The 56,765-nt window shown below is 47.5% G+C and carries 61 protein-coding genes and 2 tRNA genes (1 of these 63 running past the window's edge); 17 read left to right on the forward strand and 46 right to left on the reverse strand.

Annotated elements, in window-relative coordinates:
• From WC764_00005 to WC764_00115, 23 genes are all read right to left on the reverse strand, one after another.
• Window positions 1–841, reverse strand: an 841-nt coding sequence (locus WC764_00005; protein MFA6006106.1) for a hypothetical protein, incomplete at its 3' end; no start/stop codon positions are given.
• An 11-nt stretch (window positions 842–852) separates the two neighbouring features.
• Window positions 853–1,254: an aspartyl protease family protein gene (locus WC764_00010; GenBank protein ID MFA6006107.1), complete on the reverse strand. Its 402-nt coding sequence runs from the start codon at window positions 1,252–1,254 to the stop codon at window positions 853–855.
• Window positions 1,238–1,438, reverse strand: coding sequence for a DUF5678 domain-containing protein (locus tag WC764_00015; protein ID MFA6006108.1), 201 nt, complete (start codon window positions 1,436–1,438; stop codon window positions 1,238–1,240). The genes WC764_00010 and WC764_00015 overlap by 17 nt, the downstream gene beginning before the upstream one ends.
• Window positions 1,439–1,478: 40 nt before the next feature.
• Complete coding sequence (locus WC764_00020) at window positions 1,479–2,522, reverse strand: phosphatidylserine/phosphatidylglycerophosphate/cardiolipin synthase family protein (GenBank protein MFA6006109.1); 1,044 nt, start codon at window positions 2,520–2,522, stop codon at window positions 1,479–1,481.
• The gene (gene dnaJ / locus WC764_00025) at window positions 2,522–3,631 is read right to left on the reverse strand and encodes a molecular chaperone DnaJ (protein MFA6006110.1); all 1,110 of its coding nucleotides are present in this window, start codon (window positions 3,629–3,631) and stop codon (window positions 2,522–2,524) included. Before dnaJ ends, WC764_00020 begins: the two co-directional genes overlap by 1 nt.
• 64 nt (window positions 3,632–3,695) lie before the next feature.
• Window positions 3,696–5,594: a molecular chaperone DnaK gene (gene dnaK / locus WC764_00030; protein ID MFA6006111.1), complete on the reverse strand. Its 1,899-nt coding sequence runs from the start codon at window positions 5,592–5,594 to the stop codon at window positions 3,696–3,698.
• A 33-nt stretch (window positions 5,595–5,627) separates the two neighbouring features.
• Window positions 5,628–6,146, reverse strand: coding sequence for a nucleotide exchange factor GrpE (locus tag WC764_00035; GenBank protein MFA6006112.1), 519 nt, complete (start codon window positions 6,144–6,146; stop codon window positions 5,628–5,630).
• 196 nt (window positions 6,147–6,342) lie between these two features.
• On the reverse strand, window positions 6,343–6,759 hold the full coding sequence (rpsI, locus tag WC764_00040) for a 30S ribosomal protein S9 (GenBank protein MFA6006113.1): 417 nt from the start codon (window positions 6,757–6,759) through the stop codon (window positions 6,343–6,345).
• Window positions 6,760–6,824: 65 nt separating this feature from the next.
• A complete protein-coding gene (gene rplM, locus WC764_00045) occupies window positions 6,825–7,172 on the reverse strand; it encodes a 50S ribosomal protein L13 (GenBank protein MFA6006114.1) in 348 nt (115 codons plus the stop codon).
• A 6-nt stretch (window positions 7,173–7,178) separates the two neighbouring features.
• The gene (rplQ, locus tag WC764_00050) at window positions 7,179–7,538 is read right to left on the reverse strand and encodes a 50S ribosomal protein L17 (protein ID MFA6006115.1); all 360 of its coding nucleotides are present in this window, start codon (window positions 7,536–7,538) and stop codon (window positions 7,179–7,181) included.
• Between the two features lie 21 nt (window positions 7,539–7,559).
• Window positions 7,560–8,537 carry a DNA-directed RNA polymerase subunit alpha gene (locus WC764_00055; protein MFA6006116.1) on the reverse strand — a complete coding sequence of 326 codons (978 nt, stop codon included), beginning with the start codon at window positions 8,535–8,537 and terminating at the stop codon, window positions 7,560–7,562.
• A gap of 76 nt (window positions 8,538–8,613) precedes the next feature.
• Window positions 8,614–9,231 carry a 30S ribosomal protein S4 gene (gene rpsD, locus WC764_00060; protein MFA6006117.1) on the reverse strand — a complete coding sequence of 206 codons (618 nt, stop codon included), beginning with the start codon at window positions 9,229–9,231 and terminating at the stop codon, window positions 8,614–8,616.
• 39 nt (window positions 9,232–9,270) lie between these two features.
• Complete coding sequence (rpsK, locus tag WC764_00065) at window positions 9,271–9,705, reverse strand: 30S ribosomal protein S11 (GenBank protein ID MFA6006118.1); 435 nt, start codon at window positions 9,703–9,705, stop codon at window positions 9,271–9,273.
• An 82-nt stretch (window positions 9,706–9,787) separates the two neighbouring features.
• Entirely contained in the window at window positions 9,788–10,168 is a 381-nt protein-coding gene (gene rpsM / locus WC764_00070) for a 30S ribosomal protein S13 (protein ID MFA6006119.1), read from the reverse strand.
• Between the two features lie 52 nt (window positions 10,169–10,220).
• On the reverse strand, window positions 10,221–10,334 hold the full coding sequence (gene rpmJ, locus WC764_00075; GenBank protein MFA6006120.1) for a 50S ribosomal protein L36: 114 nt from the start codon (window positions 10,332–10,334) through the stop codon (window positions 10,221–10,223).
• Between the two features lie 36 nt (window positions 10,335–10,370).
• Window positions 10,371–10,568, reverse strand: coding sequence for a translation initiation factor IF-1 (gene infA, locus WC764_00080; protein ID MFA6006121.1), 198 nt, complete (start codon window positions 10,566–10,568; stop codon window positions 10,371–10,373).
• 50 nt (window positions 10,569–10,618) lie between these two features.
• Window positions 10,619–11,887 carry a hypothetical protein gene (locus WC764_00085; GenBank protein ID MFA6006122.1) on the reverse strand — a complete coding sequence of 423 codons (1,269 nt, stop codon included), beginning with the start codon at window positions 11,885–11,887 and terminating at the stop codon, window positions 10,619–10,621.
• An 11-nt stretch (window positions 11,888–11,898) separates the two neighbouring features.
• Complete coding sequence (locus WC764_00090) at window positions 11,899–13,020, reverse strand: hypothetical protein (protein MFA6006123.1); 1,122 nt, start codon at window positions 13,018–13,020, stop codon at window positions 11,899–11,901.
• Between the two features lie 6 nt (window positions 13,021–13,026).
• The gene (locus WC764_00095; protein ID MFA6006124.1) at window positions 13,027–14,802 is read right to left on the reverse strand and encodes an alanine--tRNA ligase; all 1,776 of its coding nucleotides are present in this window, start codon (window positions 14,800–14,802) and stop codon (window positions 13,027–13,029) included.
• A gap of 19 nt (window positions 14,803–14,821) precedes the next feature.
• Window positions 14,822–15,898 (reverse strand): tRNA 2-thiouridine(34) synthase MnmA, encoded by a 1,077-nt coding sequence (gene mnmA / locus WC764_00100; GenBank protein MFA6006125.1) that lies wholly within the window; start codon window positions 15,896–15,898, stop codon window positions 14,822–14,824.
• Between the two features lie 98 nt (window positions 15,899–15,996).
• Window positions 15,997–17,217 carry a hypothetical protein gene (locus tag WC764_00105; protein ID MFA6006126.1) on the reverse strand — a complete coding sequence of 407 codons (1,221 nt, stop codon included), beginning with the start codon at window positions 17,215–17,217 and terminating at the stop codon, window positions 15,997–15,999.
• Between the two features lie 61 nt (window positions 17,218–17,278).
• Complete coding sequence (locus WC764_00110; protein MFA6006127.1) at window positions 17,279–18,313, reverse strand: sigma factor-like helix-turn-helix DNA-binding protein; 1,035 nt, start codon at window positions 18,311–18,313, stop codon at window positions 17,279–17,281.
• Window positions 18,314–18,350: 37 nt separating this feature from the next.
• Window positions 18,351–20,669 (reverse strand): class I tRNA ligase family protein, encoded by a 2,319-nt coding sequence (locus tag WC764_00115; protein MFA6006128.1) that lies wholly within the window; start codon window positions 20,667–20,669, stop codon window positions 18,351–18,353.
• 118 nt (window positions 20,670–20,787) lie between these two features.
• On the opposite strand from WC764_00115, the gene WC764_00120 reads away from it, so the two are divergent.
• Window positions 20,788–21,090, forward strand: coding sequence for a hypothetical protein (locus WC764_00120; protein ID MFA6006129.1), 303 nt, complete (start codon window positions 20,788–20,790; stop codon window positions 21,088–21,090).
• A gap of 93 nt (window positions 21,091–21,183) precedes the next feature.
• On the opposite strand, the gene WC764_00125 is transcribed toward WC764_00120, so the two are convergent.
• The 4 genes from WC764_00125 to WC764_00140 all read right to left on the reverse strand — a co-directional run bounded on the left by WC764_00125 (window position 21,184) and on the right by WC764_00140 (window position 25,585).
• Window positions 21,184–22,170 carry a redox-regulated ATPase YchF gene (locus WC764_00125; GenBank protein ID MFA6006130.1) on the reverse strand — a complete coding sequence of 329 codons (987 nt, stop codon included), beginning with the start codon at window positions 22,168–22,170 and terminating at the stop codon, window positions 21,184–21,186.
• Window positions 22,171–22,175: 5 nt separating this feature from the next.
• On the reverse strand, window positions 22,176–22,412 hold the full coding sequence (locus tag WC764_00130; protein ID MFA6006131.1) for a hypothetical protein: 237 nt from the start codon (window positions 22,410–22,412) through the stop codon (window positions 22,176–22,178).
• Between the two features lie 99 nt (window positions 22,413–22,511).
• Window positions 22,512–24,503 (reverse strand): sodium-translocating pyrophosphatase, encoded by a 1,992-nt coding sequence (locus tag WC764_00135; GenBank protein MFA6006132.1) that lies wholly within the window; start codon window positions 24,501–24,503, stop codon window positions 22,512–22,514.
• Between the two features lie 53 nt (window positions 24,504–24,556).
• Complete coding sequence (locus tag WC764_00140) at window positions 24,557–25,585, reverse strand: glyceraldehyde 3-phosphate dehydrogenase NAD-binding domain-containing protein (GenBank protein MFA6006133.1); 1,029 nt, start codon at window positions 25,583–25,585, stop codon at window positions 24,557–24,559.
• A gap of 64 nt (window positions 25,586–25,649) precedes the next feature.
• Here WC764_00140 and WC764_00145 point away from each other — a divergent pair, with 64 nt between their 5' ends.
• On the forward strand, window positions 25,650–26,069 hold the full coding sequence (locus WC764_00145) for an NUDIX hydrolase (protein ID MFA6006134.1): 420 nt from the start codon (window positions 25,650–25,652) through the stop codon (window positions 26,067–26,069).
• Here WC764_00145 and WC764_00150 read toward each other — a convergent pair.
• Complete coding sequence (locus WC764_00150; protein ID MFA6006135.1) at window positions 26,056–26,853, reverse strand: hypothetical protein; 798 nt, start codon at window positions 26,851–26,853, stop codon at window positions 26,056–26,058. The two genes, WC764_00145 and WC764_00150, sit on opposite strands and share 14 nt — an antisense overlap.
• Before the next feature lie 120 nt (window positions 26,854–26,973).
• On the opposite strand from WC764_00150, the gene WC764_00155 reads away from it, so the two are divergent.
• Window positions 26,974–27,141, forward strand: coding sequence for a hypothetical protein (locus WC764_00155; protein MFA6006136.1), 168 nt, complete (start codon window positions 26,974–26,976; stop codon window positions 27,139–27,141).
• A gap of 94 nt (window positions 27,142–27,235) precedes the next feature.
• On the opposite strand, the gene WC764_00160 is transcribed toward WC764_00155, so the two are convergent.
• A tRNA-Ala gene (locus WC764_00160) sits at window positions 27,236–27,306 on the reverse strand.
• Window positions 27,307–27,369: 63 nt separating this feature from the next.
• Here WC764_00160 and WC764_00165 point away from each other — a divergent pair.
• The 3 genes from WC764_00165 (at window position 27,370) to WC764_00175 (ending at window position 28,847) form a co-directional block, all read left to right on the forward strand.
• Window positions 27,370–27,443, forward strand: a tRNA-Val gene (locus WC764_00165).
• A 154-nt stretch (window positions 27,444–27,597) separates the two neighbouring features.
• Window positions 27,598–28,146, forward strand: a complete 549-nt coding sequence (locus WC764_00170; GenBank protein ID MFA6006137.1) for a hypothetical protein — start codon at window positions 27,598–27,600, stop codon at window positions 28,144–28,146.
• Window positions 28,147–28,247: 101 nt separating this feature from the next.
• Window positions 28,248–28,847, forward strand: coding sequence for a VTT domain-containing protein (locus WC764_00175; GenBank protein MFA6006138.1), 600 nt, complete (start codon window positions 28,248–28,250; stop codon window positions 28,845–28,847).
• A gap of 46 nt (window positions 28,848–28,893) precedes the next feature.
• On the opposite strand, the gene WC764_00180 is transcribed toward WC764_00175, so the two are convergent.
• Window positions 28,894–29,325, reverse strand: a complete 432-nt coding sequence (locus WC764_00180) for a hypothetical protein (GenBank protein ID MFA6006139.1) — start codon at window positions 29,323–29,325, stop codon at window positions 28,894–28,896.
• Between the two features lie 127 nt (window positions 29,326–29,452).
• Here WC764_00180 and WC764_00185 point away from each other — a divergent pair, with 127 nt between their 5' ends.
• The 6 genes from WC764_00185 (at window position 29,453) to WC764_00210 (ending at window position 32,421) form a co-directional block, all read left to right on the forward strand.
• Complete coding sequence (locus WC764_00185; GenBank protein MFA6006140.1) at window positions 29,453–29,686, forward strand: SHOCT domain-containing protein; 234 nt, start codon at window positions 29,453–29,455, stop codon at window positions 29,684–29,686.
• 14 nt (window positions 29,687–29,700) lie between these two features.
• Window positions 29,701–30,471: a class I SAM-dependent methyltransferase gene (locus WC764_00190; protein ID MFA6006141.1), complete on the forward strand. Its 771-nt coding sequence runs from the start codon at window positions 29,701–29,703 to the stop codon at window positions 30,469–30,471.
• Window positions 30,472–30,473: 2 nt separating this feature from the next.
• On the forward strand, window positions 30,474–31,232 hold the full coding sequence (locus WC764_00195) for a PD-(D/E)XK nuclease family protein (protein ID MFA6006142.1): 759 nt from the start codon (window positions 30,474–30,476) through the stop codon (window positions 31,230–31,232).
• Window positions 31,222–31,374 (forward strand): hypothetical protein, encoded by a 153-nt coding sequence (locus WC764_00200; GenBank protein ID MFA6006143.1) that lies wholly within the window; start codon window positions 31,222–31,224, stop codon window positions 31,372–31,374. The genes WC764_00195 and WC764_00200 overlap by 11 nt, the downstream gene beginning before the upstream one ends.
• 52 nt (window positions 31,375–31,426) lie before the next feature.
• On the forward strand, window positions 31,427–31,717 hold the full coding sequence (locus WC764_00205) for a hypothetical protein (protein MFA6006144.1): 291 nt from the start codon (window positions 31,427–31,429) through the stop codon (window positions 31,715–31,717).
• Window positions 31,718–31,794: 77 nt separating this feature from the next.
• Complete coding sequence (locus tag WC764_00210; protein ID MFA6006145.1) at window positions 31,795–32,421, forward strand: transposase; 627 nt, start codon at window positions 31,795–31,797, stop codon at window positions 32,419–32,421.
• A gap of 40 nt (window positions 32,422–32,461) precedes the next feature.
• Here the strand turns inward: WC764_00210 and WC764_00215 are convergent, their stop codons facing one another.
• Window positions 32,462–33,073, reverse strand: coding sequence for an ElyC/SanA/YdcF family protein (locus WC764_00215; GenBank protein MFA6006146.1), 612 nt, complete (start codon window positions 33,071–33,073; stop codon window positions 32,462–32,464).
• Window positions 33,074–33,090: 17 nt separating this feature from the next.
• Between WC764_00215 and WC764_00220 the strand changes: the two genes are divergently transcribed.
• A complete protein-coding gene (locus WC764_00220) occupies window positions 33,091–34,368 on the forward strand; it encodes a trypsin-like peptidase domain-containing protein (GenBank protein ID MFA6006147.1) in 1,278 nt (425 codons plus the stop codon).
• A gap of 58 nt (window positions 34,369–34,426) precedes the next feature.
• On the opposite strand, the gene WC764_00225 is transcribed toward WC764_00220, so the two are convergent.
• Window positions 34,427–34,747: a transglycosylase SLT domain-containing protein gene (locus WC764_00225; protein ID MFA6006148.1), complete on the reverse strand. Its 321-nt coding sequence runs from the start codon at window positions 34,745–34,747 to the stop codon at window positions 34,427–34,429.
• Between the two features lie 473 nt (window positions 34,748–35,220).
• Between WC764_00225 and WC764_00230 the strand changes: the two genes are divergently transcribed.
• Window positions 35,221–35,802: a Fe-Mn family superoxide dismutase gene (locus WC764_00230; protein MFA6006149.1), complete on the forward strand. Its 582-nt coding sequence runs from the start codon at window positions 35,221–35,223 to the stop codon at window positions 35,800–35,802.
• Window positions 35,803–35,864: 62 nt separating this feature from the next.
• Window positions 35,865–36,626 (forward strand): thioredoxin domain-containing protein, encoded by a 762-nt coding sequence (locus tag WC764_00235; protein ID MFA6006150.1) that lies wholly within the window; start codon window positions 35,865–35,867, stop codon window positions 36,624–36,626.
• Here WC764_00235 and WC764_00240 read toward each other — a convergent pair.
• The 8 genes from WC764_00240 to rpsP all read right to left on the reverse strand — a co-directional run bounded on the left by WC764_00240 (window position 36,623) and on the right by rpsP (window position 48,586).
• A complete protein-coding gene (locus WC764_00240) occupies window positions 36,623–37,861 on the reverse strand; it encodes a sigma-70 family RNA polymerase sigma factor (GenBank protein ID MFA6006151.1) in 1,239 nt (412 codons plus the stop codon). The genes WC764_00235 and WC764_00240 overlap by 4 nt on opposite strands.
• A gap of 22 nt (window positions 37,862–37,883) precedes the next feature.
• Entirely contained in the window at window positions 37,884–39,629 is a 1,746-nt protein-coding gene (gene dnaG / locus WC764_00245; protein ID MFA6006152.1) for a DNA primase, read from the reverse strand.
• A gap of 16 nt (window positions 39,630–39,645) precedes the next feature.
• Complete coding sequence (gene rpoC, locus WC764_00250) at window positions 39,646–43,296, reverse strand: DNA-directed RNA polymerase subunit beta' (GenBank protein MFA6006153.1); 3,651 nt, start codon at window positions 43,294–43,296, stop codon at window positions 39,646–39,648.
• A gap of 15 nt (window positions 43,297–43,311) precedes the next feature.
• A complete protein-coding gene (locus WC764_00255) occupies window positions 43,312–46,500 on the reverse strand; it encodes a DNA-directed RNA polymerase subunit beta (GenBank protein MFA6006154.1) in 3,189 nt (1,062 codons plus the stop codon).
• A 235-nt stretch (window positions 46,501–46,735) separates the two neighbouring features.
• Window positions 46,736–47,386, reverse strand: coding sequence for a tRNA (guanosine(37)-N1)-methyltransferase TrmD (trmD, locus tag WC764_00260; GenBank protein ID MFA6006155.1), 651 nt, complete (start codon window positions 47,384–47,386; stop codon window positions 46,736–46,738).
• A 36-nt stretch (window positions 47,387–47,422) separates the two neighbouring features.
• Window positions 47,423–47,854, reverse strand: a complete 432-nt coding sequence (locus tag WC764_00265; protein ID MFA6006156.1) for a hypothetical protein — start codon at window positions 47,852–47,854, stop codon at window positions 47,423–47,425.
• Complete coding sequence (locus WC764_00270; protein ID MFA6006157.1) at window positions 47,826–48,191, reverse strand: KH domain-containing protein; 366 nt, start codon at window positions 48,189–48,191, stop codon at window positions 47,826–47,828. The genes WC764_00265 and WC764_00270 overlap by 29 nt, the downstream gene beginning before the upstream one ends.
• Before the next feature lie 92 nt (window positions 48,192–48,283).
• Window positions 48,284–48,586 (reverse strand): 30S ribosomal protein S16, encoded by a 303-nt coding sequence (gene rpsP / locus WC764_00275; protein ID MFA6006158.1) that lies wholly within the window; start codon window positions 48,584–48,586, stop codon window positions 48,284–48,286.
• Between the two features lie 37 nt (window positions 48,587–48,623).
• On the opposite strand from rpsP, the gene rnr reads away from it, so the two are divergent.
• The gene (gene rnr / locus WC764_00280; protein MFA6006159.1) at window positions 48,624–50,621 is read left to right on the forward strand and encodes a ribonuclease R; all 1,998 of its coding nucleotides are present in this window, start codon (window positions 48,624–48,626) and stop codon (window positions 50,619–50,621) included.
• Window positions 50,622–50,629: 8 nt separating this feature from the next.
• Entirely contained in the window at window positions 50,630–51,007 is a 378-nt protein-coding gene (locus WC764_00285; protein ID MFA6006160.1) for a hypothetical protein, read from the forward strand.
• A 130-nt stretch (window positions 51,008–51,137) separates the two neighbouring features.
• On the opposite strand, the gene WC764_00290 is transcribed toward WC764_00285, so the two are convergent.
• From WC764_00290 to WC764_00315, 6 genes are all read right to left on the reverse strand, one after another.
• Window positions 51,138–51,698: a hypothetical protein gene (locus tag WC764_00290; protein ID MFA6006161.1), complete on the reverse strand. Its 561-nt coding sequence runs from the start codon at window positions 51,696–51,698 to the stop codon at window positions 51,138–51,140.
• A gap of 415 nt (window positions 51,699–52,113) precedes the next feature.
• Window positions 52,114–54,345 carry a heavy metal translocating P-type ATPase gene (locus WC764_00295; protein ID MFA6006162.1) on the reverse strand — a complete coding sequence of 744 codons (2,232 nt, stop codon included), beginning with the start codon at window positions 54,343–54,345 and terminating at the stop codon, window positions 52,114–52,116.
• A 2-nt stretch (window positions 54,346–54,347) separates the two neighbouring features.
• The gene (locus tag WC764_00300; GenBank protein ID MFA6006163.1) at window positions 54,348–54,713 is read right to left on the reverse strand and encodes a cupredoxin domain-containing protein; all 366 of its coding nucleotides are present in this window, start codon (window positions 54,711–54,713) and stop codon (window positions 54,348–54,350) included.
• Between the two features lie 17 nt (window positions 54,714–54,730).
• On the reverse strand, window positions 54,731–56,107 hold the full coding sequence (locus WC764_00305) for a sulfite exporter TauE/SafE family protein (GenBank protein ID MFA6006164.1): 1,377 nt from the start codon (window positions 56,105–56,107) through the stop codon (window positions 54,731–54,733).
• A 29-nt stretch (window positions 56,108–56,136) separates the two neighbouring features.
• Window positions 56,137–56,397, reverse strand: coding sequence for a hypothetical protein (locus WC764_00310; GenBank protein MFA6006165.1), 261 nt, complete (start codon window positions 56,395–56,397; stop codon window positions 56,137–56,139).
• Window positions 56,398–56,472: 75 nt separating this feature from the next.
• Window positions 56,473–56,765: the 3' portion of a hypothetical protein gene (locus WC764_00315; GenBank protein ID MFA6006166.1), read on the reverse strand. The gene runs 43 nt beyond the window's last position; 293 of the gene's 336 nt are visible here — the last part of the coding sequence; the start codon falls outside the window, past its right edge; the stop codon is at window positions 56,473–56,475.

The raw sequence follows: 56,765 nt of genomic DNA on the forward strand, positions 1-56,765 counted from the left end.
TCTCCGGCGCAGTCAGAATTTTTAGGCTGTGCATATATTTGACTGGGAATTTCAACCAAAAACTTTTTGCCTTCTCAAATTCTGACGCAACAGTCTCCCGTGAGCCCAAGTCGATATTGGCTAGGCGTTGTCTATATTCATCTTTAGAAAGTTGCTCGTTGTAAAAGCAATACGACTTATTACGCAGGCTCACACAGCCAAAACTATCGGAACAATTCACGCAATCTTTTGAAAAAAACACGTCACGACACGAATCACAGTCTACCGAATAGTGAGTGTTGAATGATCCTGATACGTTAACGTCCCAGTAACATTTCTCTGTCTTTGTAATCATATGACCGTCAACGGTATCTCTCGCATCGACTCCGCCAACCACTGTGTACATGCAATTCTCCGAACGGGTCGAGGAAAAAACCATGTAGCAGTCCTTCGGGGTTGTGATGTTCGCTGTGTACTCACTATTTATCGCGGGCTCGTTTATATAAGCGGAAGGCAACGGCACCTCGCTCAAGAGTTGTTTAAGCTGAACAAAGAACGGAATAGAGAAATCATAATCTCGCCCGTAATCAATCGCATTCCACTCATCAGAATTCCAAAACTTTTTATTGTATACGACAACCGGAGCCGAAGGTGATACGGTCGAGATAGTATCTTTTCCCGTCGCGTCATCACGGCGTTTGAAAATATTCGATTCACTTCGCCAGATGAGCCGCTGTATCAATCTACATTTAGGACACCAAGTTGGTGCTGGCACTTTTATTTTCTCGTAAAATGCGAAGTCCTCAGGTTCTATATTAAAATTCAGCTTACAATTTTGGCAAATCTTAGTTTCTTGATTCATAACTTTTTTCTTTACTTTACAGACTCTTTAATTTCTATTTCAGCTTTTGAATAGTTGAACTTGACGGTAAAAAAGTCAAAAAAACCGACCTGGCCAAGCAGTCCGTGCCCCCGAGTTGATAATGTTGGCATGAATGCTACCCGTGTTTTATATGAGTGGCCGCCAATAACAAGATGCACTTGATGAGAATAATACTTCTGCATTTCTCCAGTAGTGATTCCTCCTATTGTTCCCTCAAGTCCATCTAGAATGTTTAAACCTAACAATTCTGCAAGTTCTCCGGGGAATAAATTCAAATCAGCACCCGAGTCAATTAATGCATGAAAAGAAATTGAATTACCTTCCTGCATTATCTCCACCGGAATAATCGGCTTAAGTTTCTTCGGGCCAATTTTTTTATAAGGAAATTTCATGAGCGCCGGCAAAAGTAATAAATTCACTTGGCACTCGATTCAATATAGGGTTTGAGTATCCTCTCTCATTCGCTTTTCCAAGTGCCTCCTTTGCTGTATCACCGTTTGCAATCACGGTAATTTCGTCGCTCGCTAGAGCTATCCATTGACCTTTATATTTCTTATATATTTTAGTCCAGTCCATAATGTTAAGATTATCACCTTACGAAAGAACTTACAACTCGCTACGAGACCGGCTGGGCTAGGCGGACTATAAGGGAGACTAATGGATAGTACCAGCGGCGGTGCCAGACTATTTTCTCGAATGGGGTGGAATCCTCCTGCCACTTGCTTATGATTTTCTTAAGGTCGCGCACCATATCTTTTTTATTGAAGAATACGCCGGCTTCTTGATTGAAGTCGAAGGATAACGCGTCGATATTATGCGAGCCGATCATTGCTTCTTCATCATCCACAAGGAGGGCCTTGGCATGGTTCATTTGAGTTTGCAGAAAGAAGTGTATGCCGCAAGGCGTAAGCAGGTCCGCAATGTAATAATTGGAAATGTCCCCTATCGCCGGGTCGGTATGTTCGGGGATTATTATACTGACTTTGACACCACGATTGACGGCGGCAAGCAAGGCCTTGCGAAGCCATGTGTGGGGAATAAAGTATGGCGAGACTATAACGATACTTTTCTTCGCATGCTCGACGCGTTCTTCATAGAGCTCGCGGAGTCTAAGCTTACCGAAGATCGGCCAATGCTCGAAGAATTTGAGCTTGGTCTCGCGCACGGTTTTGCGCGTATTGCGCTCGGCGAGGACAGATTGGTCTCTGCCGCCGCACATGGCATATGATTTGGCGAATGAGTGGATCATCACCGGCAGGAGCGCACTTTCGGTCGTGCGTAAATGCAGGTCTAACCATTTGCGGTAGGCGTGGCCCACGTTGACGCCACCAAGGAAGGCTACCCTATCGTCCACAATTAGAAGTTTGCGATGAGTGCGCCGCCACCAGCTCGTAAAGAAATAAACTTCAACTCCGGCCTTCTTAAGATCTTCTATCGCTTCTTTTGCAATACCATAACTGCCGAGGCCATCCAGAATAAACACCACTTTTACTCCCGCCTTGGCTTTATTCTTAAATACAGAGAAGAAGTCATGCGTCAGGAGCAGATCGTTGTTGAAGATATAGCTCTCCCAATAAATAGACTGCTCTGCGTTCTTGACGGCGTAGAGCATCGCGTCGAAAGCTTTTTCCGAATGAGTATAAAGCTTGTACTTTTTCACTAGAGCCCTTCCCCTTTAAGCTCTTTAATAAGCTCGCTTGCTTTCTTCGAGACTTTACTGGGAAGTTTAATAATGAGGTGGATGAGCAGGTCGCCTCTGCCTCCACTGTGCTCGATGGGTACACCTTTGCCTCGTACTCGGAGTATCTCGCCGAAGGTAGCGCCGGTTGGAATTGTCAGCTTAATTTCACCGTCCAATGTCTTGACCGGATAGACGGCGCCAAGGAGTGCATCTGTAAGCTTAATTTCAAGGTCCATCTGCAAATTCTGGCCCTCGCGGCGGAATTGCTTGGACGCCTCAACATGAATTTTTATATATAAATCCCCCGTCGTGCCATGCGACACAGCCTCACCTGCCCCTGTCATACGTATCATTTCGCCATTCTGAATGCCGGAAGGAATCTTTATTTTAATTGTCTCATTGCGCTTAACTACACCTAGGCCACGGCATTCACCGCAGTGCTCCTCCGGTATCTCGCCTGTGCCTCGGCATTCAGTACATTCACGTTCGGTCATGATCTGGCCGAGGAACGATTTGCGAGCCTCGCGTATTCGGCCTGCACCGTTGCATTTCTCACACTTCTTTTTCTTCGTGCCCGGTTTGGCGCCGCTGCCTTTGCAATTCGTGCAGGTGTTTAGTTTATGCAACAAGACATCGCGCTCGGTGCCGAATATAGATTCACTGAAGCTGATCTGCAGGTCGATCGAAATATCCTTGCCGCGTGCCCTCCCTTGGCGCTGTCTACCGCCACCGAAGAAGTCACCAAAGATATCGCCAAAGTCCATCTCTTCGTAGCCGGATTGTCCACCGCCGAAGCCTTGAGTGAAGTTGGAGAAGTCGAAGCCCTCAAAACCGCCTCCATATCCCGCACCGCCAGGGCGCGGTCCGCCCTCGCCGAATGTTTGACCGTAGGTGTCGTACTCTTTACGCTTCTTGGCATCAGACAATACTTGATATGCCTCGCTCACCTCTTTGAACTTGGTATCGTCGCCACCGCTTTTGTCGGGATGATATTTATGGGCAAGCTTGTGGAACGCCTTCTTGATGTCCGCCTCCGAGGCATTCTTCTCGACTCCTAATATATTGTAATAATCTTTTGTGCTTGCCATATGTTGTACTTGGAAGCTAAGCTTCCTGGTTTTAGTTTTGGAAGCTTAGCTTCCAAGTTCGTAATTACTTCTTCTCCTCGAAGTCTGCGTCGCGCACCGGGCCATCTCCTTTCTTATCTTCAGCATCATTCTTTCCGCCCTCTGAGCCGGCGGATCCGCCTTTGGCGGACATCATCTCCTCGCCGATCTTAGACATTGCGGTCGAGAGAGCATCCGAGGCATTCTTGATGGCTGTTTGGTCGCCGCCATCTTTTACTTTCTTAAGCTCTTCTATCTTCCCGCTAACATCCGTCTTTATTGTATCACTAATTTTACCTTCCGCATCTTTCAAAGCCTTCTCGGCGGTGTGGACAAGATGCTCTGCCATATTGCGAGCCTCTACCTCCTCCTTGCGCTTCTTGTCATCCTCGGCGTGGAGCTCGGCGTCTTTCTTCATCTTTTCGACTTCTTCGGCCGATAGACCGCCACGAGCTTCAATACGAATGGACTGCTCTTTGTTGGTCGCTTTGTCCTTGGCCTTGACGCTTAGGATACCGTTGACGTTCACGTCGAATGTTACCTCCACTTGAGGCATACCCCGTGGCGCCGGTGGAATACCCTCTAGCATGAACTTACCAAGTGTCTTGTTGTCAGAAGCAAGTGGACGTTCACCTTGCACGATATGAATTTCTACAGACGTCTGATTGTCAGATGCTGTCGAGAATACCTGCGTGCGTGATGCCGGAATAGTCGTATTCTTTTCAATAATTTTTGTCGCGACACCGCCCATCGTCTCAATGCCGAGTGACAGAGGAATAACATCGAGAAGCAGCACGTCTTTAACGTCTCCCTGCATGATGCCCGCCTGAATGGCGGCACCGACAGCGACAACTTCATCCGGGTTGATGCTGCGATTCGGCTCCTTGCCGAAGAACTGCTTGACCGCCTCAACGATAGCCGGCATACGAGTCTGGCCACCAACCATGACAATCTCATTGATGTCGTTCTTAGAAAATTTAGAAGATTCGACGGCGCGCTTGGTGATTTCTATCGAGCGTTCGATAAATTCTCGCGAGAGTTCCTCAAGCTTCGAGCGTGTCATCTTGAGCAATAAATGCTTAGGTCCGTTCGCGTCCGACGTAATGAACGGAATATTTATTTCTGACTCTAACGTTGTCGAGAGTTCATGTTTCGTTTTCTCCGCGGCCTCCTTAAGGCGCTGGAGGGCGAGCGCATCGTTTGTCACATCAATCCCCGACTCCTTCTTGAACTCATCGGCTATCCATTTGATTATCTTCTGATCGATATCCTCGCCACCCATGTGCGAGTCGCCGTCTGTTGCCTTAACCTCGATAACATCATCGCCGATCTCCAATATAGAAATATCAAAAGTACCTCCGCCGAAGTCGTAAACGGCGATCTTCTCATTCTTCTTTTTGTTAAATCCGTAGGCCAGTGCCGCAGCCGTTGGCTCGTTGATGATGCGCTTAACGGTAAAGCCCGCGATCTCTCCGGCGTCCTTAGTCGCCTGGCGCTGTGAGTCGTTAAAGTAGGCCGGTACCGTGATAATGGCCTCGGTTATCTTCTCGCCCAACTTACTCTCGGCATCATCCTTTAATTTCTTTAGAATCATCGCTGAGATTTCTTCCGGACGGTAAAACTTTTCGGACATCTGCACCTTAACCTCGCCGTTATCCGCCTTCTCAAGCTTGAAAGGCACAACCTTGCTGTCGCGCACAATCTCTGCGTCGTCGAAGCGATGGCCCATGAGGCGCTTAACGCCATAGATGGTGTTCTTGGGGTTCGTGACCGCCTGGCGCTTGGCTAGTAAACCAACAAGCCGCTCGCCTGTCTTGGATATTGCGACAATAGACGGAGTGGTGCGAACGCCCTCGATGTTCTCGACGATCTTCGGCTCGCCACCTTCGACGATAGCCATTGCCGAGTTCGTTGTCCCCAAGTCGATGCCTAAAATTTTTGCCATGATAATTAGTTTTTAGTTAGTAGTTTTTTGTTTTTAAGATACTTTCAACTTATATACTTTCACATGCGCTGGTCTGATAATTTTATCTCCAATTTTATAGCCTTTCTGAAATACTTCGGCGATGGTGTGATCAAGCTTATCATCATCGGTTTCTATCTCTTCTATCGGTTGATGCATGCCCAGATCAAGTTTGTCTCCGACACTTCCGACTTCTGCCATGCCATTGTCTTTTAAAACTCCTACTAGTTGATGATAAATATATTCCACTCCGGTGCGCCAGCCTTTATCAATCTTCTCCCAGACCTCTTTGTTAATCATCGCAAGATTAAAACTGTCGAGAACTCCAATTAAGTCGCTCATGAGTCCGGAGGTGGCATACTTGATCATCTCTCCCCTGCTCTTATCCTCTTCTTTCCGAGCATTAATAAAGTCGGCTTTGGAGCGCTGCCAGCCATCTAAATACTCGGCTGCCTTGGCTTCTGACTCGGCAAGTTGTTGTTTGAGTATTTCGACCTCGCTCAATTCCCCATCTGTTTTTGTATCGTCATTCATAAAAAATTATTCTTACCCGCCTCCCCGGCGGGTCAGCCGATGAGGCTGAAATTAAAAAACACTACTAATTAAAAGTAGTATTAAAGATATACCTTAGAAACATACTATTATACTCGTTATCAAGCACTCGTGTCAAATAGCCTTATACCTGTGGATAAAACAACCGCCTTTTCGGCGGTTGTTTGGAGTGTTTTGATTAGCGCTTGGACCACTGCGGGGCTTTGCGGGCTTTCTTGAGGCCGAATTTGCGGCGCTCTTTTTGCCTTGAATTGCTCGTAAGGAGCTTGCCCTTCTTTAAGACCGGGCGAAGAGTTTTGTCCGTCATCTCCAGTGCTCGGGCGAGGCCCATGGCAACGGCCTCGGCCTGTGAGTGCATGCCACCGCCCTTGGTGTGAATACTAACTGTATAGTGCACGCCCTCAACGAGAGCGAATGGCGAACGCACTATCTTCTGGAGCTCTTCTGTCGGGAAGTAGACGTGGAGTTCTTTATCATTTACCGAGAAGTCCATCTTCTTGGCTGGAGTGATGCGCACGCGGGCAACGGACTCCTTACGGCGACCGAGACCCTCGTGATACTGTCCTTCTGATTTTTTTGTTTTTGCGGTAGGCATTGTATTTGGACTTGGACGCTCGGCTTCTTAAAACAAGACCCGGAAGCCGAGCGTCCAAGTGCTGATTAGTCTTTAATAGTTAAGCGCTTCATCATGCCCGCGCGGAGACGATTGTGCGGGAGCATACCGAAGACGGCAATGCGAATCACTTCGCCGTAGCCCTTCTTTAATATAGTCTCGCCCATGTTCTCATAGCGCTGGCCGCTCGGGTAACCGGAAAATGTTGTATAAACTCTGTCTTTAAGCTGTTTCTCCGTAATCTTCATCTTGCTGGCATTGGTGATGAGCACCTTGTTCTCCTGCGCTTCATGGCGTTCAAAGGCGGCAGTGTCTTTGCCCATAAGTAGCATTGCGGTGTTGCTTGCAATACGTCCGAGTGCTTTATTTTCTGCGTCAATAGTATGTGTGGTCATAGGAGTTTACTTAGTTTCAGAAATTATCTGGATGATTGCCATCGGGCTGGCGTCGCTTTTGCGTGGCGCGAGCTTCACGATGCGAGTATAGCCAGAGGTGCGAGTTCCTACAGTCTTTGCAGCCTTGACCACGAGCTCTGCGCGAGCCTTGGTACCGAGACGCTTTGTCAGCAAGCGTCGAGCCGCATCCGTATCTCTCTTACCGATAGTAAGCAAACGTTCGAAATAAGGGCGAAGTTCACGCGCCTTCGCATCGGTCGTGGTCATGACCCCCTTTGATGCCAAAGCCTCCGCCAGCGAACGCATCAGGGCGCGTCGCGCGTCGTTCTCGAGTCCGAATTTTCTGTTTTTGTTGTGGTGGTGCATAGATCGTTTCTAAATGCTTGATTACTCCCTAAGTGTTATACCGAAGTTGGCTAATGCACGCTTGATCTCGGAGATCCCCTTCTCGCCCAAGCCCTCAAGCTCGAGCAGGTCCTCTTCACGCTTGCGTGCCAAGCCACCGATGGTTCGGATGCTTGCCTCGGTAAGAGCATTGAGAGTTCTCGCAGAAAGTTCCAGATCTTCAACTCTTGTTTTAAGGATATCCTCCTGCTTCTCCTTTTGGTCGCCTGTTGCTTCCGGAACAGAATCGTTCATTGTTGCCGGGGCAGATAATTCTTCCGGCTCTGCTTCTTTGAATCCGACTATTGCCTTGAGCTGTTGGATCATTATTTCTATCGAGCGTTCGAGAGCGGTTCTGGGAGCAATGATACCGTCTGTCTCGATGAACATGCGAAGCCTGTTGTAATCGGTGCGATTGCCGACGCGCATGTTCTCAACCTCATAACTTACTCGTCTGATAGGAGTAAAGATTGCATCCATCATAATGGTGCCGATCTCCGCTTTTTCCTTTCTGCTAACCTCCTTCGGTACATAGCCCAAACCCTTCTCGACTACAAGCTCAATGCTGAGAGAAGCGTTTTTGTCTGTCAGTGTAGCGATGTGCTGGTCCGGGTTCATAATCTCGAGTTGTCCGGGGACAGTTATCTGTTTGGCGGTGACATTCTGAGAGCCCTTAACGTTGATGAATGCCTTAACGGGTTCATCGGACGACATAGAGAATCGAATCTTCTTGATATTCAAAAGGATCATTATGACATCTTCCTTCACGTTCTCGATGGTTGAGAACTCGTGCGGAACTCCCTCGATCTTAACGCTGGTTATCGCGCAACCGGGCATGGACGATAAGATTATGCGTCGCAAAGAATTCCCGAGCGTATGTCCATAGCCGGGATAAAGACCATCTATTTCATAGAGACCCTTGTTCCCGTCTTCTTGCAAAATCTTGGGCTTAGAAGGGAGCAAAATTGTATAATCAGCCATGTAACTTTTTGTTAAAAATGTTTAAATATAATACATTAATTTTGCCAAAATAGCAAGGGCGAGAAACCAGACTGCCTTATACTCGGCTATAGAACTCGATAACCGATCCAAGATTCAGACCCGCTTCACCCTTTGCAAAGACAGGCATGGCTGACACCTCCGTCGCAACTTTATCTTCATTGAATAAGAGCCATGTTGGGAATTTGTGCTTCTTAAGCTTGACGTCGAGGTCTGTAAAGAGCTTGCTCTTCGCGCTTGCTTCACGAATAGTGACGACATCTCCGCGTTTTACCGGGTATGATGGAATTGACTGACGGGAACCGTTAACAAAGACGTGTCCGTGGGACACAAGCTGGCGGGCAGCCGGTCGTGACGGAGTAATACCTGCGCGGTAGACTACGTTATCCAGGCGTGACTCCAGTAGCTCGTGCAAATTCTGTGCCGGGTTTGCCTTGGTCTCTTCACGCGCCTTCTCTACGTACTTGCGAAACTGCTTCTCGGTGACACCGTAGGTCAGACGGACCTTCTGCTTCTCGACAAACTGTGTGCCGAATTCTGTTCGCTGACTCGGTTTCTTTACATTGTGGGCCGGACCCTTCTTGGCAGCCGAGACAGAATACTTGGCCGTTTGGGTCTTTGGATGAATGCGGTCACCGAGGCGTCGGCTAACTTTGAATTTTGGTCGTCTAATCATTTTAAATTTTTAAATATTGAAATCTTTAAATTTAGGAGACTATACGCGACGAGGTTTCTTGGGTCTTGGGCCATTGTGCGGAACCGGCGTGGCGTCCTTGATAGAGCTGATGACGATACCTTTGGCGGTGAAGGATCTGATGGCAGACTCTCGTCCGGAACCGATGCCGCGGATGACTACATCAATCTCCTTCATGCCCATGAGCTCGGCCTTCTCGGCTAGTAACTCACCCACTTTTGCGGCCGCAAACGGCGTTCCCTTTTTGGCGCCCTTGAATCCGAGCGCACCGGATGATGACCATGCCAATGCGTTACCCTTCTCGTCTGTGAGTAAGAGTTGGGTATTGTTGAACGTGGAGTGGACGTGCAGTACGCCGGCGTCGAAGCGAGTGCGTGAAGATTTACTTAAGGAGCGCGCGCGAAGACCCTGGTCTACTCCGCTGTCGTTCTTGGTGATGATTCGTTTCTTTCCCATTTCTCTAATTTAAATGTTTAAATCTTTTTGTCGGGAAGGTTCAACCGTGAGCACCTAGAAGGTTGAACTTTATCCGTCGTTATTATTTCTTATCCAACTTCTTGCGGCCGGATGCCATCGTTTTGCGGACATTTCCACGGCGTGTACGCGAGTTGGTCTTGGTGCGCTGGCCGCGTGTCGGAAGTGCGCGAGCGTGGCGATCTCCGCGATAACTCTTGATATCCTTCAGGCGTTTGATATTGGCCGAAACCTCCCGTTTAAGATCACCTTCTGTCTTGCGCGACTCTACCTCCTTGCGGATTTTACCTTCTTGATCTGGGGTCAGGTCCTTTGCTTTGGTGCCATAATCTATCTTAACGGTGTCGAGAATTTTATGCGCGAGCGGTCGTCCGATGCCGTAAATAGCCGTGAGGGCTATCTCGATTCTTTTGTTGTCCGGTAATGTAATGCCAGAGATTCTCATGTCTTTTAAATATTGGAATTTTAAATGTTTAAATTTGCGCGTAGCGCGTAGTCTATCCTTGTCTCTGCTTATGTTTGGGCGTAACGCAAGTAACGAAAATAACACCGCGTCTTTTGACGAACTTACACTTCGTACAGAATTTTTTAACAGTTGATCGTACTTTCATTTGAAATATTTAAATATTGAAATATTTAAACTGGGCTCAAAAACGTCTCACAATTCTACCCTTCTCGCCATAGTCATCTAGCTCTACGGCGACTTTATCGCCGATAAGAACACGAATCTTATGCATGCGCATTTTGCCCGCCAGATAGACGATAACCGACTTGCCCCCTTCAAACTGCACCCTAAACATGGTGTTAGGCAAAGCCTCAGTTACAACGCCTTCTTTTATCTCCATATGACAAGTCTATGCATAGTAACAGAAAAGAGCCCTATAAGTCAAGCAATTTATGGGGCGGGGCTGTCCGCCTGTTTAACCTTCACGCTTATGCGGTCCTTGTCCGAAGGGAACGATGAAATAAACCCGGGGAATAGCTTGACCTCCGCGGTTTCTATACCGCTATATTTGCGGAAGACTTTAGCTCTTTCGGAATATGCTTTATTAAGCAGATCGGCAGTTAAAGGTTCTGCGGGTATATCCGCCACCAAGGAAGTGTTGCCCTTAAGAGAGAAAGTAAATGTCTCGCTACTATTAACGGCAAAATTGTTTTTGTTTACTATTGCGAACTCCAGGGTATTCAGGTCTTTTACGTGATACGAAGCGGCGTCTTTATTCTTAAGCTTATGATTAATCGTGTAGGCACGTAAATCCTCCTCGTTCAAAATAACCGCTCTAAGCGCTCCGCTCTCGGTTAAGGTGACCGTACCCTTGCTGTCTCCGTCCGTTTGTTTCTGGTCTGTCTTTTCCGCGAGATCAAGGAAAGTGCCGTCTTTATACATTATCCAGCCGGGTGGTATTGATTCGACAGCTTTTTTTGCAAGACTATCGGCAAGAGTTTTCTTTAGCTTAACTCTGGCATCTGCCAGCTCTTGTTCAGAGGCTATCAGCCTAGTCCCTATCAGGCCACCTTCTGTTGCCGTCTTCGATCGGCCGTAAAATTGGGAGAATTTAGCCGAGTTCTTGAAGCCGGGTATAGTGAAGTCTGTAAGTCCGCCATTATAATCAGCTCCGGGTAACGCCGCCTCAATCTTTGTCTCTATCGAGCCAGGCGTGAGTTTGCCGGAAACTGTCTTGGCGCCTGGTACGGTTACATTAGAGATTATGCGGTAAAGTTTGCCACCCGTTGCTTCGAGTCTCGTTCTTGCGACAAGTTTCTGGGATGTCGCCGTTCTATTATATAGTATAACGACTCCGGTTGCTTTGGTGGTTACCGACTCGCTCTTTGTGGCGCTAATGCTAGCGTTTGCCTCGTCTTTTACCGTCATAATTTGGAAGCCGACGGTATCTGTCGGCGTTGATGAGGCGCGCGAGGCGATTATCAAATCGTCGAAAACGACAGCCTCTCTGTGTGGCGTTATTATTATCTCGGCGCGCGAAGCGTATGAAATAATTACCCAGGCAACCAGATATACAGCAACGAGTGCCCCGGCAACCTTAAGGTAACGCTTAAATTTCGGTCCGCGTGAAGGGGCTCCGCCTATGATCGGCAATTTTGGCCTGCCGTGCAACGATTCTATTAATTCTTTTTTGTGCTTGGGGAATATTATATCCTGCATAAGTTTTTTGATTACTGCTCTTTATGTAGTGTATCAGAAAACAAGGCAGAAATCACTACTGTTGGATCGATAAATGCTGACTGATCCTTGGAGTCGCAAAAGGACCGTAGAGTCTTGTCCGCTATCTCGTGGACACGGAACTTCTGCCCGACGAACACATACCTATCATACTTCCCCGACTCCAGGTAGTTGGAAATAATCGGCGCTACGGACGGATGAGCAAGCAGGTAGACATCTTGAGGCAGAAGAGAATCGAGCGTCACATGTTCCAGCGCTCCAAGAAAAAGAGTATTCCAGCGCTGATTGCAGGCATCCAGAACCTGCTTTAGAGGATCGATAAATTCCGAGGACAGCTTGTTCGTGTGATACAGATGGAGCGAACTCTCCGCTATCTCTAGCGACACGTTCATTGTCTTAATTATTTCGCGCAGAATCATATTCTTGCCGAACGGGATAGAGATTGTTTTCTCCAATACTCCCCGCTTCGATATTATGATGTCGGTAATTTCGCCTCCGAAATCGACGCAAACGAAGTTGTCGTCATGTATCATGTTTCGCAAAACGGTAAATATCACGAATGATGTCGAATGGCTTAAAATGTCGATACCATGAAAGCCCTTGCCGATTTCGTCGGTTAGTTGTTTTATCAGTTCGGTATCAACCGTACTCGTGTAAATTGTCATCTCTAGAGAATGCGCCGTCTTGCCAACTGGATTCGTTGTCGGATAACCGTTAAGCTTTATCTGTATGAGTGCATGGTCAAGGATCTTTTTTGTTTTATCTATAGACGTCTGCTCGTTATCATTCGATTCGATTATCTTCTTTGTGATTAATGTTTCCGACTGATACTTCTCCATCCGAGTCGCAAGACTGACGTCGCACATAATAGACGATAGCGTACATAAGGCTCGCCTCGGCTTCACACCATTCAGATGATGCGTCAGGTCGTTAAGACAATCTCTAAGTACCGAGACCACCAAACTCTGGTAGCGAGCCGGCTCCACAGTTTCCTTAAAAGGAATCTCCTTGTAGGAGGCGTACACAATTTTCGGCTTGTCGGCCTCTTTTTCTATCAGTGCGCCAACAACTCTTGAGCTCCCTATGTCGACTACAATAAAATTTTCTCGCGACATTGTTATCTAGTATAACACTGCTTTTATTCTTCGTATACCGGCGGCGACCGCTTCTTCTTTCATAATCCTGAATGTTCCGGCTATTTCGGAAGTGTTGGAGACGTGAGGTCCGCCACAGAACTCGATAGAATCTCCTATCGTGTAGACAGAAACCATATCGGGATACTTCGCTCCGAATTCGTGTTCTGCGCCGAGTTTCTCCGCGACCTCTCGTGCCATCATTTTATGATTGACGGTGATATTCGTTCGAATCTGTTCATTTACGATTTTCTCGACTTCCAACTTTTGTTCCGGCGTCATCTTGGTTCCGTAAGAAAAATCGATGCGCAAACGTTCGCCTGTGATATTGGAGCCTCGCTGATGAACGTCCGAACCAAGCACCTTCTGTAACGCCTTAAGCAGAATATGGTGGGCTGTGTGATATTGAATGGTCTTCTCTGATTGGTCTGCCAAACCACCCTTAAATTTTTGTAGGGCGCCGGAACGCGAAAGATCCTGATGCGCCTTCATCGCCAGCTCGTAACCTATGCGGTCGACTGTCTTGCCTTGTTCCTTCGCCAGTTCTTCTGTTATCTCGATCGGGAATCCGTAGGTAGTGAATAATATAAATGTGTCTTGACCTGATATTTCGCTCCCAGCCAAGCTCTTGAAGTGCTTCATCCCGCGTTCCAGCGTTAGCCTGAACTTTGCCTCCTCATCTCGCACCAGAAGCTCAATTTCTTCTTTCTTTGCGATAACATCGTCATATACGCCGATGAACGGCGCAAGAGTTTCCTCGACGAACGTTGTTAATCTTCCCTCGGCCAGTTCAATACTGTCGGCATAACGAATCGCGCGTCTAAGCAGACGCCGCATAATATACCCTTGCTCTGTATTGGAAGGAATGATGCCGGCACCGGCCATAAAACAAACTCCGCGCAAATGATCAGCGATAATACGCATTGGATAAGCGTATTCAGAATACTTCTTCCCACTTGATTTTTCGATAGACTCGATAGTCTTGGTAAACAAGTCTGTTTGGAAAATATCGGGCGAATCTATCGAGGCCGCTGCGATACGCTCAAGCCCCCCGCCAAAGTCTATGTTCGGTCTAGGTAGTTTTTCAAAACCGTTCGCGCCTCGCTTGTATTCCATGAATACAGAATTCCCTATCTCGACAAATCTCCCACAGTCGCAGTTGGGGTGGCATGTCTCGCCAAATTTAGTATCGTGGGGCTTACCGAAGTCATAGAATACTTCAGAATCTGGTCCGCCAGGCTCACCCACGGGCATCTTGTCAGGAGTACCTGATCTGCTCCACCAATTTTTCTTCGCGGGATAGAAGTGAATACGATCCTCCGGGATGCCGAGCTGTTTCCAAATATCTGCCGCTACAGTGTCCCGCGGAAGGCCCAGCGTTTCGTCGCCTTCGAAGCAGGTCACAGAAATGCGCTCGGCCGGTATACCTACTTCTTTCGTCAAGAAATCAAAAAACCAAGGAAGCTGTTCCTCTCGGCCATAATCACCCAGAGACCAATTCCCGAGCATTTCAAAAAAGGTCGTATGGCGATTATCGCCAGCCTCTTCGATATCTTCTGCGCGGAAGCATTTCTGCGAGTTAACAAGTCGCACGCCTTCAGGATGTTCCTGGCCTAGCAGATAAGGCACCAGAGGTTGCATGCCGGAGCTTGTAAATAAAGTGGTCGGGTCATTCTCCGGAATCAAAGGCGCCGAAGGAATCACGGCATGCCCGCGAGTCCTAAAGAATTCCAGATATTTCCGCCGTATTTCTTTTGACGTCATGGGTCTAGATTACAATATATTATGATATTACGCCACTGCCAATTATTTTTTTGCCATCGTATATCACGCAAATTTGGCCCGGAGTCGGTGGATCGGCAGGTGTATCAAGAAGTTCTACATTATTACCCGATACTTTGCAACGTAATGCCTTCTGATGATATCGGCATTGGCAGGCGTATTCTCTACCTTCTTCGGGCTCTATAAACCAATTCGTTTGTGACAGGGTAAGGTTTCGCCTTACCCCTGTTTGTTGTTCGGAAACGGTAATAGTGTTATCGCTCAAGTTTTTTGAATTAATATAGAATGTTCTACCCGCAAGGCCCGAGTCGGTGATTTTGAAGCCATGGCGTTGGCCTAGTGTTATAAATTCCGCGCCGTTGTGCTCGCCTATTACTTTTCCAGATTCATCTAACACGTCGCCTTGTTTAGTTGGAATATAATGCGAGAGAAAATCTTCTATATTCACCGGACCCAAGAAGCACAGGCCCTGACTATCTTTCTTTTCTGCCACCGGTAACTTTGCTTTTCTCGCAATCTCGCGCACTTTTGATTTTAATAAATCGCCTATCGGAAATAAAATTTTAGATAGTTGCCCCTTTTTTATTCCAGCGACAAAGTAGGATTGATCCTTGCCAGAATCCTTTGCCGTGCAAAGTACGTGTTCACTTTCAACTTTCCTGCCTGCCGGCAGGCACGGCAACTTTGTACTTTCAACTATTCTGGCATAATGGCCGGTGGCGACGTAATCGGCGCCGTTTGCTATCGCGTAATCATAAAATAATCCGAACTTTATAAAATTATTGCAAAAAAAGTCCGGATTCGGCGTGCGACCGGCCTTATATTCGCTAATCATATAATCAGCGACTTTTTCTTTATACTCCTTCTCGCCGTCTATTGTTATGAGCGGAATGCCCAGATGGACGGCGACGCGCAGGGCGTCCAGCCTCTCCTCCCTCCATGTGCACGGCATCCAATCCGGCGACCAGGTTTTAATGAAAACTCCGGTCACTTCGTAACCTTCCTTTTGTAAAAGATATGAGGAGACACTCGAGTCCACCCCTCCGGACATGCCCACGTACACTTTTTTGATATTCATAATGTAATTCACCTCACCCTAACCCTCCCCGAAGGGGAGGGAAAGAATCCCCCGCATTTCCCCTCTCTTTCGGAGAGGGGCAGGGGTGAGGTTGCACTTTATACCGGCAGATTAACAGGCGGCTCGCCTCTCTTGGACTCTATACGGCCGAGTGTCGGAGTCTCAGAGACACGACCCGGGAAGTGCCATATTGTAGCGAGTTCCTCGACATTCAATTGCATCGGAACGCGTTTGTACGGAGTATAGAAATAAGAACGCTTGCGGTAGGCGTCGAACATTTGTCGGTACATCTTCGGTACCCGATACTTCTTCGGATACCAACCGCCCTGGAATGAGAATGGATGGTCGAAATCGGTATCAACTCTGATACTGAAGCTATTCATTTGCGGAGAGTTGAAAACACGGAACGGTTGGAAGGCGCCATATTTTCGCGGGCCGACCGCCGATTCCTTGCGGGCGATATACATCGAGCGAATGCCCACATCGTAAATCGGCTTCGCGAGTTTATTTTCAAGCGTCTCGGCAACCAGTCGTTCTCCCGGAGACGGCATTTCATTTACCATTATCTCGCCTTCGCCGAACGACACCGTCGCCTTCCTTCTAACCAGAGACGCAATAGCCTCCTTCAATTCCTCCTTAAGCTTATCTTCGCTTTCCTCCAGGAATGGCATAATCATTATCTGAATCCAGTACTGCTCGCCGGGGCCTATACTGCCTAATGTCTCAAGTATACCGAGCATTGGGTCTGTCTTAAACTCCTCCTTAGGATCTTTGCCAAGCTCGAAGTCTACATAGGTTTTAATCGGATAGCAGTCCGGTTTTTTAAGCTTAAGCTCCACGCCGAAGACGCTCCAGTTGTCCGGGTGTTCGAGATAGTCTACATTAAGCGTATAATCAGAAACCTCCCGAATCTCTATATCCGGAAATTGTGAATATAAATTAGTTTCTACAAGGTCTCTATATCTTTCCGGTGTTCTTATTACATAATGAATCGTCCCCTCAAGAGAAATAAGTTCAAGAGAGAACCACAGACGGTGACGACCACGAAAGAACTTGGAATACCAATTACCGGCGGAAGTCTGATAGAAGCCGTTCATCGCTAGCTCCATCGCCCGCGGCGACTTATTCATCTCGCGCGGAAGTTTAATTTCGATAAAAGTATACGGCTCCGATAGGAGCAACTGGGTGAGATTATGTCTTCTGTATAGGATCGCAGCGATAACAGAGAAAATTATAGGCAAAGATATTGGCAACATTATAAACATCGCCCATAAGCTATCGAAAATAGTCTGTCCTATAATGAGACGGATAGTGTCCATGCACCATTATAATACCACACTATAGAAATGAGGTGAATGTAAAGACTGTTTATAACGCGATCTATAATACGACGTACCTGCCGTCGTTGTCCCGGCCGAAGAGTCTGGAACTCTGGAGATTGACCATGATGGTGTTCTCCTTGACGTAACGTTCGCGCATGACTCGCTTCACTATGTCCTCTTTGGTCTGCGGACCATGCTTCTCAATGATAGTTTTAATGATATCTTTAACCGTCCCCTTCGAGTAGCCCCACTCTTTGAGCGCATAGAGACCACGGCCGACGAGCACGAAGCGGTTGTCCTTAATGAGTTCGTTGTGGCAGGTGGCAACATGGGCCTTCTTGCCGAAGACTTTATTAATCTGATTCGCAACCTCTGTAAAATGCATAGGAGAACCGTTCTTGCGGATAACCAAATATGCGAAGTCGCGGATGCCGCGGGTCTTGATGTTGGGCGACTTGGCAATACCCCATTCGCCGAGCGAGTTGCGCCCGATACGCTTACTAAGCTTGAGCCAGCGCATAACAGTTTCTCCGTCCTGGAATTCTTTATCCGTTGCATGTATCTCCTCCAGGAATTTAAGAGTTATCTCCGTCTCGGAAACGAGATCGTGTTCAGAAAGCTTTTTGTGAAGAGCATTTAGTGCTTTGTGAACAGATTCCTCTGCGACCGGGTCTACGCTCCAGCGATGATGGAAGTCGTCATCTTCTTTTATTCTTTTGAATTCTTCTCCTAGTGTTAAGAAGAAATTTATATGATTTTGTACTTTTTTATCGGCCGAGAGATGGGCGAAAAAATCCTTCTCCTGCACGATGCCCCCATACTTTTTCATTAAGTCCTTCAGCTCAACGAAGACATGGTCGATCTCCTCGAATACTTTTGATTTGCGAATATGATGTAATGAAAAATTCTCGATCTGACGGACGCGTTCGCGAGTGATACCGTACTCTGTGCCGATAGCCTCCAGTGTCATTTTCTTCGGGTCATTGCCGAGACCATAGCGCTTCTTGATGATGTCCTTGGCGCGTGTCGGCAACACTCCCAAGAGTGTTTGAACGACTTTCTTTGAATCGAACGAGATTTTGGCAGAAATCATGGTGTTATTTATATCATTTTATCTATAAATAGTCAAATTAGAGCACGATATTCAACAATCTGTCCGGTACAAACACAGTCTTCCTGGGCTGTCCTTCTACCAGCCACTTCTTTATCGATTCGTCAGAATACACCATATTTATAGCCTCCTTTTCGCTAATTCCTCTCTTCACATTCAATCGTCCGCGCACCTTGCCGCCTATCTGGATGACCAATTCTACTGTATCAGCTTGTAATTTTGCAGTATCGAAAATAGGCCACGATACTGCGTGAATAGATGTTGAATGGCCTAGCCCCCCCCAGAGTTCTTCTGTCACATGAGGCGCAAAAGGCGAGAGGAGTTGGAGCAGAACTCCGTAAGAATCTGTAGAAATTTTCGCCTCTTTTGCAAGTTCATTAACCAATATCATGAGACTGCTTATCGCGGTGTTAAACTTCATTTCTTCAATATCTTCACTGACCTTTTTTATAGTCTGATTAAGAAGAATTTCGATGTCGCCAATAGGTGCTTCTTTAGAAACTTTCTCGCTTAAATTTACTACCCTCTCAATGAATCTGTATACTCCAACCAAGCTATCCGTATTCCATGCAATCGCTTGATCGAATGGACCCATGAATAATTCATAAAGCCGGAGAGTGTCCGCGCCGAATTTCTGCACAAATTCGTCCGGGCTTATGACATTACCCTTAGACTTAGACATCTTTATCCCGCCATGGGACAGTATCATCCCTTGTGCCGTTCTCTTTATATACGGCTCACTCGTCGGCACCGCTTTTATATCAAATAGAAATTTATGCCAGAAGCGAGAATACAGGAGATGCAGGGTCGCATGCTCCATGCCGCCGTTGTACCAATCCACCGGCGTCCAGTATTTGAAGGCGTCTGCATAATTAGAAATTGGAAATTCGAAATTAGAAATTCCTTGCATCACATATGCAAGGTAGTACCAGCTTGAGCCAGCCCAATTAGGCATCGTATCGGTCTCGCGCTTGGCCGGACCCCCGCAATGCGGGCAGATAGTATTGACCCAGTCGTCTATGGCCGCGAGTGGCGACTCGCCCGTGTCTGTGGGCTGATATTTTTCTACGATGGGCAGAGTAAGGGGCAATTCCGATTCATCCAGGGGCACTATCCCGCAAATCAAACAGTGCACGACAGGTATGGGCTCACCCCAATAACGTTGGCGCGAGAAGACCCAATCGCGTAATTTAAAAGTGGTCTTTTCTGTCGCGCCGAACGAGACCGCTTGTTCCTTTGTCGCGAATGGAGCCTCGGGTTTTGAAGGCAGAGAATATTTCTTGGCAAATGCATTATCGCGGTCGTCGTGCGCTGGCACGGCCATAACTGCGCCCGTGCCGTAGTGGCCGAGCACGTAATCTGCGACCCAGACAGGAATTTCCTCGTTATTTGCTGGGTTAATTGCTTTTATCCCTTTAAGCTCCACTCCGGTCTTTTCTTTATCATCCGCAGTACGCTCCATATCCTGCTTATTCTTAGCTCGCTCTACATATTCTTTAACATCGTTGGAAAGTTCAAGTGTTTGCAGAAGAGCGTGCTCCGGCGCCAGCACAATGTAAGTAACACCGAATATAGTATCAATGCGCGTAGTGAAAACCTCTATATAGGTATCAACTTTCAACTTTTCACTTTCAACTTTAAACTTGATATTGTGCCCTTCGCTCTTCCCTATCCAATTGCGCTGTTGGGTAATGATTTTTGGCAGATAGTCTGTCTGATCAAGGTCGTCATAAAGCCTGCCGGCGTATTTTGTTATCGCAAGCATCCATTGCTCCTTTTCGCGCGTCTCTGTCGGTCCGCCACATCTGTCGCAGACGCCACCCACAGCCTCTTCATTCGCCAAGGTAATTTTATCCTTTGGGCACCAATTAACAGTCGCCTTGCCTCTGTAGGCCAGACCGTTCTTTAAGAGTTGTAAGAATATCCACTGCGTCCATTTGTAATACTTAGGATCCGAAGTATCGATCTCTCTATTCCAATCAAACGAATATCCAAGAGCCTTGAGTTGCCTCCGAAATGTATCTGTATTTTCTTTCGTAATATCCGCCGGTTGCCTGCCAGTCTTAATCGCGTAATTTTCTGTCGGTAAGCCGAAGGCATCCCAACCAATCGGATAAAGAACGGAGTAACCTTCTCTCCGTCGCTTCCGGCAGATGACATCCATCGCTGTGTAGCTCCGTGCGTGACCCGTGTGTAATCCATCGCCTGACGGATACGGGAATTCAACCAATGCGTAAAACTTTTTTTTATTTATATCTTCAGTCGCAGTAAATGAACCGTCCTTCTCCCATACTGCCTGCCATTTAGTCTCTATTGCCTTGTGGTCGTACGATTTCATTAGTAATGATTATACATATCACACTACCTATTGGCAAGTTTGTGTTATTTCTACAGTCAGGTATATAATAGTTAGCTAAGCTTTCTCGCCAGAGGTGAGAAAAAAGGAGGTGATTCTCATGCGATGGACTTGCATTATCGAGTTCAATCGTCACGATGACGGCAGTATCAAGCACCGCATCATCGGACTCGAGATGGATCTCGAGTCGGCAGTTCAAGCAGAGATCTCGAGGTATCTCGGTTCCGTCAAGGAGCCGCTCCGATCTGGAGCCAAGCGAGGCCATGTCCGCATCAAAGGAGGTGACGAGGACGTGGACTCGGCCAGCGTCAAGGTGGACGTGATTATCGCCTTGATAGAGCTGGTGCGAGCAGTGGTCGCCAAGGAGAGGACCAGAGTTCGGCTGATGATGCCAGCCGCATGAGACCCGAAAGGAGGTGAAGATATGGACTATGGTGGTCCTGCTTCACTTAACTCCCGCCCGCCGCGAGCGTCATCGCGGCATCTTGGTCTCTACTTAAATTTTAAACTCGATTACGTCGCCGTCTTTGACTATGTAGTCTTTGCCTTCGGTTTTTACTAGACCTTTTTCTCTGGCTTGGGCGTAACCATTATTTTCTAGCAAATCTTTCCAAGAGACGACTTCTGCTCGGATAAATTTATCTTTAAAGTCATTATGTATTGCAGTCCCCGCTTCCGGCGCCGTTGAGCCTTTCTTGATTGTCCATGCCCGCGACTCATCTTCGCCTGTTGTAAAATAAGTAATTAACCCCAGAAGCTCATAGCTCTTCTTAATCAAGTCATCTAACCCTTTCTCAAATATCGGGTCTATCTTAATGACTGTCCCCGGTAACTCTATATCTTTATTCTCGCTCGCTTCAGACGTGTTGAGTACATATAATATAGGCTTAGCAGAAAGTAAATTAAGCTGTTTATATAAAGACTTCTCGAATTCACTAGGAATGATTTCGCGCGCTGGTTTACCCGCCTCTAGCTTCTCTTTTATTTTCAGTAATAATTCTTTAAGCAATACAGCCTCTTTGTCTCCGCGCTTAAAGTCGCGTTCATTGCTTTGTAGGCGCTTCTCTACCACATCCATATCAGCCAAGATAAGCTCCATCTCGATGACTTCGATATCATCGTAAGGCGAAACCTTACCCGAGACGTGAATGATGTTAGAGTCTTCAAAAGTGCGGACGACCTGCGCAATGGCGTCCACCTCGCGTATGTGCGACAAGAATGCATTACCGAGCCCCTCGCCCTTCGAAGCGCCTTTTACCAATCCCGCAATATCAACGAACTCGATAGCTGCAGGGATTGTTTTCTTCGAATTAGAGAGTTTAGAAAGTTGCCAGAGTCTGTCATCCGGCACTTCGACAATTCCGACAGACGGATCAATAGTGCAGAAAGGATAATTCTCCGCCGGCACCGACTTCTTCGTCAGTGCATTAAATAATGTGGACTTTCCCACATTTGGTAACCCAACAATACCTATCGAGAGCATTTAGATTATTTGAATTTATCTTGCAGACTTTTGAATTCAGTCTCGTGCGACTTAATAACCTGCATTACTGCTTCTTGCTGGTTTATGCCGTTGTCTGTTTTACGCTTAACCTCCTCTGCCACGGTTTGGAAAAACTGCGGATTTTCAGTAACCAGTGCAACAAGTTTATCTATTGGATTATCGAGAATTTTTCCTCCAAGCTGACTTTTTATCAGCTTGCGCATGAGCATTTCTTTGAACATGATTTTCACCTCACCCTAACCCTCTCCGAAGGAGAGGGAACGGACGAGAATTTGAATTTGTTTTACTCCCTCCCCTTCGGGGAGGGCGGGGTGAGGTTATTATACCAGAAATGGAGCAATCAAGAGTGCAACAATAGTCGCAACTTTGATCATCGGGTTGATGGCCGGGCCGGCAGTGTCCTTGTACGGGTCACCGACAGTATCACCAGTTACGGCTGCTTGGTGGGCAGGCGACTTTTTGCCGCCGTAGTTACCCTCTTCGATAAATTTCTTGGCATTGTCCCACGCGGCACCACCCGATGTCATCGAGACTGCCACGAAGATTCCTGTGACAATCATGCCGACGAGGAGTCCACCAAGCGCCTGCGCACCGAGGCCGAAGCCGACAATAAGCGGGAAGACGAGCGGAATTAGAGCTGGCAAAATCATCTGCTTCAGTGCCGCCTTAGTCACAATATCAACTGCCGCGGCATAATCTGGCTTGGCCTTGTACTCCATGATGCCCGGGATCTCGCGGAACTGACGGCGAACCTCATCCACGATAGCACCGCCCGCCTTGGCCACTGCCTCCATCGCGAGCGAGCCAAAGAGGAATGGCATCATGCCGCCGATCAGTAAACCGATAATGACTTTGACGTCACTAAGGTCAAACGCGGTGTTGGTGTTAGTTAATTCCTGTGTATAGGCCGAGAAGAGCACGAGGGCGGCGAGACCTGCCGATGCAATAGCGTAACCCTTCGTGACCGCCTTGGTCGTGTTACCGACGGCATCCAATGGATCTGTAATAGCGCGGACCGATTCCGGTAAGCCTGCCATCTCGGCAATACCACCGGCGTTGTCGGTAATAGGCCCGAATGCGTCGATCGCGATAATAATACCAGAAAGTGAAAGCATGCTCATTGTGGCAAGTGCAATGCCGTAGAGACCCGCATCCTGACCGGCTGTCGAATATGCGTAATAGATACCGAGAGAGATGACAATAATCGGAAGGGCGGTCGCCTGCATCGAAACTGCGAGGCCGGAGATCATGTTGGTGCCGTGGCCTGTCGTGGAAGCCTTAGCAATGCGCTGTACGGGGCCGAATGATTTGGAGGTGTAGTATTCTGTGATGAGAACCATAGCAATCGTTACGAAGAGGCCGATCATGAGCGGCCAGAAGGCGTGGAGCTCCGGTGGGAGTGTGACGAGATTGTTGGGAGTCGTAAGTAGCCAAAAGAGTATCGCCTGCAATACCATTGCAACGGCGAGGCCCTTATACATTGCGGCCATGATACCCTTGGAAATTTTAACGAACAGTGTCCCGATAATACTGGAGAAAATCGCGAGTGCACCAATGAGCAGTGGGAACTCGACAATCATCACCTGGTCCGGGAATTTGAGCGCACCGAGAATCATTACGGCAATTGCTGATACGACGTACGTCTCGAAGAGGTCTGCGGCCATGCCCGCATCATCGCCAACATTATCTCCTACGTTGTCGGCGATAACGGCGGGGTTACGGGGATCATCCTCTGGTATACCTGCCTCAACTTTACCTACGAGGTCGGCACCGACATCAGCACCTTTGGTGAATATTCCGCCACCAAGTCTCGCGAATACCGAGATGAGCGATGCACCGAAGCCGAGCCCGACGAGTGCCTTGATGTCACCTGTAATATAGTATAAAAGTGTAACTGAAAGGAGAGCTAGACCGACAACGAAGAATCCTGTGACCGCGCCGCCTTTGAAGGCAAGTGAGAACGCCTGAGACAGACCCTTCTTCGCCTCCTCGGTCACACGCGAGTTTGTTTTAACCGCAACGGTCATACCTACATATCCCGCAAGCATTGATGCCAAGGCGCCAACAATGAATGCAACGGCGGTCACTTGACTAATGAACCACCAAAGCAGAATAGCGGTAATAGCACCGACGGCGAGTACGGTCGTGTTCTGGCGCTTGAGGTAAGCTTTTGCTCCCTGCTCAATAGCCTGCTGGATAGAGACCATTTTCTCGTCGCCAGGCGACTTCTTCATTATTATAGAGATGAGTATCACCCCATAGACGATTGAGACGATTGACGCCCCGATTGCCATTACCACAATAGTAGACATGTATAAAAAGCTAGTTTTTAATAATACTGGCTTATAATAACGTTTCTTTAGAATTATGCAAGCGCCTTCACGCTATGCATTAGGAGTGTGGCGACATAACCCCACTCGTTGTCGTACCAAGAAAGCACTTTGACCAGGTCACCGTCTACGACTTTTGTGAAGTTCAGATCTACAATTGCACCATACGGTTCACCGATAATGTCTGATGAGACAAGCTGTTCTGTCGTCGTCTTCATAATCCCATGCCAGCGTGGGTCGGCCTCGGCTTTCTTGAATATATTATTAACCTCATCGACTGTCGTTTGGCGCGAAGATATAAAAGTAATATCTGCAAGAGAACCGGTAATGACTGGCACACGGAAGGCCAAGCCGTCAAACTTCTTTTCTAATGCGGGAATTGCGCGGGTAACGGCGATAGCGGCGCCGGTCGTTGACGGCACAATGTTGTGCCCGGCTGCACGACCTCTGCGATAGTCCGTGCCATCCCGTACCGGAGCGTCGTTCGTGCTCTGGGTGTTGGTAATACCGTGAACAGTGCTCAATATCGCTTTCTTAATACCCAACCCTTCTTGTAAAATCTGCATGACCGGCGAAGCGGAATTAGTGGTGCATGAAGCATTAGAGGATATTGCGCAGGTCTTTAACTTACCGTCATTCACACCCATAAGCACGGTGGCACCGCCGCTTGTGCCCTCAGCATCCTTCGCCGGTGCAGTGATTATCGCGCGTTTGGCGCCGGCGTTGATATGTCCCTCTGCCTTCTCGAAGGATTCGAAAAATCCGGTAGACTCGATAGCGAGGTCAATCCCCAACTTGCCCCAAGGCAACATTGCCGGATCTTTCTCATTCAAAAACTGGATAGTTTTACCGGCGATAGTAAAGGTGCGATTGGCTTCGTCTACTATAATGTCATGATGATATTTGCCATAGACAGAATCGTGCTTCAGTAAGTAAGCAAGATTAGCGACACTGCCAAGATCGTTAATAGCGATAATATCAAACTCCGGCCGGCCGAAAGCTTGGCGGAAGAACAGTCTCCCAATTCTCCCAAAACCATTAATGGCAACTTTTTTCTTTGGCATAAATTTGCAAGTTAGTTACGTGTCATATATTGTATCAGTGACTAGAGTCAATTCCAAAAATATTATGCACAGAGAACTGCAAGTCGGTGTTAAAATTCTGCTAAAAAACAAATCAGGAAGGTATCTGCTTATTCGCCGTAACCCGAAAAAGTATCCGGAAATCGGTCCAAAGTGGGACATTGTTGGTGGCAGGATCAAACCCGGGACAGGCTTAGTGCCAAATTTAAAAAGAGAGGTCAAAGAAGAAACCGGTTTGATTCTAAAATGCAAACCCACGCTTGTTGCCGCGCAAGATATCTTGCGCATTCCGGAACGCCATGTTGTCAGACTTACCTATCAGGGTACAATCGTCGGCACACCAAAAATAGATTCAGAGAGCTTAGAATACAAATGGTTTACAAAAGAGGAGATATTCAAACTCTCGCAAAAAGAGATTGATATTTATTTCAAAGAACTAATTAGGCTCAAGCTTATAGATTGGTAGTCTTCAGCTCAGCGATTTCAGCTGGTCGTTTGCCGGTGAGAATCGGGGAGGTGTTTACGTCTATGAAGAAAATCTCGCCGGTAGGCTTGACGCAATATTCAGTATAAATCGGATTACTCTCCTTGGGCTTCAAATGAGGGAATATGTATTTAAGCGCACGTACAGCATATTCTTTGCCATCTTGAAGGTCTTGGCCTTCACCCCCAGTCCAATTAAAGTGCATATCGGGAGCGTCTGGATTGAACTCTGCTTCGAATTTCTGACAGTCCGTCACATTTAGGTAGTGCGGTCCTTTCCACGTTTCAATATTAGTTTTCCCGGACGGTGAGACAATGATAGTGCCTGCCATAATCGGCTCGCAGTATTCCTTAACCTCTACAGTCCATGAAGCGAATCCTCCTGGCAGTTCTTCACCGAATTTACAAATCTCATCAAGGCTTCCATCTATTAGTCTCCTCACTTCACCCATTTCCTTTGATTTGCAACGAATGATGAAGTGTTCGTTTTTCTGTTCCAAAAGTTTTTCTTTGATGTCATCGATTGAATTAAACAAACCGTAATGACGCAACTGCGGCAGGCCAAATTTCCTCATCCCTTCCTCTTTATGATTATTCTGAAATATAAAATCGTCGTATACCTCTTGACTGATCCGGCCAGCTTCAAACAGGCTCTTCGCCCAAAAATCCAAACCCTGTTTTTCCTTAGTTCGCTCCTTTATGTTTACGTTTGTTTTCTGTTCACTCGATGTTAAATTGACCTCCCCAAATTGTTTTATTTCTTCCATCTTTCGATTATATCATAATAATCCATAGCCCGTATTTGACGCAAAATTTTGGGTGTGGTACTATGACGCCTTGTTTTTGTACGCACCCGAGACACAATACTGCTTTGCAGCGGAGGATTTATGTGGAGAATTGTTAGAGATGATTCGCGGCCGATACCCGCATCCCCAATCGAATTCTTCACTGAATTCATGAGGGACGATCCGGTTGCCGGCTGGGCGCTGGTTTTGAGCGCTGTCGCGCTCGCGATCAGTATCGCCGGCCAGTTTGCCGGCGTGGTTCATCCCTAGCCGCGTCCTCTCGGGCGCCCAATTCGACGGGAGCACAACACTCCCGTCGTACACAAAGGACATGTCGTTATCCGCGACGTGTTTTTTGTTTTTTTGGACCTATCGGGAGTCGAACCCGAACTCCATCCATGCCATGGATGTGTGATACCGCTTCACCATAGGCCCGTCAACGTTTTGTAAGTATAACAAAATTATGCTTAAATATCTAGACACGCGCAATAATATTGCGCACCCTTAGCTCAGTTGGTTAGAGCGCACGATTCACATTCGTGAGGTCTCAGGTTCGAACCCTGAAGGGTGCACACTCGGTGTGCGGCCTAACCTCGCAACTGCTTGCGAGGTGGCAGGGCGAGAAAGACTTTTCAATATCGCTAAGCAATCTGAAAAGTACCCGCGACGGTAGTCGAGAACCCTGAAGGGTGCACAGTCGCTCCATAAAAATACGAACTAACTCTTTTGACGGAGCATCTGATACGTGATATTATACATTTCGACTTCTTGTTCCTTACCAAGCTTACTGTAGGAGGAAAGCCGATGCCCGGTCACATGTCTAATTCTGAAGAGTTACTACCACTCCTCCCTATGCCGGCTGATAACGAGGTGTTCGAATTGACGCTCGACGGCGACCTCGCCACCAATCAGCCTAGCGCCATGATCGCCGAGTTCGTCAGTGGGCATGGGGAGTTCGAGTACAGAGGGCGACTTATCGTTGGCATAGAGACGCGCCGCTTCAGGTGGGTATCTATTGGCAGGCAGTTTGGCCTCGCCACAGTGAAGCGAGCACTGGCGGGGCAGAAAGTTCCTGAATGCCAATGGCTGAACGCCGTCGTGGCAAAGTACGAGATAACTCCGCACCTGCGAGGTATAGCCAACGCCTCGTGGGTCTCGCCCGACTTCCACGCCAACCTGTTCCCGTACATAAATTCAGGCGGGAACATCAGCCTCGAGTTTCCTGGTGTCCATATGGGCGGGTATTGGCGGTGGCTGGTCGAAATGGAGGAATGACCACCTGATTCTGGTCCTTGGTGTTGCCCCGCGTAGTCAGTTTGATACGCGGGGCTTCTGTTTATGGTTTCGCAAGTGCTATAATAAGAACTACAATTTTTATGTTCAACATTCCTAAACTTATCGCCGCTATCGGATACTTCGGTATCGGCGGGATTATCTTCGCCGAGTCGGGACTATTCTTCGGGTTCTTCTTGCCCGGTGACAGCCTGCTCTTTACCGCCGGATTCTTGGCCTCGCAGAACTTACTGAACATTTGGGCTCTCTTAATACTAACGTTCGTCTGTGCAGTACTTGGCGATCAGGTCGGATACTGGTTTGGCCGAAAGGCGGGGCCGAAGATATTTACAAAAGAAGAGTCTATCTTCTTTCATAAAGACCACATTACGCGCACGCAAGACTACTTTGCTATCCACGGCAAGAAGACAATAATCCTCGCTCGCTTCATCCCCATAATCCGCACATTCGCACCGATAATGGCAGGGGTCGGCAATATGGAATATTCGACATTTCTCTCATACAATATTATTGGTGGATTCGGTTGGACATTCGGCCTCACCCTCGCTGGGTACTTCCTTGGTAGTGTTATCCCGGACGTGGATAAATATCTACTGCCGATAATCACTGTCATTATTATATTATCGGTATTACCAGCAATTAAGCACTTCATCGTTGATGGCAGAAGAACGAAAGAAAAATAAGAACCTCCTGATTTCTCAAGGGGTTCTTATTTTCTAGAAGACTGTCTTATTGAGAGACTGTGGTTGTGGTCACAGGAGGAATAACTACTGTACCATTCTTCGCGGCGGCAAGAGCGGCATCAGCAGCCTTCTTCTCGGCGGCAAATGTTTCATTCGCCAACTGTATGGCAGCCTTGCGCTTCTCGTTCGCTGCCTTGATGGCGGCTACATGAACTTTTACCGCAGCCGTTATCGCTGACTTCTTTCCCTCGCGCTCGGCTTTAGCCTTATCTTGTAGCGCCTTTCTTTCCGTCTTTGCTTTTTCCAGAGCGGCCTTTTTATCTTCTCTCGCTTTCTCTGCTATCGCCTTTGCTTCTTGGCGCTTCGCTTCAATCTGTGCTTTAACGCTTCCAGCGTCCGGTGCGGCCGTTGTCTGAGCCAATACCGGTGCCGCCATAAGCATCAAACCTACTATCGCTAACTTCGATACATTTTTCATAAAAAAATAATTACTTGTAATACTTTAAGTATAGCACACTTCAAATAAAGTTTTCCACTTACAAAGTTTCTGCTACCTGTTATAATTATAAAGGGCATTAGTAATAAATTAGTAATAAATTTTTATGATGAACTATTCGAATTTTGGAACTATGGGATTCGGTTGGGTCGTGAGCCTAATTGGCACACTCTGGATTATACTTTTAATAGCAGCGATGATCGCCCTGATTAAATATCTTATGGGCGAGATTTCCGACACCAACCGCAAGCACCGTTCACCGATGGAAATGGTCAAGGAGCGTTATGCCAAGGGCGACATCGACAAGAAGGAATTCGACACCTTGCGCAAAGACCTGAAATAAAACATACTTGTCTTATGGACAAGAAGGATACAAGCTGGGAGAATGTGGCTGTCTGGTACGACAGCCACTTGCATTCATCAGACACTTATCAGGAGCAGGTTATTTTACCTAAACTTACGGAGCTACTAATGCTTGCACCGGATGACACTTTGCTTGATTTAGCTTGCGGTCAGGGTTATTTTTCTCACGCGCTACTCCCCTTTGTCGGACACGTTATCGGTGTAGATATGTCAGAGTCATTAATAGATTTTGCGCGCAAAGCTACACAGATCAAGGATCTCGAACGCATAGAATTCCATGTGAGCGAATCGCACAAGCTTGCCATGCTTGCCGACGCGAGCGTGGATAAAATTATCATAGTACTTGCTCTGCAAAATATCAGGGAGCTGGAAACGACGTTGCAAGAATGCGCCCGCGTTCTTAGGCCGTCCGGTAGTCTGCACATCGTCCTTAATCATCCTATGTTCAGAATTCCCAAATACAGCGACTGGCGCTACGACACAGCCAAGAAGGCGCAAGTACGCGAGGTGTGGCGTTATTATTCTGAATTCAGCTCGTCTATTATTATGAACCCCGGAGCGAAGAAGGATAAACAAACGACGGTATCGTTTCATCGACCGCTTGCATCATTTATAAAAGCCGGAGCAAAGGCGGGATTCTTGTTGTCGAATCTGGAAGAATGGGCTTCTAATAAAGAGAGTGAACCGGGTCCGAAAGCCCAACTCGAGAACATTGCCCGCAAGGAGATACCGCTCTTTATGTATTTGCAATTACAGAAGAAATAATCATGTCTAAATACTATTCAGGCAAACGCAGTAGAAATATTTATGAATCCGACTCGAAGACACCGTTCCGTTTGAGCCGTTCTAAAATAGATTTATTTTTAAACTGTAAGCGCTGTTTCTATCTAGACAGAAAGCTTGGCGTTGGTCAACCGCCCGGATACCCTTTCAGTCTTAACTCTGCCGTTGATACTTTATTAAAAAAAGAATTTGATATTCACCGTGCCGCACATACGCCACATCCGATGATGTCGGCTTACGGCTTGGATGCTATTCCATTTCATCATGAGAAGATGGATGAGTGGCGCGACGCGCTACGCGGAGGCATTACATATACTGATCCGGAAACTAACTTCTATGTCACAGGCGGAGTTGATGATGTCTGGCGTCATGCACCGGAAGGCCAGCTCATAATAGTAGACTATAAGGCCACGTCTAAGACGTCTGAAGTATCGTTGGATGCCGACTGGCAGATCGGTTACAAACGCCAAATGGAAGTGTACCAATGGCTCTTCCGTATGAACGGCTTCGATGTATCCGAAACAGGCTACTTCGTCTACTGCAACGGCGATACCGACAAAGAAGCCTTCGACGGTAAACTTGAGTTCAATATCAAGCTCATTCCATATAAAGGCGACCCGAGCTGGATACCTCAAACGCTCAAAGATATCAAATCGTGTCTCGAATCCGCAGATTTGCCAGATTCGAGTCCTGATTGCGACTATTGTCTATATAGAAAGCTAACTAAAGAATATGAAAGGTAATACGTATACCAAAGCAGGTAAAAAACAAGGCCGGCCGGCATTCCGCACCGCGTCAGTCTATCGCAATAACAAAGGCGTGAAGACTCGCGCGATAAAAGCCTCGTTCAACGGCTTCAGCGGGAATCAAAAATTTCCAAAATAACCTTCAAATAGAGAGTTGAACTCTCTGAAATTAAGGATAAAATAACTATTACATGAGCATACTATTGATTGTAGGAATAATTATAAATACAATGGCTTTTGGAGTAATGGGGTTTCGTAATCAGAAACTAGGCATAAAAGTACCAAAAATATTGCTAAGAGAAATATTTAATATTCCAATTACTGTTATTTACTATTTGAGTTTTGTAGTGATTTTACTTTCTCCTGATAGTTGGCTACAAAAAATAATAATAGCTTTATCAATGCAATTTTTGATTAACCACATTATCTGGGGATCTATAACTGGTATTGTTGCGGGTATAATAGTACGAAGGAATAAATAATAAGTAGTAATTCAGACTTTTCCACAACTAGAGAGTTCAACTCTCTATAATAAGGCTTTTTGTGATAAACTGATTTTATGGACAGGGCACCAATTGAAGAAGACACATTTCATCATGTTTATAACCGTGGCGTTGATAAGCGAACGATCTTCGAAGACGACGCAGACCATCGAAGATTTATCCTATACCTGAATGTCTTGAATGACACACAGATTGAGAGCCCAAACACCTTTGAGGCGCTCGAGCGACGACATAAAGATTCACCACTTGGCGAGCGGTTGGTGAATATTTGCGCATTCTGTCTTATGCCTAACCATTTTCATCTATTGCTACACGAGCGTACACCTGGAGGAATAAGCAAATTTATGCAAAGACTGGGGACAGCATACACACTATATTTCAATGAGAAACATAAACGGAGCGGTGCATTGTTCCAGGGCAGATACAAAAACCGAATTATTGACGACGAGGAGTACTTGCTCCATGTCATTGATTATATACATTGCAATCCTAATTCAATCGCCGGAGTCGAGGAATATTTATGGTCCAGCTACCATGATTTTTGCGGAAGCAAAAAGTTTAAACAATTACTGGGAACAGATGTATTATCCGAGTTTACCGAAATTCCAAAGAACTATGCTTCTTGGTTAAGGTCGCGAGGCAATTTTTCTGAAATAAAGCATATTACGATCGATGAAAGCTAAAATATCCTTTAAATAGAGAGTTGAACTCTCTAGGATAAGGTTATTTCTCGAGAAAGGTACGTGTGAAGGGCAAGTTAATTTCCAGCCAGGCTTTTATGCTTGCGGCGTACTCCCTTTTGGCATAGGTTGCTTCTGCTTTAGTGTTGGTTGATGAGGCCGCTATTCCGATCGAGCTTAGCCCGAGATTATTGCAGAGATACAGGGCTCGCGGGAGATGAAACTTTTGGGTTACTAAGATAGTATTCTTTATATTATAGACGGTAGCGGCGTTATAACATGAGGCGAAGGTTGAGTTGCCATTATAATCGAGAACAAGTTGGTCTGATTTGGCACCGTGCGCAAGGGCAAACTTTTTCATCGCGTCGGGCTCGTTGTGGCCAAGGTCAGAGGCGCCGGATAGGAGCAACTTCCCCACCTTACCCTGTTGCAAGAGTTCTATGCCCTTCACCACTCTTGCTTCGAGCATGTCACGCGGAGTGCCATCGGGCTTGAGCCCTGCGCCGAAGACTAACCCGACGATTGTGCTCGTCGCTAAGGTATCCTGCATAATGATTTGACTTGCGTATGCGGACTGGACGCGGAAAATCGCCCCGAGTATAATAAGAATGAGTAGCAAGGCAATAAAGCCTAGCAACTTAATTATCAATTTCATTAGTATACTATACCAATATGAACGCGTATAAGCCAGTAGTCACGAGCGTTGTATCCGGCGTAGTCGGAGCGCTCATCGTGTTTCTCGGGGGTCTTTGGTTGTTATCGACTAACCCCCTATTGTTTATTAACTTGTTCGGTAACCCAAAATCAGTAAGCGCAACAGCAAGCAGTACGCCGGAGAATACAGTAAAAAATATTTTCTCCAAAGAAATATACACTCAAGAATCATTTGTTATCGATACGGTCAAAGCAACAAAGGGTGCCGTGGTATCAATAGTGATATCCAAAGACGTACCGGTAATGGAACAGTATTATAGCCAGGTGCCTGGGATTGATCCGAATGATCCATTCGCACAGCTCTTTGGCGGTGGATTTAATTTTCAGATCCCCCAGCTTCGCCAGAACGGCACTAAACTGCAACAAGTCGGTGCGGGCTCCGGGTTCATTGTTTCGCCAGACGGTCTTATTATTACCAACAAACACGTGGTGGCCGACAAGACGGCGGAGTATGCCGTGTTCCTAAACGATGGCAAGAAATATGCGGCGAAGGTTGTCGCTCGAGACCCTGTTAATGATCTCGCCGTTCTCAAAATTGGGGGGGTAAAATTACCCTATCTCAAATTCGCAAACTCCGACGCCATACAGGTTGGCCAGACCGCTATCGCTATCGGTAATGCGCTCGGCCAATTCAATAATACGGTCTCGGTTGGCGTTGTGTCGGGCTTAGCTCGCTCGGTCACGGCCGGAAACATGTCGGGCATGTCGGAACAGCTCGATAACGTTATCCAAACCGACGCGGCGATTAACCCCGGTAACTCCGGCGGGCCGCTCCTAAATCTCGACGGCCGTGTAATCGGCGTGAATGTCGCCGTGGCCCAAGGTTCGCAAAATATCGGTTTCTCATTACCTGCTAATCTTGCAAAGAGCGTCGTCGATTCGGTACAGAAGAATGCAGGCAAGATAATTCGCCCATACCTTGGGATTCGCTACACCGCGGTTACGCCGGAACTTAAAGATGCGAATCATCTGATGGTTGACTATGGTATGCTCGTGCTCCGCGGAAGTTCTAAAGACGAGCTCGCCGTGGCCCCGGGCTCACCGGCTGACAAAGCCGGTATCCTCGAGAATGACATAATTCTCGAAGCCGACGGCAAGAAATTAACAAGCGACGTCAGCCTGTCTAATCTGGTTCGTGATCACAAGGTCGGCGACACTATGGCACTCAAGGTATTAAGTAAGGGTACGACCAAGACTGTGAAGATTAAGCTAGAGGCAATCCCGACATTGCAGTAAAACACAAGACCGCCTTCTGCGAATTTCGAGAAGGCGGTCTTGTGTTTTTGATTTTGTATTAGTTGGTCACTTTGTCGTAACACGACCAGTGATATTCTTTGTTATTTGCAAGCGCCCACATGGCGAGTTTGATGCTGTCTTCGTTGTTGTAGTAGTCGAGATCCTCACCCATTTTAGCAGAGAATTCCTTGAACGTCGGCTTATGGAACTGGAATGTACCGTAGGCCTTACCATTATCTCCAAAGACATTTCCTCTGATATTAGACTCACATTGCGCGATGGCAAGGGCTAGCTTCTTGCTGACGCCATACTTCTTCGCATAGGCAGTAATGAGAGCTGATATGCATGCGCGCGATTCAAGCTTCTGACCTTCACACACCGGCAGAACGTCGCTAACCGTTTCGGTCGCGTCGCTTTGCTGGCTGACTTCTTGGATGGTTTGCGCATTATTGGCGATAGAATTAATTGCTTGCGGAGCGAAAGCGAAGTTGGCGGCGAGGAGAACCCCTGCGACGGACTTCGTGGCGAATAATGATAAAATAAGCCTATTCCTAATGCGTTCCGGACTGTTCTCATTACCTGGCGAAACCGACTAAGGATCACCTGGCTTTGCAATGCTGGGTCCCGTGCTGACGGGGTTTAATCGAAAACAAGCTCGAAAGCTTGTTGAGAAATATCATATCATATCTAGTATCTCCTGTCAATACTAAAACCCACTTTATCCACCCTGTCAATATCATAAATATGGCTATATATATAGCTAGAATAGCTGGAAATATAAGCCAACATTTGTACCCGATTTGCAACTCCTGTATACTGCGAACAGATTATATAAGTTAATTTAAGAACATTATGTACGAAGAGAAAAAGTTTGCCCTCGGGAGCCTCAAGGGGCTCTCGGAGAAACAGGTTAGTGAGCATCTTAAGCTCTATTCGGGGTACGTAAAGAATACAAACGAACTTCTTTCCAAGCTCGAAGCCGGCATCTCTTCCGGTTGGGATGCCTACACTTTGGCAGAGCTCCGGCGCCGAATGGGTTTTGAGTTCAACGGTATGCGTTTACACGAATATTACTTTAAGCAATTCGAGTCTGGCTCGGTATTCGATGGCACAGCACTGAAGGATGCCGTTTTGGCTCAATACGCATCGCTAGATAACTGGAGGTCACAGGTCAGCGCGGCGGCGATGGCACGCGGTGCCGGCTGGGTGTTACTCCTCCGAGATCGTGCAATAAACAAACTTATGATCCAGTGGGTCAGTGATCACGATATGGGGATGATCGCCGGTGTGGATGTGATAATGGCTCTTGACGTCTGGGAGCATGCCTATCTTTTGGACTATCTGCCGTCCCGGCGTAAAGATTACATTGCCGCATTCTTTGACAACCTTAACTGGTCGGTGCTAGAGTCTAGGTTCGAGCGAACTGATAAATAACTAATGGCACACAAGGCGGTCTTCTGGGGCTCGCAGAAAACCGCCTTGTGTGACAAAAATATATGGAACCAAACCAACAGCAGAACTACTCTATACCGATTGCAATCGTGATTGCCGGTGTAATCGTTGCCGGAGCAGTGCTCTGGAGCAAAGGTTCCGGCCCGGTGCCGGTAGCACAAGTTCAGGGTCAGGGACAAGCACAAACAGCCTCAACCGCTGAGCTCATAAAGAGCATGCCGGCCGTTAGTGCTAAGGATCATGTCCTAGGTAATCCATCTGCCCCTATTACAATAGTAGAATACTCCGATATCGAATGCCCCTTCTGTCGTCGATTCCATACCACTATGCAGGAAGTGATGTCTCAATATGGAGACAGCGGCCAGGTGGCGTGGGTGTATCGCCAGTTCCCCTTAAGCATCCATCCCAAGGCCTATCCGGAAGCTACGGCAACCGAGTGTGTGGCATCGCAATACGACAACAACACTTTCTGGAAATTCCTCGCCGCTCTAATGGAGACTAAAGCCGATGCAGATGGTAATCAGATTGCTGTGATATCCGACGACTTTACCGCCGAACAGCGCATCGCCGAAGCATCAACAAAGCTCAAATTGGATGGTGCAAAGATAGCTTTGTGCGTCTCCGCCGATACATTTAAACAAAAATTGGAGAGTCTAAGAGGGGAGGCGATGAAGGCAGGCCTTGGCCAGAACGAAACAGGCACGCCGTACAGTATTATCGTAGCCGGCAATAAAAGATACTTCATAGACGGTGCCCAGCCCTACAGTGCGGTCAAAGCGCTTATCGATACGGCGCTCAAAGGCTAGTAATTCAACAGTCTTTTGGCCTTCTGGTGGTAGCGAATTTTTTCGTGAGCTTTGGCTTCTATTTGGCGGATGCGTTCGCGGGTAACGCCGAACTCTTTGCCGACTTCTTCGAGTGTACGCATGACGCCGTCTATGAGACCATGGCGCATTTCTAATATCTTGCGCTCTTTGGGGGTCAGGTCGTTCAGAATTTCTTTGATTTGGTCGGCTAGGATACGGCGCGAACTTTCTTGATCGGGAGAAAGAATTTTATCATCGGCGATGAACTCGCCCAGAGTTGACTTATCGTCGCTCGAGTCTCCTATCGGCGTTTCCAGCGAAACAGTGCTCTGGTCTATCTTTTCTATATTATAAACCTTCTCAACCTCGATACCCATCTCTATTGCAATTTCCTCCGGCAACGGATCGCGCCCCAAGTCTTGCGAGAGTCTGCGCACTACTTGCTTATACTTCGCAATAGTCTCTACCATATGCACGGGTATGCGGATTGTGCGCGATTGGTCAGCCAAGGCGCGAGTAATTGCTTGGCGAATCCACCAAGTGGCATAAGTTGAAAATTTATAACCCTTAGACCAGTCGAATTTCTCTACGGCTTTGAAAAGGCCAAGATTTCCTTCTTGAATTAAGTCTAAAAGGGTCAAATCAGAACTACGGCCAACGTATTTCTTCGCAATAGAAACCACGAGACGCAAATTGGCTTTTACCAGAATGTCCGACGCCTCACGCTCGCCGAGCGCTATGCGCTTCGATAGTTCACGCTCTTCGGCGGCAGAAATAAGACGATACTGGCCGATCTCGCGCAAGTACATCTGCACAGAATCCGGCATCGAGCCTTCGCGTCCTTTACTCACTCGTGCGTGGGCGATATCCTGCTCAAGTTGCTCGTCAAGAAGTCCGCCACCTTCTAATACATCAATATTCGCTTCGTCGAATTTCTCGTACAACTCATCCAAAAATAGAATATCATTCTCGATAGTCGGAAACTCTTTTAAGATCTCATTATAGGTGACGAAGCCTCGCGACTTGGCCTTCTCGATAAGCAGATTAATCTTGCGAGCCTGAAGACCGCTCTCTTTCTTAGCAACTATCGCTGTCCCGCCCCTCGGCTTGGTCTTTGCCTTCTGCTTTACAACCTTCTTCTGCTTATTTTTGGCAACAGACTTTTTCGCTTTAGGTGCGTGCTTCTTCTTTACTATCTTGTGCGTTTTCTGCGCCTTCTTTTTTTTATTTTTCATTTTCATAATATTGTACTAAAAATTAAATTAACTTGCTTTCAAATTTCTTTAGAACTTCAAGCCTTGAGCCCATCTTCTGACATTCTTCCAAAAGGGTTTTTGTTTCCGCTTCGCTTATACCGGACTTCTTCAAATCACTCATGCAAATATAAAATTTCTTTTTTAGAATTTCTGTTTCGAGAGAAGCGAACAGGCGATCAATCTCTTTGGAGATTTCTGCAGAACCGGCGAACTGGGCTTCTGCCTCGAACATAAATCTCTCTCTGTTGTTGATAAGCGCTTGTTCTCGACCGGCTGCTTGCTCACCAAATATGTCAGCAAACAATTTCCGCACCGTACCGGTATCAATTGTCGCTTTTGCCGGTTCGCTCTCTTGCCAGAAGACTATCCCGAGAATTTTCTCTATTATAGCATCTTCGCGTGTGCGAGTAGCTTTTGTTATATAGGTCGTGTCGGTCTTATATGACATATCGGACTTATGCAACCCCATAGATCTTATACTCTCTCTGATAACATCTTCTTTCAAATCGATTCTGTCGGCGATAAGCGCGATAAAATGAGCTTGATCTATATGGCTTCTAAGCCGCACGACGAGCGGGAGGACTTCATGTTCTACTCTTTTGCGCAATTCACGCAAATCCTTAGTCTTTTCTCTTATAACCTGCAGATAATACTCTATAACATGAATGCTATTTTTTACCGACTGCTTCCACGCCTCCGGATTCTCTTTTATGCTATCAGCCGGGTCTTTGCCATCTGTCACAACCGCAACGCGGACATCCATATCGAGATCAAGTGCCATCTCTACGGCTCGACGCGATGAAGCCACTCCGGCCGTGTCGGCATCGAATGCTAAGATTAAATTATTGGTCAACCGTTTAACAAGCATTAAGTGATCATTAGTAAGTGCTGTACCGGATACGGCGACTGTATTCGTAAGCCCTGCCTGGTGAGACATGATGGCGTCCATTTGGCCTTCCACTAAAATGCAGACGTTCTCTTTTCTTATCGATACCTTGGCCTTATCATAGGCATAAAGCACGCCGGATTTATTATAGAGCACCGTCTGGGGAGAATTTACATATTTACCTTGAGTCGAAATATCGCGGACAGTAACAGACTCACGATTTGTTTCCAATATTCTACCCGTAAAAGCGACGACGTGGCCAATACTGTCTGCTATCGGGAACATGATACGCTGGCGGAATCTATCGTACGATGAACCCGACTTGCCAACCGCAGATAATCCAACCGAGTCTATATCCCTATTCTGATAACCTCTCGCAAGCAGATAATCCAAGCACTTCTTCCAGCTATCCGGCGCGTAACCAATACGGAAATTATTTATTGTTTCTTTTTGTAATCCCCTCTTAAGCAGATAATCCATAGGCTCGTTATCTTCCTTGAGTTCCTGCTGATAGAAAAGGGTCGTTGTCTCCATTATCTCGCGCAAGATTTTATGCGGATCGGTATGTTGCTCTGGGCCTGTCACAAGTATTACTCCGGCGCGATCGGCCAAAAGCGTAAGTGCCTGCCGGAAGTCAACACCCTCTATGTCCTGCACGAAGCTAAATATGTCTCCGCCCTTATTACATCCAAAACAGTAATAACTCCCGCGTGCCGGAGACACGAAGAAAGAAGCCGTGTTTTCCGCATGGAAGGGACACTTAGCCTTTAAGTTCGCGCCGGCGCCATCAAGCTTGAGATACGAGCCTACAACATCCTGAACTCCAAGCCGCGCCTTTATCTGTTCGACGACGGATGACATTCTTTATTTATTTTTCCTATTCCTCTTCTTCTTTTGATTCCCTGTCCTGGACAGATTGTCGAAAGCCGGTGCCCGCCGGGATAAGTCTTCCGATAATAACATTTTCTTTGAGACCGCGGAGATGGTCTACGCCTCCTTTGACAGCCGTTTCGGTCAATACGCGAGCGGTATTCTGGAATGATGCGGCAGACAGGAACGACGGAGTCTTAAGCGCAACCTCCGAAATACCTAGGAGCAATACGTCAACCTTTGCCGGCTTGCCACCTTTAGCCTCCGCGCGCTTGTTCGCGTCTGCGACTGTAGAAATATCTACAGTTTCCCCCGCCACCAAGCCTGTGTCGCCGGAATTAACAACGTGTCTCTTTGAGAACATCTGTCTTACGATAACTTCTACGTGCTTACGGGCAATCGTTGCGCCTTGTGTCGCGTAAACGCGGTTAACTTCGTTCACGATATAATCTTCAACAACGACCTTCCCACCAAACTCGAAGAGCTCCGCCAGATTAGCTGAACCGTCGGTAAGGAGATTACCTTTCTTAACTGTATCCCCTTTACTCACCTTGACCGAACGAACTTGCGGAACGATGTATTCTTTAGTTTTTGAATCGGTGCTTGTCGTGCGAGAGTCGTCCGACAACACTTCGATAATCTTATCACGGCCGACTGATTTAACATCTACAACGGTACCGTCAATCTCGCTAATAATAGCCGGATTCTTGGGTGCGCGTCGCTCGAAGATCTCCTCTACGCGCGGGAGACCCATCGTAATATCTCCGCCGGCTTGCGCCACACCGCCAACGTGGAAGGTACGCATTGTGAGCTGGGTGCCCGGTTCGCCGATAGCCTGAGCGGCGACGACACCGACTGCTTCACCGAGCTCGATCTGCTTGTTACGGCCGAAGTCGAGACCATAACACTTGCGACACATACCGCGAGTTGATTTACAAGTCAGCGGAGTGAAAACCTGCACCGATTCTATCCCTGATTGGTCAACGATTATTGCGTCCGCTTTATTAAGTAATACGCCTTTTTTAAATAGGATTCCGCCGTCCGGATTAACAATATCTTTAGCAATAATACGGCCACGAACGGCATTGGCGATTCCCGGTTCCAGGCCGACTACATGTTTGCGCTCGATAGCGCGTCCGATTTGATCACCGCAATCTTCGTGTGTCACGATTGAATCCTGGGCGACGTCAACCAAGCGCCGTGTAAGATAGCCGGACTTGGCGGTGTTAAGTGCCGTGTCCGCGTTACCCTTACGCGCACCGTGAGTGGTGATAAAGTATTCGAGCGGAGAAAGGCCTTCGTGCCAAGACGGGATAACCGGGAAGTCAAGTTGGCGTCCTTGAGTATTGACGATAAGGCCGATCATTCCGGCCATCTGCGTTATCTGACTCATAGAGCCGCGCGCCTTTGAGATAACCATGTCGTGAACGCTGCCCGTGGGGTTCATTGCAATCGGCACCATCTTCTCGACATCATCCTTAACCTTACGCCAAAGCTCGATCATAATTCGATAACGCTCCGTTTCCGAAAGCAAGCCTTCGGCATATTGATCATCCACGACTCTGGCCTCTGCCATACCGCGTGCGATTATCTCCGGCTTCTCCTTCGGCACAACGACATCATCGATACCCCAAGTGATACCAGAACGCATCGCGTATTTATAACCAAATGATTTGATACGATCGAGCAGAGCAGGAGCGGCCTCGGCACCGTAATGAGCGATGAGCTCTTCCACAAGTGCGGCAATTTCCTTGGCGCTAATCTCGTAGTTCACGAACGGGTAGTCTGATGGGAGAATACTATTGAAGAAGACTCTGCCGACAGTAGTCTCTACGAGCTCACCCTTAAATATAGAATACTTCTCGCTAGTGCCTCCGAGTAATTTGACCTTTGCCTGCAGGCTGACATCACCGAATTCATAGGCCATAATAGCGGCGTTCGGACGAGCGAAATACTTGCCTTCTCCTTTGGCGCCCGGAACCATCTTTGTCATCCAATAACAGCCGAGTACCATATCCAACATTTTCGGCGTCGTGGTCGGATTACCGTTACCAGGGAAAAGCAGGTTCTTGTCGGCGGACATTAATCGGCCGGCCTCCTCTTGCGCCTCGTCAGAAAGCGGAACGTGGACTGCCATTTGGTCACCATCGAAGTCTGCGTTGAATGCCGGACAAACCATCGGGTGAATCTGGATAGCGTTGCCTTCGATAAGAACCGGCTTGAAGGCCTGAATACCCAAGCGGTGCAGGGTCGGCGCACGGTTAAGAAGAACGTATTTATTCTTGATAACTTCTTCGAGTATTGCCCACACCTCCGGCGCGCCTTCCTCGATAAGCTTGCCGGCACCACGGATGTTAAACGCGAGCTCTTGTTCGAGAATCTTGGAGATAACAAAGGGACGGAAGAGCTCTAGAGCCATGTGCTTAGGCAGACCGCATTGATTTAGTTTAAGTTCCGGACCGACAACGATAACACTTCGGCCTGAATAGTCTACGCGCTTACCGAGCAAGTTCTGGCGGAAGCGGCCTTGCTTACCCTTCAACATATCCGCCAAAGACTTTAACGGGCGGCGCTGGGCTTGAGACACCGCCGAAGCGGCACCGTTACCATGGCGGATAGAGTTGTCGATAAGAGCATCAACTGCCTCTTGGAGAATACGCTTTTCATTGCGCTGAATAACTTCCGGCGCGTTTATTTCTACGAGCCTCTTCAAACGATTGTTACGATTAATAACGCGGCGATACAAATCATTAATATCCGACGTTGCATGACGGCCACCATCCAAGGCAACCATCGGGCGCAGGGCCGGAGGAGTTACTGGGATAATAGTCAAGAACATCCATTCCGGACGGACTCCAGCGCGGATAAGCGACTTCACAAGCTGTAGGCGCTTATTAAGTTTGAGTCTCTCCGCAGTTCCCGCCTTCTCAAGTCTCGTTTCAATCTCACCGACAATGCTCTCGAGATCAAGTTCCTTGAACTTCTTATATATAGCCTCAGCGCCGATCTCGGCATCGAAGAGAGTTCCATAACGCATCGAATATTTATGATAAAGCACTTCGTCGAAGACGACACCCGGCTTAATAGAGTCTATTTCTTTCTTAACTTCTGAAAGAGAGTTTCGAATGGCCTCTTTGGCCTCCTCTGAATTCGAAGATTTAATCTTAGACCTGAATTCGCTATCAAGATCTTTTAGAATTTTCTTTTTCTCTTCATCATTTACTTTCGTAACCAAGTAGCCGGCAAAGTAGATTACTTTTTCAAGATCCGTAACAGAAAGGTCCATCAAGAGTCCTATGCGAGACGGTACGCCGCGCACAAACCAGATATGCGCCACAGGCGCGGCAAGCTCGATGTGCCCCATACGCTCACGGCGAACGATAGAGCGGGTCACTTCAACCCCGCACTTCTCACATATGATATCTTTATAACGAATGCGACGATATTTACCGCAGTAACACTCGTAATCCTTTTCCGGACCGAAGATCCGTTCATCGAAGAGGCCGGAACGTTCACTGCGTTGAGTGCGGTAGTTGATTGTCTCTGGTCTGGTAACTTCACCATGAGACCACTCTCTGATGCGTTCGGGTGATGCCAGCTTCAGGCTGATAGCGTTGAAGTCGAGCGGAGCATTTTTTGAATACATTTTTTGTTCCATATATTTATGTATGTTTTATTCTTCGTCCGACTTTTGTTTATCAAGCTTTTCTAATTGCACATCGAGTGCCAAACCCTTGAGCTCGCTTAAGAGAACATTAAATGAAGCCGGGATATTCGGCTCGCGGATTTTCTCGCCCTTTACAATAGCATCGAAGGTCGCAGAACGGCCGACGATATCATCGGATTTGATAGTTAGCATTTCGCGAAGCATGTGAGCGGCGCCATAACCCTCGAGTGCCCACACCTCCATTTCTCCGAATCTCTGCCCGCCACCTTGCGCCTTACCGCCCAAAGGCTGTTGGGTGATAAGCGAGTATGGCCCGATTGAGCGCATGTGAATCTTGTCCTCAACCATGTGGTGGAGCTTAAGAATATACATGACGCCGATGGCGATATCTTGTTCGAATTTCTCGCCGGTTAAGCCATCATAGAGAGTGACTTTACCTGATTCCGCCAAACCGGAGCTGACTAGCTCGTCTTTGATCTCTTCGGTTGTTGCCCCAAGGAAGGTTGGCACAACGGCCTGGTAGCCGCCTCGCGTTGCCGTAAGACCCATATGCATTTCGAAGATTTGGCCCAAGTTCATACGAGAAGGCACACCGAGCGGAGTCAAGATAACATCGATTGGCGTTCCGTCGGCCATGTATGGCATATCCTCCTCCGGCAAAATTCTGGAGATGATACCTTTGTTACCGTGACGTCCGGCAAGCTTATCACCCACCGACACACTGCGGAGTTGAGCGACTTCTATATAGACTTTCTTAATGATGCCTGATTCGAGTTTGGCGCCTTTATCGCGGGAAAAAACTTTGACACCGATAACGCGACCGCGCTTGCCATGACCCATTCTTAATGAGGTATCCTTTACGTCTCTGGATTTCTCGCCGAAGATAGAACGCAAAAGTCTTTCTTCTGGTGTCAGCTCCGTCTCACCCTTCGGCGTAATTTTACCGACAAGAATATCGTTCGGGCCAACCTCGGCGCCAATACGGACAATACCGTCTTCATCAAGATCTTTGAGCTTCGATTCGCCGACATTTGGAATATCGTGGGTGGTAACCTCCGGCCCAAGTTTGGTGTCGCGAACGCTTATCGAGAATTCCTCAACGTGAATCGAGGCGAATTTGCTGTTCTTAACTATGCGTTCGGAAATAATGATAGCGTCTTCATAGTTCGCACCACCCCATGACATGAAGCCGACAAGGGCATTTTGGCCGAGAGCGATCTGGCCTTGATCGGTCGACGATGTGTCGGCCAAAACTTCGCCCTTCTTAACCTCCTGTTTGAGTGACACGATTGGGCGCTGATGAAAGGCCGTGAAGTCGTTGGTACGGGCAAAATTTACGAGCGGATATTCGTCTCTGTCGCCTCCATTGGTCTTTACCACGATCTTGCGAGAGTCCACCTTCTCTACAACACCATCGTTCTTTGCAACAACGAGGCGGCCCGTGGCTGTCGCAATCTGTGCCTCCATACCAGTCGAAACAACAGGATATTCCGGAACGATACAAGGGGTTGCTTGGCGTTGCATGTTCGTACCCATGAGCGAACGGTTTGCGTTGTCATGCTCAAGGAATGGAATCATCGAGGTTGCCAAGGAAAATGCCTGATTCGGCGCAACGTCGATGAAGTCAATGTCGTCTCTGTTCGCCATGCCAGGGTTAGCCTTGATACGAGCCTCGACTTTTTCTTCTGTAAATTTGCCCTTCGCATCATAAGCGACGCCGGCGTGAGCAATGTTGTAACTCTCTTCTTCTAGCGCATTCAAGTAAACAACCTCGTCGGTTATCTTACCATTCTTTACTCGGCGATAAGGAGCCTCGATAATACCGAGATCGTTGATGCGCGCGTACGATGAAAGCGTAAGAATGAGACCGATGTTCGGACCCTCCGGCGTCTGGATAGGACAAACTCGGCCGTAGTGAGATGTATGTACATCGCGAACTTCGAAGCCGGCGCGCTCGCGCGTGAGACCTCCGGGACCAAGCGCAGACAAGCGGCGCAAGTGTTCGAGCTCCGACAAGACGTTCTCCTGACCGGCCAATTGTGAAAGTTGGTTGGTAGTAAAGAATTCTTTGATACGTGCCTGGAGTGGTCGCGGATTGACGACTTGTACCGGCATAACCGTACCGGTGTCGATAGTCGACATTCTGTCTTGCGTGTTGCGCTTCATCTGCGCCAGGCCGAGACGAACCTTGAGCTGGAACATTTCTCCAACGGGGCGAACACGGCGGAGACCGAGGTGGTCTATATCATCCGGCAAAGCCTCCGGATTGGCATTTAGCTCAAGAATATGGCGCACAGTGGCCAGAATATCTTCATAATTAAGCGTGCGCTTGGACATTGCCTTAGCGCCCATATCCATTCCGAAGCGCTTATTGAAGCGATATCGGCCGACGTGCGACAAATCATAGCGATCTTCTCCGAATAACGATTCTATATATTCCTTGGCGCTATCGGCGTTCGCGAGGTCATTATCGCGAAGGCGTTTGTACATTTCTACATATGAGTCCTCAACAGTCTTGGCATGGTCTTTGGCGAAGGCAAGCTCGATCATCTTCAAACCGTCTGGGAGGTCGGCAAAATCCTTTTTGATCTCCTCATCCTTCTTGCCAGAGAGAACGCGTAAGAATGAGCTGACGGGAATTTTGCGGCGTCTGTCTACGCGCACATACATAATGTCATCAGAATCGGTCTCAAGCTCAATCCACGAACCGCGAGCCGGAATAACTTTGGCACCGAAGAAATTTTTGCCTTTAATTTCGAGCGCGGTGAAGAAGATACCGAAGCTTCTGGCCAGCTGGGGCACGACAATGCGCTCAACGCCGTTCACTACGAATGTGCCATGCTCGGTCATGAGGGGAAAGTCCGTCAAAAATATCTCCTGATCCTTCTCCTGGCCAAGAACTTTGTTGGTCAAACGGACGATGGCGCGGAGCGGAGTCTCATAACTTAACTTATTTTCTTTAGCGTAAAAATCGTCATATTTAGGCTCATCAAGTTTAAAAGAGACGAATGAGAGGTCGAACTTCTTGCCGGAATAGTCGTGAATGACGGAAAATTCTTTAAAGACTTCTTTAAGACCGTCCTCGAGCAACCACTTATACGAGTTTCTCTGCATCTCGATTGGAGCAGGCAGATCGGCCAACGGCGGTTTGTATTTCGAAAAATATTTCTTAACGATGGGCGTGGATGATGCCATAATGAAATATAGTTAGATAACAAATAAAAGCACGAGTGGATAACTTCTCGTGTCGTTCGTGTTATTAATTAGTGGTGATAAGTGTATGCAAAGTACTTACGCGATACTTGTACACTTTAATAAAGACTCACCACTCGCCCCCAGCCAAAACTCAATCTTGCAAGTGTTGATAAGTAGTATAGTAGAAAAGCCCAAATATGTCAACACTTATCCACAGTTTAGGGACTTGACTGGCCTAATGCGCCTTTTTCCACTCGTCAATTTTTTTGTGATTCCCCGAAGTCAAAACAGCGGGGACTTTATATCGTTTCTCTTTCCACTCCAGAATCTCCGGCCTGGTATAAACATCGTGAGCACTTACTCTTTTCTCTTCTATAGAACTTTCGTTGCCTAAAACACCAGAAATCTGTCTGGATACGGCATCTGCGACAATTAGCGCCGGCAACTCCCCGCCTGTCAGCACATAAGGCCCGACAGAAATTTCATCACCCTTTAATATTTTCTTAACGCGCGCGTCAATGCCTTCATACCGCCCGCAAATTAAAACTATATCAGTATATTTTGTATAACCTTTGGCGATAGTATTTGTAAACTGCTTCCCCGCCGGCGAAAAATGAATTATCTTGAATTTATTATATCCTTCTCCACTTTCCACTTTCGACTTTATACTTTCAACTGTCCGCAGGACAGGTTCCGCATACATCACCATCCCCGGGCCGCCGCCATATGGTATGTCGTCGGTCTTATGATGCTTGTCGGTCGTAAAATCCCGCGGGTTGTAGAAAGTAATCGAAATTGCGCCAGAGCTTTGTGCTCGCTTCAGTATGGAGTCTTCGGTATAAGGCCGAATAATCTCCGGAAATGTAGTGATAATATGAAAACGCATCTGCAAAGAATAGCAGTTTTTTGTACTTAACGCCATCTAGTGGGCAAACACAAATTTCTCCACTTTGTCCACTCTTTCTACTAATTCCTCGTGATCGAGAGTACTTACAGAGTTTACTTTAAGAAAAGCGACGTCGCGTTTGACCTGTGTCATATCTGCTTCCAGATTTTGCAGACGCTCGTCAACCTTGTCTAATCTCTGATTAACGCCAGAAAATCCGTTCGCCATCATGACGGCAAGTTTGTCTACGGTCTCCTCGATATGACTTATTTTTTCTTCGGATGCTTCGCTCATAACCATCATGATACTCCAGAGCAAAAATATAACAAGTTGATAACAAAAAACCGCCCGGAGGCGGCTTCTTGGTTCCAGAGGTTGAACCTTTCCTACCCCCGGCAGGCGCGGTTGATGCTTAAGGTTCAACTTCTTCCAGTCTTTATTATAACTTAAGATCTGCCATGGCTTCATCGACCGTCTTGGTCGGTGTAGTCTGGGTGTTCTGTAGCGGGCGGTTCTCTATGCCGACACCCAAATCGTCTTTCTTAATACCGCCTGTGCCGCCTATCGGTTCGTTGATCTTAAGATTAACACGAGCGTTATTCTTGAGGCCGACAATGCGGAGCAAAGTGCGGATAGCCTTGGCGGTGTTGCCACTGCGACCGATTATCTTACCCATGTCCTCCGGATGCACATCGAGCGTGAGCAATACGCCCATCTCGTCAACTGTCCTGTTCACCTTCACTGACTCCGGATGATCTGCAAGCGCCTTAATGATACTCTCCAGAAATACCTGATCTTGTTCCATACGTGATATTAGAAACTAGTAATAACTTTATAATGTGCTAACTATACATGAGTGCTCGCCATCCTTCAATCAAGACTGTGAATATCTGCGCGCTAAGCGGCAGGAGCGGCGGCCTTGGCCTTCGGGTCAACCTTCTTCTTGCCAACCTTCGAGACCTTCTTGGACTCGATGAGTTTGTGATTAACCAGGATATTGTGTACCGTATCAGTCACCTGTACGCCTTGCTTGAGCCAGTGCGCGATACGTGTTTTGTCGAGCTGGGCTTTGCCACCTCGAGCATTATATGAGCCAACCACTTCTAAAAATCTGCCGCTTTTTGCCGAATTCTGCGAATCGGTCACAACCATGCGGAATGACGGATCGTTCGCTCTGCCCACACGTGATAATCGTATCATTAACATAATCGTGCTATACTACCGAAAATATTAGGATATGTCAAAGCATAAACAAGAGGAAACACACAAAATGGGAACAATAGCCACGACCGGTAAGGGTCTAGGCTTCGTTGCCGTTGAGGGCTTCGACGATGATGCCATGATCCAACAAGGAGAGCTCAATTGCGCTCTGAATGGCGATACTGTCGAACTGGAACTTCTCCCACGAGTTAGCAAACGTGTAGGGGCTAGGGTTGTGAAAGTACTCGCACGGAAGAAGACAACATTCGTCGGCACCGTTGTGCGCGTAGGCGACAAGAAAAGCCAGAAGCCTCTTTATGATCTCATTCCGGACGATACGAAATGTTACGTGCATTTCGTTATCACTAATACCGACTTCCCCGACCTCACACACGAAGTGAAGGCGCAAGTTGAGATGAATGCGTGGACTGACCCGAGCGTTCCGCCGACCGCAACCGTAACACAAGTCTTCGGCTCTGCCGGCACGCACCGTGCCGAGATGGGCGCTATTATCGCCGGCGCAGGCTTCGATAATTCATTTACTAAAGATATCGATGCGGCGGCGGAGAAGCTTAAGCATAGTTACGCGCAGGATCTGGAAAATGAACGAGCTAAACGCCGAGATTTTAGCAACGTCCTAACCTTTACCATCGACCCGTTCGACGCGAAGGATTTCGACGACGCACTGTCATACCAGAAGCTCGCAAACGGCCAGCACGAGATTGGCATTCATATCGCCGACGTGTCGCACTTCGTCCGCCCCGGCACAATATTGGATGAAGAAGCTTATCGAAGGGCTACTTCTGTCTACCTTGTCGACCGCACCATCCCAATGTTACCGGAGGCTTTAAGCAACGATATCTGCAGTCTTAAGCCGCACGAGCCAAGACTTACCTTTTCTGCCGTGTTCACCATGGACGACAACGCAACTATTCTGAACTCGTGGTTTGGCCGAACTATAATTAACTCCGATCACCGCTTCACTTATGAGTCGGCACAGGAGGTGCTCGACCATCCCGGCAAGGATGAGAAGTTCGGGCAGATTCTCGCGCGCATGAACAAGTTCGCCAAGCTCCTTAATGAGCGCGGGATGAAGCGCGGTGCGATATCATTCGAGAACGATCGCGAGGTCAAATTCGAGCTCGATGCAGATGGTAAACCAATTCGCCTCATCAAGAAAGAACGCACCGATTCGCACAAACTTATCGAAGAGTTCATGCTCCTCGCCAATCGCAGAGTAGCGGAATATGCCTCTGCCTTGGGTTCCGAAGCCGGGCCTCTGGGGGCTCGAGGCGCGGCTTCTGTATCCAAGCCGGTAGTCTTTATCTATCGTAATCACGATATCCCAAATGTTGATAAAGTGATGAACCTGAAGGAATTTCTCGGCTCTCTCGGCCACAAACTGCATATCAAGGGCAAGAAGTTGCGGGCAGAAGAACTGAACGAGGTATTGCAGTCTGCAGGCGACGATCCGGCGCTCGGCGCGCTTATCGAGAAGAGTATCCTACGCTCGATGGCCAAGGCAGTCTATTCCACAAAAAATATCGGCCACTATAGCCTCGCCTTCGAGCATTACACCCACTTTACCTCACCCATTCGCCGCTATCCGGACGTGATGGTGCATCGCTTGCTGTTTGAATATCTGGAGGACCGCCACCCTGATAAATCAGAATTAAAGGCGTACGAAGAAAGATGCCTGCATTCCTCTGTGCGCGAACGCGAGGCAATGCATGCCGAGTGGGACTCGATTAAGTATAAACAATCAGAATATCTGGCGTCGCATGTGGGCGACGAATACGAAGCGGTCATCACTAGCGTAACCGACTGGGGCATGTATGTAGAAACGATAGAAGAACTCTGCGAAGGTCTCGTCTCTGTAAGAGACATGACTGACGACTTCTATGAACATCACGAAAAAGCCTACGCCTTAGTAGGCCAGAAAAAGAAGAGGAGATTTAGAGTCGGTGACACATTGAGAGTAAAAGTTAAAGGCACCGACGTAGCCAAAAAGCAAGTGAACTTCGTCCTTGCATAATTGTACCAATGCGCCGAATATGCTTAAATGCATTCGGAGGTGATCGCGTGAGAAAATCGGAAAATAGGTTCACTAGTCTGTTTGTTGCGATTCAGGAAGTACTTGTTGGCGATACTGCCAGCGAGGAAATCATGGACGCAATCGGCCAGATTTTTAGACAGAGACATTTTTACCATACCAGCCTTAAACTCGAAGAACTGGACGGTGGCGGTCTTGAGGCCAAATTCACGATCTACATAGGCCGATGTTTTGCGATTCCTGACGACCAGGATCTGTCCCAGTTCAAATCCTTCGCGGTCACATCATTTGCCGCTAAGGAGATATCTCACGCAGAAATGTTAGAGGTATCAGAGGACTTCAAGGCGGAAGTTGAAACACTAATGTGAACGCCCTATTCACGCACGAAAACTCCGGTCAATCACTGACCGGAGTTGCAGTTTCCATGACATTTTAAAAACATTAATTAATACTAATACATCATTTCTGTGCTATAGCAGATATCTGATGTAATAGTAGTTAGTTGAGTTTGAAGTGGTCGCGCAATTTATTATCGGGCGAGATATCGGAGCGCATATAATAGACATGTTCCGGAATATCGAAGTAGTTAATAACAAAATTGATCTCATTTTCACAATCGAACGGAAATACAAAAACGCTTTTCTGGAACTCCTTGAATCCAAGTCTTTTTAGAGTGTGCCTTAGCGCGTCACGCGTCCTTTTGCTCTCTTCTGGAACATCGAACAAAACTACGCGCCAGCGACCGTCCCACTTCTTCTTCGGCTTAAGCTTTAAATTTTTGAACTCCTGGTCTAGGAAATATGCCCTCCCTTTATTCGTAAGGCGCACCTCCTCAAGATTATTCGTCTTTATCCGCTCAACAAGTCCGCGCGCTTGATAGCGTTCGAGTAATACATAGAGCTTCTTGCGATCGATCTTATACCAGATCTTATCGCAAACATTAGCCATTCGCCTACGCTCATAGTTCGTTCGTTGAAAAGCGAGAAAAGACTTAGCCGCCAATAGTGAAAGTATTTGAAATGAAAACTTGGTCGAGTCTTTAATGTCTTTGACTATCATAATTCGATTCTATCAACTACATCATCCCTCTGCTATAGCAACGAAGTGATGTATGTTGATAACTGGAGAAACGGGGGCGGGGCGGGTAAAAAATGCGAAGGACCAGGTCCTCCGCGGGTCTAGTCCTTGTTCGGTTCTGCTCTCAAGCTCAATCCTTGAACGTGGCTACGTATGATTCTAGGAGAGCTAGAAACTCTTCTGGTGGCCTAGGTGATTGGTGGGTCTCGACGTCACACCTGCAAGGACCAATGAGTCCCCATTTATCACTACTGTTTATGTCGTTCTCACAATATGAAATGTGGACTCTACGACCAACCTTAGTCGCAACGCAAAAAATCACCGTAGCCCCGTCACTTTTGATAAATCTCAAGAGCTCACCTCCGTTATCAATCACAGTATACAGTCTTTCAGACAATTAATTCAACTTCAACCGTTTAAGCAACAGCGAGTTGCTCACCACCGAGACACTGGATAGTGCCATGGCGACTGAGGCGAAGATGGGGTTCATCACTATATGCCAGACTGGGAAGAGAACGCCCATTGCTACGGGTATCAAGATGATGTTGTAACCGAAAGCCCAAAATAAATTCAGCTTGATGGTGCGCATCGTACGCTTGGAGAGTTTGATAGCGCCAGCGACCGATGACAAGTCTTTATTAATGAGTGTGATATCGGCGGCCTCTATCGCCACATCGGTACCTGTACCCATCGCGATGCCGACGTCGGCCGCGGCGAGCGCCGGTGCATCATTGATGCCGTCACCAACCATTGCGACCACCTTTCCTTCTGCTTGGATCTTCCTAACTTGACTCTCCTTCTCGGCCGGCATGACTTGGGCGAGAATCCTCGTAATACCAACTCTTGCGCCAATAGCCTTGGCTGTGCGCTCGTTGTCGCCCGTGATCATCACCGGCTCAATTCCCAGAGATATGAGCCGCTTGACCCCCTCTACTGCACTCTCTTTGATGGTATCGGCTACGGCAATCATACCCGCAAGCTCGCCTTCTACGGCAATGAGCATGACTGTCTTGCCTTCGCTCTCGAGCTTCTCGATCTGTGCCGTAATGCTCTGCACCTCGATATTCTGGCTTTGCATCAAGCGCGTATTGCCGAAGTAGACAGCCTTGCCATCCACCTTACCATAGACGCCTTGCCCGGCTATTGCTTTGAAGTTCTCAACTCTGCCAATAAGTAATTTCTCTGCGTCAGCTTTGTTCATAATACTTTCTGCAAGTGAATGTTCAGAACCTTTCTCGACAGAGGCGGCGAGTTGTAAAATTTCTTTTTCTTTAATATCGCCTAACGCAATAATTTCTGTCACTTCCGGTTTGCCTTTCGTTAACGTGCCGGTCTTGTCGAATATCACGACGTTCACTTTGTGCGCGGTCTCTAGACTTTCTGCATCTTTAATAAGTATGCCGTATTCTGCGCCTTTGCCGGTGCCCACCATTATCGCTGTCGGCGTCGCCAAGCCCATCGCGCACGGGCAAGCAATAATAAGCACGGCTATCGTATTGAGTATCGCATAAAGCAACGCCGGTGCTGGGCCGAAGACATACCAAGCAACGAACGTAATTACAGCAAGCATCATCACGATAGGCACGAAGTATGATGAGACCAAGTCAGCAATGCGCTGGATTGGCGCCTTACTCCCCTGTGCTTCTTCCACCAGCTTGATGATTTGCGCGAGCAACGTGTCAGAGCCGACCTTAGTCGCTGTGAACGTAAACGTACCTGATTTATTTATCGTCGCACCGATGACCGTATCACCTTTTGATTTATCAGTCGGGATACTCTCGCCGGTGACCATCGACTCGTCTATTGATGACTCGCCATCAATAATCGTGCCGTCGACCGGGACTTTCTCGCCGGGACGGACACGAATGATGTCGCCGATGACTACTTCTGCAATCGGAATGTCTAACTCTTTATCACCCCGAAGAACACGGGCGGTGCGAGCTTGTAACCCTATTAATTTCTTTATAGCTTCTGAAGTTCCAGCCTTCGCTCGAGCTTCAAAATATCTGCCGAGCAATATCAGGCCTATAATAATTGTCGCGACGTCGAAGTAAGGCATTGGCTCTATGCCTACAGACTGCACCACTTGCGGCGCCACTACAACGAATACCGAATAAAGATACGCGACAGAAGTACCGAGCGCGACGAGCGTATCCATATTGGCTGTGCGATGCTTAAATGCAGGAATAGTGGCACGGTAGAAAGTAAATCCTGCCCAGAACTGCACCGGTGTTGCAAGTAAAAGTTGGAACCAGAAATTCTTGAGCAATTCGGGAGCAGTCTCCATCAGCCCAGGGAAGCTGCCCCAGAGCACAAGAGCGCCGAGCACCAAGCTCACAGTGACGCGAATAAGCAGAGCGCTAAGTTCGCGCTGTTTCTCCAGCTTCTGCTCATCGTCAGTTTGCACGATACTATTAAGTACAGCTTCGTAGCCAACGTTTGCAACCGCGCCGGCCAGATGTTCGTCGGTAACTATTGCAGAGTCGTAGGTGACCGTAGCCTTGGTATTCGCCAAATTAACATTGGCCGATTCTACGCCCGGCACCTTCTTGAGCGCGTCTTCTATAATGAGTACGCACGAGGCGCAGTGCATTCCCTTAAGTGGAAAAGTCTTCTTGGTAGTAGCCATATCTATTCGACAATTATTTTACCTTTATACATATTCATCCCGCACGAGTAGACGAATGTACCCTTCTTTTTCGGTGTTATCTCGATAGAGACCTTTTGATTCAAGGGCAAAGTCTTGCGCACGTTAAAGTCGCCAAGCACCACTTCTTCCAAGCATGATGTCGGATCTGTGCGCGTGAAGTCGAGCGTGGTCGTTTTATCCAACGGAATTTTTACCACCTCCGGCGTATAACCGCCATCGACTTTAATTTCTATTGCGCCAGATGTGGCACTTACTGCTTGCTCGTTTTTTTTACCAAGGAAGAATTTATAGACCGCACCGATAACAACAATCCCGCCAATCACTATTGCGATTTTATCTGGAGTCATAATTATGTATTTTTTAACTATTCAATGACTTCAATGCTACCACGATACATACCCATTGAACACATAAACGGTATTGTTCCTGTCTTGGTCGGCGTGAATTCCGCAATATTTTCTCCTTCTTTAAGTAACCCTCTGATACCGAGACTCGGCACGATGAATGACGCGGCGCAGGAGTACGGGAACGTGGCGTTAATAATCCAGCGCACCGGAATTCCTTTCTTCACTACCAGATTATTAGGCACATAGCCAGAACGTTCCTCGTTCATTCTTAATATCTGTATCTGTTTGCCGTTCTCTGTGATAATCTCTGCCGAAGTTGCCGAGGTCGAACCTCGGTTATCCACAGGCCAGACAATCTTTGGCAAAGTGATATTAATTCCATTCTGCGCCAAGCCGTTACTTATACTTAAGAAGCCGAAGATGATGACCGCGATGCCGGCAATACGGAAGAAGTATCTGCCGACTACACCTTTTACATAAGCCGAGAGCCAGCCGATACCCATAAGCATCGGTAACGTCCCAAGCGCGAATATGCCCATTATCAATGCACCTTGCACAAAGCTTCCGGTACTAACAGCATAGAGCTGCATTGCTTGTGTGAACCCGCAAGGTAGGAAGAACGTCGCTGCACCCATGAGAAATGCTCCGGTGTGTGAATATTCTTTTCCGTCTCTGTGAATACCAAGCATTTTACTGATTCGTTTTGGCATAAAGGCGATCCCGCCTGATATGCGCGGGAAGATTCCAACAAGTGAGAGGCCAAGCACAAACATAACAATACCGACAACGATTGTGATGCCGCCAAGCAGGCTTTGCGACAATAAGAATACCGAGCCGAGGTAGCCGATAACTCCGCCAAGCAGTGTGTAAGAAATAATTCTGCCAAGGTTGAAGAAGATATGCGGGCGGAAGTTCTGGAGCGAGGTCGCTTCGGGGTGCGCCACAGCGTGCTCGGCAGATAAGCCAAGCACAAGCCCGCCAACAAGCGCCATGCATGACGAGATACCGGCGGTTAGGCCAATTATCAGCACTGTGAGCAACGACGCATTACCCTCATCCTTTATGGCGACATCAAGCAGGCCGGTCGTGGAGAGTACTGCGTAGAGCAACAAGACAATAGCGCCAGAGGCGGCCAGCTCGGCATAGTCCATCGGATTATTCGAGAGCCACAACTTGGAAGCAGAGCGTCCAAGTGAATATCCTGCAGATTTTACAGCCTCCTCAACAACAGTCATATCCAGATTCTCACCGTCATAGGCAATCTGACAGACACCAGTTTTGTGACTGATGTGTATGTTATGGATGTTCTGTATAGCGCGCAGCTTATTCTCGATAAGCACTTCGCACGATTTGCAGTGCATCCCCTTAATTGAGATGGTATGTGTGTTATTCATTAAGCTTAACTCTGATGTGTTCGGACTGTTTATTTTTTAAGCAGGCTGGAATTGTGCATCCAGACGTAATACCAAGCGAATATCCATGACACTATAAACACAAACCCTGCCCCCCAGACGATACTCGTAGGGTCACCCCAGGTGAAACCGGGGATAAGCTCGAATAGCGAATTATGCAGGGCTAGTGCGCTACCAGTGAGAAGGCTTGCATATGCCATACATGCGAAATACACTACCTCGCCACCCAACACACACTTCCACCCGTACGACTTAAGAGACAATTTGTCCATATTTGATGTTAGCTTTATTAATTTCTAGATTATACATCACAACCGTGATGGCAAAAAGCTGGCTATTAACAATATCTATCTCATCATTTCGCCCATCGATGCACTTGCACCTGATGCCTCGGTATTTTCCTTCACATATTTCGCACTTAAGACTTCCGTATCCTTACCCATACTTGTTAGCTTCTCATCTTTATACTTCGCTCCGGCCTCTTGCATCATCAAGCCGTCGTCCTTCATCATCTTACTCATCTCTCTTATGCTTGCCGTTTGTTTTTTCATCATTGAGACTGCTTCGGCCAACTTTTTGTTCTGTGCGTTTGTGTCTAGCATTTGATTGGCCGAGACATATCCGACAACACCGCCAATGA

It is taken from the genome of Candidatus Paceibacterota bacterium, from assembly GCA_041660505.1.
Taxonomy (GTDB): Bacteria; Patescibacteriota; Minisyncoccia; order Phycocordibacterales; family JACRKE01; genus JBAZWG01.

Coding starts and splice junctions, on each gene's coding strand:
- WC764_00115 (MFA6006128.1), bottom strand. CDS start 20,669: ATGAAATCGTACGACCACAAGGCAATAGAGACTAAATGGCAGGCAGTA.
- WC764_00105 (MFA6006126.1), bottom strand. CDS start 17,217: ATGGACACTATCCGTCTCATTATAGGACAGACTATTTTCGATAGCTTA.
- WC764_00255 (MFA6006154.1), bottom strand. CDS start 46,500: ATGGCATCATCCACGCCCATCGTTAAGAAATATTTTTCGAAATACAAA.
- WC764_00310 (MFA6006165.1), bottom strand. CDS start 56,397: ATGGACAAATTGTCTCTTAAGTCGTACGGGTGGAAGTGTGTGTTGGGT.
- WC764_00235 (MFA6006150.1), top strand. CDS start 35,865: ATGGAACCAAACCAACAGCAGAACTACTCTATACCGATTGCAATCGTG.
- WC764_00110 (MFA6006127.1), bottom strand. CDS start 18,313: ATGATTTCTGCCAAAATCTCGTTCGATTCAAAGAAAGTCGTTCAAACA.
- trmD (MFA6006155.1), bottom strand. CDS start 47,386: ATGCGTTTTCATATTATCACTACATTTCCGGAGATTATTCGGCCTTAT.
- WC764_00145 (MFA6006134.1), top strand. CDS start 25,650: ATGCACAGAGAACTGCAAGTCGGTGTTAAAATTCTGCTAAAAAACAAA.
- WC764_00120 (MFA6006129.1), top strand. CDS start 20,788: ATGCGATGGACTTGCATTATCGAGTTCAATCGTCACGATGACGGCAGT.
- rnr (MFA6006159.1), top strand. CDS start 48,624: ATGTCAAAGCATAAACAAGAGGAAACACACAAAATGGGAACAATAGCC.
- WC764_00130 (MFA6006131.1), bottom strand. CDS start 22,412: ATGTTCAAAGAAATGCTCATGCGCAAGCTGATAAAAAGTCAGCTTGGA.
- WC764_00135 (MFA6006132.1), bottom strand. CDS start 24,503: ATGTCTACTATTGTGGTAATGGCAATCGGGGCGTCAATCGTCTCAATC.
- WC764_00290 (MFA6006161.1), bottom strand. CDS start 51,698: ATGATAGTCAAAGACATTAAAGACTCGACCAAGTTTTCATTTCAAATA.
- WC764_00180 (MFA6006139.1), bottom strand. CDS start 29,325: ATGAAAAATGTATCGAAGTTAGCGATAGTAGGTTTGATGCTTATGGCG.
- WC764_00090 (MFA6006123.1), bottom strand. CDS start 13,020: ATGTCGCGAGAAAATTTTATTGTAGTCGACATAGGGAGCTCAAGAGTT.
- WC764_00125 (MFA6006130.1), bottom strand. CDS start 22,170: ATGCTCTCGATAGGTATTGTTGGGTTACCAAATGTGGGAAAGTCCACA.
- WC764_00295 (MFA6006162.1), bottom strand. CDS start 54,345: ATGGCTACTACCAAGAAGACTTTTCCACTTAAGGGAATGCACTGCGCC.
- WC764_00095 (MFA6006124.1), bottom strand. CDS start 14,802: ATGACGTCAAAAGAAATACGGCGGAAATATCTGGAATTCTTTAGGACT.
- dnaK (MFA6006111.1), bottom strand. CDS start 5,594: ATGGCAAAAATTTTAGGCATCGACTTGGGGACAACGAACTCGGCAATG.
- rpsD (MFA6006117.1), bottom strand. CDS start 9,231: ATGATTAGACGACCAAAATTCAAAGTTAGCCGACGCCTCGGTGACCGC.
- WC764_00140 (MFA6006133.1), bottom strand. CDS start 25,585: ATGCCAAAGAAAAAAGTTGCCATTAATGGTTTTGGGAGAATTGGGAGA.
- WC764_00085 (MFA6006122.1), bottom strand. CDS start 11,887: ATGCAGGATATAATATTCCCCAAGCACAAAAAAGAATTAATAGAATCG.
- rplQ (MFA6006115.1), bottom strand. CDS start 7,538: ATGCACCACCACAACAAAAACAGAAAATTCGGACTCGAGAACGACGCG.
- WC764_00015 (MFA6006108.1), bottom strand. CDS start 1,438: ATGGACTGGACTAAAATATATAAGAAATATAAAGGTCAATGGATAGCT.
- rpmJ (MFA6006120.1), bottom strand. CDS start 10,334: ATGAAAGTACGATCAACTGTTAAAAAATTCTGTACGAAGTGTAAGTTC.
- WC764_00175 (MFA6006138.1), top strand. CDS start 28,248: ATGTTCAACATTCCTAAACTTATCGCCGCTATCGGATACTTCGGTATC.
- rpsP (MFA6006158.1), bottom strand. CDS start 48,586: ATGATACGATTATCACGTGTGGGCAGAGCGAACGATCCGTCATTCCGC.
- rpsM (MFA6006119.1), bottom strand. CDS start 10,168: ATGAGAATCTCTGGCATTACATTACCGGACAACAAAAGAATCGAGATA.
- WC764_00190 (MFA6006141.1), top strand. CDS start 29,701: ATGGACAAGAAGGATACAAGCTGGGAGAATGTGGCTGTCTGGTACGAC.
- WC764_00035 (MFA6006112.1), bottom strand. CDS start 6,146: ATGAATGACGATACAAAAACAGATGGGGAATTGAGCGAGGTCGAAATA.
- rpsK (MFA6006118.1), bottom strand. CDS start 9,705: ATGGGAAAGAAACGAATCATCACCAAGAACGACAGCGGAGTAGACCAG.
- WC764_00230 (MFA6006149.1), top strand. CDS start 35,221: ATGTACGAAGAGAAAAAGTTTGCCCTCGGGAGCCTCAAGGGGCTCTCG.
- WC764_00200 (MFA6006143.1), top strand. CDS start 31,222: ATGAAAGGTAATACGTATACCAAAGCAGGTAAAAAACAAGGCCGGCCG.
- WC764_00285 (MFA6006160.1), top strand. CDS start 50,630: ATGCGCCGAATATGCTTAAATGCATTCGGAGGTGATCGCGTGAGAAAA.
- WC764_00205 (MFA6006144.1), top strand. CDS start 31,427: ATGAGCATACTATTGATTGTAGGAATAATTATAAATACAATGGCTTTT.
- dnaG (MFA6006152.1), bottom strand. CDS start 39,629: ATGTCATCCGTCGTCGAACAGATAAAGGCGCGGCTTGGAGTTCAGGAT.
- rpsI (MFA6006113.1), bottom strand. CDS start 6,759: ATGCCTACCGCAAAAACAAAAAAATCAGAAGGACAGTATCACGAGGGT.
- WC764_00210 (MFA6006145.1), top strand. CDS start 31,795: ATGGACAGGGCACCAATTGAAGAAGACACATTTCATCATGTTTATAAC.
- WC764_00150 (MFA6006135.1), bottom strand. CDS start 26,853: ATGGAAGAAATAAAACAATTTGGGGAGGTCAATTTAACATCGAGTGAA.
- rpoC (MFA6006153.1), bottom strand. CDS start 43,296: ATGGAACAAAAAATGTATTCAAAAAATGCTCCGCTCGACTTCAACGCT.
- WC764_00215 (MFA6006146.1), bottom strand. CDS start 33,073: ATGAAATTGATAATTAAGTTGCTAGGCTTTATTGCCTTGCTACTCATT.
- infA (MFA6006121.1), bottom strand. CDS start 10,568: ATGGAGATAAAAGAAGGCGTTGTAACTGAGGCTTTGCCTAACACCATG.
- WC764_00300 (MFA6006163.1), bottom strand. CDS start 54,713: ATGACTCCAGATAAAATCGCAATAGTGATTGGCGGGATTGTTGTTATC.
- dnaJ (MFA6006110.1), bottom strand. CDS start 3,631: ATGGCAAGCACAAAAGATTATTACAATATATTAGGAGTCGAGAAGAAT.
- WC764_00270 (MFA6006157.1), bottom strand. CDS start 48,191: ATGGAACAAGATCAGGTATTTCTGGAGAGTATCATTAAGGCGCTTGCA.
- WC764_00195 (MFA6006142.1), top strand. CDS start 30,474: ATGTCTAAATACTATTCAGGCAAACGCAGTAGAAATATTTATGAATCC.
- WC764_00240 (MFA6006151.1), bottom strand. CDS start 37,861: ATGAAAAATAAAAAAAAGAAGGCGCAGAAAACGCACAAGATAGTAAAG.
- WC764_00010 (MFA6006107.1), bottom strand. CDS start 1,254: ATGAAATTTCCTTATAAAAAAATTGGCCCGAAGAAACTTAAGCCGATT.
- WC764_00185 (MFA6006140.1), top strand. CDS start 29,453: ATGAACTATTCGAATTTTGGAACTATGGGATTCGGTTGGGTCGTGAGC.
- WC764_00220 (MFA6006147.1), top strand. CDS start 33,091: ATGAACGCGTATAAGCCAGTAGTCACGAGCGTTGTATCCGGCGTAGTC.
- WC764_00155 (MFA6006136.1), top strand. CDS start 26,974: ATGTGGAGAATTGTTAGAGATGATTCGCGGCCGATACCCGCATCCCCA.
- mnmA (MFA6006125.1), bottom strand. CDS start 15,898: ATGAATATCAAAAAAGTGTACGTGGGCATGTCCGGAGGGGTGGACTCG.
- WC764_00305 (MFA6006164.1), bottom strand. CDS start 56,107: ATGAATAACACACATACCATCTCAATTAAGGGGATGCACTGCAAATCG.
- WC764_00265 (MFA6006156.1), bottom strand. CDS start 47,854: ATGAAGCCATGGCAGATCTTAAGTTATAATAAAGACTGGAAGAAGTTG.
- rplM (MFA6006114.1), bottom strand. CDS start 7,172: ATGACCACACATACTATTGACGCAGAAAATAAAGCACTCGGACGTATT.
- WC764_00055 (MFA6006116.1), bottom strand. CDS start 8,537: ATGGCTGATTATACAATTTTGCTCCCTTCTAAGCCCAAGATTTTGCAA.